The sequence below is a fragment of the Aquimarina acroporae genome (genome assembly GCF_023195925.1).
GTDB classification, from domain to species: Bacteria; Bacteroidota; Bacteroidia; order Flavobacteriales; family Flavobacteriaceae; genus Aquimarina; species Aquimarina acroporae.
Genome location: NZ_JALPRE010000007.1, coordinates 115,343 through 173,013, shown reverse-complemented (window position 1 = coordinate 173,013; position 57,671 = coordinate 115,343). Strand labels below are relative to the sequence as shown.

The following is a 57,671-nucleotide window of genomic DNA, read 5'->3' as shown; positions in this document are numbered from 1 at the left end:
AGTTTGATGTTTCTTTAGAAGCATAACCAAACATCATCCCTTGGTCACCAGCACCTTGCTCTTCCTTAGTTTCGCGATCTACACCTTGATTGATATCCTGGGATTGTTCATGTATTAGCGAGATAACACCACATGAATCACCACTAAACTGATAGGCACCTTTGGTGTACCCAATTTTATTAATTACATCTCTGGCGATGTGCTGAACGTCTAAATATGTTTTAGATTTCACTTCTCCAGCAAGAACAACCTGACCTGTAGTAACTAGTGTTTCACAAGCAACTTTTGAATCTGGATCAAAAGCTAAAAAATTATCTAATAAAGCGTCACTTATTTGATCTGCTACTTTATCTGGATGTCCTTCAGATACACTTTCCGAAGTAAATAAATATGCCATTCTTTTTTGTTGTTTTGTCAGTGGGATAAGACGAAATTGCGATACGAACCTTTCGGTCAAACTAAATATTACCGAACTGCTTTAGCATTTTTAATACGTCATGTATTGTATTATGGGTTGCAATCAGCCAAATCTCTCCCTGAAAATATTTCGGCAAAGGTAAAAAAAATGATAATATCCAAAAGTATTTAACGTATCATTAATTCATCAATAAATTTATGAGCTTTTTCAAGAGTATTTTTCCAAAGTATATATTTTTTGTGTGTAGTTTGTTACAGTTTAAAAAATATTACTAGCTTTGTTCCAAAGTTTCTTATACATTTTTAGTAAGTTATTAAGAAAGGTGGAGGGAATAGACCCTGTGAAACCTTAGCAACCCTTTAATCGTTAAAGAAGGTGCTAAATTCTATCCTGATTATTCAGGAAAAGATAACTCGACATAATTACTCATCCGGTAATTTGTCATTTCCTTTCTTTTTAATTTTCTATAATCCATTCAGAGGTTTTGAATGTTTGATGTATTTGAATTTTAAAATCAATATTAAAATTTAAATTAGAAAATTATGAGTACGCAAAAATTTGCTACAGGAGCTTTACACGCAGGACATGATGTCTCAGCAAATGGAGGAACACGAGCAATTCCTATTTATCAAACAACTTCTTATGTGTTTAATAACGCCGATCATGCGGCCAATTTGTTTAGTCTCTCTGAACCAGGGTTTATTTATACAAGATTAAATAACCCAACCAATGACATCTTAGAACAACGTTTGGCATCTCTAGAAGGAGGGATTGGTGCAGTTGTTACTGCATCGGGTACAGCTGCTATTAATACAGCTTTGTTAACATTGTTGAAATCAGGAGATCATATAGTGGCTTCAAGTAGTCTGTATGGGGGAACCTATAATCTTCTTAATGTTACTTTGCCTAGATTTGGTATTACGACAACCTTTGTAGATGCATCTAAACCAGAAAATTTTAAAAATGCTGTACAAGAAAACACCAGAGTGTTTTTTGTAGAATCTTTGGGAAATCCTAAACTGGATGTTTTGGATTTAAAAGCAATAGCAAAAGAAGCAAAATCATATAAAGTGCCGCTAATTGTAGACAATACAGTGGCTACACCTGCTTTGCTTAACCCTATCGAACATGGCGCGAATATCGTTATTCATTCATTAACTAAGTATATAAGCGGGAATGGAACTTCGTTAGGAGGAGCGATAATAGATGCAGGTACATTCGATTGGTCGAGTGGCAAATTTCCTGAATTTACAGAACCTTCTCAGGGATATCATGGTTTAGTATATCATGAAGCCTTAGGTCCAGCAGCATTTATTGCTAAAGTAAGAGTAGAAGGATTAAGGGATCACGGAGCAGCACTAAGCCCATTCAATGCATTTCAAATTTTACAGGGATTAGAAACTTTAGAAATCAGAATTAAGAAACATAGTGAGAACGCTTTGGCATTAGCCAAGTGGCTGGAAAAGCAAAAAGAAGTTGCTTGGGTTAAATATCCGGGATTAGAGAATGATACTTATTATTCTTTATCTCAAGAATATTTGCCCAAAGGACAAAGCGGTATTGTCACTTTCGGTGTTAAGGGAGGGTTTGATTCTGCCAAAACAATAGCCGATGAGACTAAAATATTTTCACTGTTGGCAAATATTGGAGATTCTAAGTCGCTCATTATTCATCCGGCAAGTACAACACATCAACAGTTAACTGAAGAACAACAAGAATCTACAGGAGTAACTCAGGATTTGATAAGATTGTCTGTTGGTCTTGAGGATATAGAAGATTTAAAAGATGATTTACAGGCTGCTTTTGAAAAAGTGAATGCGGCAGTTAAGTAATTTTTTTTAGAGAATTTTTCCTTCATGTTACAAAACATAAATATATCCAATTTTATCACAGAAAAAGGGAGACGTTTGTCAAATATTTCATTGACCTATGAGGTTTTTGGTAAACCTTTATTTGAGGCGCCAATAGTCTTAGTAAATCATGCGTTAACAGGTAATTCGAATGTATGTGGAGAGAAAGGTTGGTGGAACGGACTTATTGGGGAAAATAAGTGTATTGATACGACTCAATACACCGTATTATCCTTTAATATTCCGGGGAATGGTTATGATGGTGTCGAAAAGCATTTATATGAGGATTATACATTGTTTAATGCTCGAGATATAGCTTCAATTTTTTTAGAAGGATTGGAAAGGTTAAATATAAAAGAGTTGTTTGCAGCTATTGGAGGATCTGTGGGTGGAGGTATTGCCTGGGAATTAGCTGCTCTTAAGCCTGATTTAATAAGGCATCTTATTCCAGTAGCAACAGATTGGAAGTCTACAGACTGGCTAAAAGCTAATTGTTTGGTTCAAGAGCAGATTTTGCTCAATTCAAACAATCCGGTTTATGATGCAAGGTTACATGCAATGCTTATATATAGATCTCCAGAGTCGTTTAAACAAAAATTCAATAGAACTTTTAATGAAGATAGAAACATGTTCAATGTAGAAAGTTGGTTGTTACATCATGGAGAAAAATTACAGAAGCGCTTTACGCTATCTGCTTATAAACAACTTAATCATGTTTTGGCTCATATTGATGTCACAAGGGGTAGAGGCGATTTTTTGGAGGTTGCAAAGACTATTAGCTCAGACATACATTTGATAAGTGTCAATTCTGATATGTTTTTTACCGCAGCCGAAGATACGCAAACCTACAGTCATTTAAAACAGGTTAAAAATAACGTAACTCACGGAGTTATTAACTCGGTTCATGGTCACGATGCATTTTTAATAGAATTTGAACAGTTAAGTGAGTTATTAGAAGATGTTTTTTGAAGGAAAGAAAAAATAAGCGATGAAAGTATTAAAATTTGGAGGTAAATCGTTGGCAAACGGTAAGGGTATTTCTACCGTTGTCGATATTATCAAAGATAAGGTAGAAAGCGGTGAAAGAATTACCGTGGTTCTATCTGCACGTGGGAATACAACCAATGAGTTAGAAAGTATTCTTGAAAAAGCAAAGAATAATAAGAAGTACAAGGAACAATTAGAGGCCTTTAAAAAGTACCAGATATCAGATTTTGAAAACGTAAGTTTTACAGAAGAATTTGAAATTTTGGATAAACTTTTTGAAGGAGTTTCGTTGTTGGGAGATTATAGTAAACGTATCAAGGATCAGGTATTGTCTCAGGGAGAAGTTATTTCAGCGAAATTGATGACACAGTTGCTTGTGGATCAAAAGATAAAGGCCCAATTTACAGATAGTAGGGAGCTTATTATAACAGATGGACAATTTGGAGATGCTCAGCCATTAGACAAGTTGTCAAAAGACAATATAATCTCCCATTTTACGAAGTATAATGGATCTACGGTAAATGTAGTTACAGGATTTATAGCGTCAAATAGTCAAAATGAAACGACTACTTTAGGAAGAAATGGAAGTAATTATACGGCTTCTTTGCTTGCAAATTACCTTGAAGCTGATGAGCTGCAAAATTTCACTCATGTAGATGGAATTTATACCGCAAATCCAGATCTTGTTCCAGATGCAAAAAAAATAGAAAAACTAACTTTTGCTGAAGCGAACGAGCTCGCTTTTTTTGGAGCAAATATATTACATGCCAAAACCATAATTCCGTTAATAGAGAAAGATATTCCCCTTAGAATTTTAAATACTTTTGATCGTGAAAGTCATGGTACTTTAATCACTTCAGAAAAAAGGAAAAAGGGAATTACCTCATTATCGGTTTTAGAAAATGTTGCATTGATCAACCTTCAAGGACGAGGGCTACTTGGTAAAGTGGGTGTAGATGCAAGAATTTTCAGGGCTCTAGCACACGAAAATATAAGTGTAAGTATTATTTCTCAAGGGTCTTCAGAAAGAGGAATTGGTTTTGTTGTTGATGCAGATAAAGCAGTAGAAGCTAAACATATTCTGGAACAAGAATTTGAGTCAGATTTCCATAGAAGAGATGTTAGTGCAATTTCTATCGAAAACGAAGTTTCGGTCATTTCAATTATTGGGCAAGACTTAAGTACTTTTCACAAACCATATAATGCTCTTATAAAAAACCACGTAGTACCACTGTTATTTAATAATACGGTCTCAGGTAAAAATGTAAGTCTGGTAGTACGAAAAAACCAAATGCATAGAGCATTGAATGTGATTCACGGTGAGATTTTTGAAATTTCTAAAAAAATTAACATTGCCGTTTTTGGTCATGGATTGGTAGGTGGTACTTTGATAAATCAAATATTGAAATCGGCAAAACAAATAGAAAAAAGAAAACATATTCTACTTAATGTATTTGCTATTGCAAATTCTAAAAAGGTGCTTTTAGATAAAAACGGTGTTAAAGAAAATTGGATCGAAGAAATTCAGAAACAGGAAAGTGGATATAGTGTTGAAGATGTGGTGAAGTATGCCAATGAACATCATTTGGAAAATTTAATCGCTGTAGATAATACCGCTAGTGAAGATTTTACAAAAAATTATAATTATTTAGTAGCCCATGGTTTCGATCTTGTTTCTTCAAATAAGGTGGCTAATACTTTGAGTTTTGATTTTTATAAAAAGCTACGAACGGTACTCAAAGAAAATCAAAAGCAATATTTGTATGAGACTAATGTTGGAGCAGGACTTCCATTAATAGATACCATCAAGTTGTTGCATCTTTCTGGAGAAAATATTACCAGAATTAAAGGTGTTTTTTCTGGTTCTCTAAGTTATTTGTTCAATACCTTTTCTGTAAAAGACAGGCCATTTAGTGAGGTTTTACAAGAAGCAATTAACAACGGATATACCGAACCCGACCCAAGGGAGGATCTTTGTGGAAACGATGTAGGAAGAAAATTGTTGATTCTTGCCAGAGAGCTCGATTTGGCAAACGAGTTTGAAGATATAACGATTCATAACTTAATCCCCGAAAATTTACGAGACGGTGATGCCAAATCTTTTTTAGAGAAGTTATCTGAGTTGGATCCTATTTATAAAAAAGTTAAAGAAGAGCAAAAACCAGGTTGTGTTTTACGATATATTGGAGATCTTTGGGGAGACTTATCTCAGGAAAAAGGAAATTTGGATGTTAAATTAGTTTCTGTTCCAGAAGGCAGTGCGTTAGGACAAGTAAAAGGTTCCGACTCTATATTCGAAATATATACAGAATCCTACAGAGATCAGCCTATTGTAATTCAAGGAGCAGGAGCAGGGGCTGAAGTTACTGCCAGAGGAGTTTTTGGAGATATTTTAAGACTAGCAGATCGCGAATAATATAATAATACAAAACATGAAAGTACAACTTAAAAGAATCGATAACGACTATCATTTTGAACTTAAAAATGAAAGAGGACATATTACCCATATAGATAGTAAGGCAGAGGTTGGGGGGCATGACCTGGCACCTAGTCCTATGGAATATGTGCTTATGGGAGTCGCAGGATGTAGTGCGATTGATGTTATTTCAATTTTGAAAAAACAAAGACAAGAGATCACAGATTATCGTGCAGAGGTAGATGGGACACGAGTAGAGATCGATGGAGCTAAGCCTTTTAAAGAGATTCATGTCACAGTTTATCTAGAAGGTGATATCGTACCAGAGAAAGCTAAAAGAGCCGCTCAGCTTTCATTCGAAAAATATTGTTCGGTGTCTAAAACTTTAGAGCCAACTGCCGAGATAAAATACAAAGTAGTGGTTAATGACCAAGAAGTATGAGCAAAGAAAAACAACATTTTGAAACCTTAGCGGTAAGAACACAAACCGAAAAAACTCAATTTTTAGAGCATGCTACCCCTATGTATCTCACATCGGGTTTTGTCTTTGAAGATGCAGAAGAAATGAGAGCCTCTTTTGCCGAGGAAAAAGAAAGAAATTTGTACAGCAGGTTTAGTAATCCTAACACCTCAGAGTTTGTAGATAAAGTATGTAAGCTTGAAGGTGCAGAAGCTGGATACGCATTTGCTACAGGTATGGCTGCAGTTTTTTCGACATTTGCCGCATTACTTGATGCTGGTGATCATATTGTTTCAGCAAGATCTGTATTTGGCTCGACGCATTCGTTGTTTACAAAGTATTTTCCAAAGTGGAATATTGAAACTAGTTATTTTCATGTAAATGAAATAGATAAAGTAGAAAGCCTGATTCAGCCTAATACTAAAATTATTTACGCCGAGTCTCCTACAAATCCAGGAGTAGATATATTAGATCTGGAACTGTTAGGGGAGATAGCAAAAAAACACAATTTGTTACTAGTCATCGACAATTGTTTTGCAACTCCTTACTTGCAAAACCCTATACAATTTGGTGCTGATTTAGTTATACATTCTGCGACCAAACTTATTGATGGACAAGGTAGAGTTTTAGGTGGTGTGACTGTTGGTAAAAAAGAATTAATAAGGGAAATATATTTGTTTTCACGTAATACGGGACCTGCATTATCTCCTTTCAACGCTTGGGTGCTATCAAAAAGTTTAGAAACTTTGGCGGTTAGAGTAGAAAAGCATTGTGAAAACGCTTTGAAACTGGCTCAGTTTTTAGAGGAACATCCAAAAGTAAATTGGGTGAAATATCCATTTTTGGCATCACACCCGCAATATAGGGTTGCAAAAAAGCAAATGAGATTGGGAGGTAATATTGTTGCGTTCGAGGTAAAAGGAGGAGTGTCTGGGGGGGAAACTTTTTTTAATAGTATAAAAATGTGTTCACTTTCTGCTAATTTGGGAGATACAAGGACTATTGTAACGCATCCTGCCTCAACAACACATAGCAAATTGAATGATCAAGATAAACAAGCAGTGGGTATAACCAATGGAATGGTTCGATGCTCCGTTGGACTTGAACATATCGATGATATTATAGCTGATTTGGATCAGGCATTGAGAGAATTATAAGAAAAAAAAAGCAGTGAAATTTTCACTGCTTTTTTTTTTCTTATAAATAAAATACTGTTACTGTTTGGTAAGTACAAAAAATTGTTCCCCAGTTATGGCAGCTTCAATATTACCTAACTGCTCTATAGTTCGAGTTTCGTCTATTTCAATTTTCAGGGTCATACTTGTACCTGTTAATTCAACAATCTCATAGTTCTGAGTCTCTCCTTGTACGGTCGTAGTAAGTGTATTGCCGTCTACGGTCCATTCGCCGGAGCCAATAACACTCGGGATAGTTTCTTCAACTTCTACAGGGTCTTGAGTAGGAATAGTTACTGTAGCTACCAAGGTAAAACCACCTGTTGCAGCTACCGTATTGGCGTCATTTTCACTTGTGCCTTCGGTAAAAGTTATACTAGCGTCATAGTCTTTTCCATCTACACTGTAGTCACCGCTTACCGGGACTCCTTGAATAGTGGCAGAAACTTTTCCGTTTTCAGACCTAACGTCAGTAAGATTCCATGTTCCTGGAATCGAAGATTGGTCAATTACTGGGGTGTCATCATCACTGCTACATCCCACAAATAATGATGCAGTAATTAAACATAACAGCAGGCTTAACTTTTTCATCTTAATTTGGATTTTGAGTTTTATAATACTAGATAAACGCTTATCATCTAGGCAATATTGCTTTTCAATATACTTAGAATCTGTTAATTGTTTCCTATCATATTTAACATATTTAAGACTTGAAGCTGTAATATTCTCTAAATTGAATAGACTTTGTTAGTAATATCATAAAAATCGACTAAGGGTATGTTCTATGTGAAATTTTATATATACATTTGTTTTAAATCCTACTAATCCGATAGGATAATAGATTTTTAGAAAAGAGCATGATTTTAGATCAAATGATAATAGACAAAGTAGCTTCAAAAAAAACGACTTATGAAAGCGATAAGTCGTCAGAGAAACCTATTCGCAGTATTGCTAAGGCGGTAAGTTGGAGGGTGATAGGAACCCTAGATACTTTGGTAGTATCGTACATTCTTACTGGAGAAATAGTGCTGGCTACATCTATTGCATCGGTCGATTTTGTGACGAAAATGATTTTGTATTTCTTTCATGAAAGAATATGGAATCGAATAAAGTGGGGAAAATAATTGCATTTTGAAAAAGAGGTAACATCCTGAATCTAATTTAGAGCATGAGTTTTACAGAAAAAGAAATAGAAAATTTAAACAAAGAATTAAAAGAAAAGACTCCGTTAGAAATAGCACAATGGGCCGTTCAACAGGCGAAAAAGCCTGTAGTTACAACAAATTTCAGGCCTTATGAAGCTGCTATTTTAAAGGCTTGTGTAGAGGCTCAAGAAGATATTCCTGTAATTTGGTGTGATTCTGGGTATAATACACCAAATACATATCGCCATGCAGAAGAAGTAATAGCGCAACTAGGATTAAATATCAAATTATATGTGCCAAGACAAACTTCTGCTCATAGAGATGTTATCATGGGTATTCCAGATATAGACGATCCAAAACACAAAGAATTTACCGAGCAGGTAAAGTTAGAGCCATTTAAAAGAGCCATGGCAGATTTTACACCAGATGTGTGGTTTACAAATCTTAGAAAAGGACAAACTGCACTTAGAGATTCGCTAGATATCATAAGTATGGGTAAAGATGGGATTTTAAAAGTGAGTCCGTTTTACTATTACAGTGATGCAGAATTAGACGTATATCTGGAAGAGAATAATTTACCTAATGAGTTTAAATATTTTGACCCAACAAAAGTATTAGAGAACAGAGAGTGTGGGTTGCATACTAACTAAATAAATTACGACGAACGAAGCATGGAAATACTAGAGAAGAAAGTAGAGCAACTAAATGAATTAACAGGAGATTCTGCGGTGACATCATTTTTACAGGTAAATGCCTTAGAGAGCGAAGCCATTTATATTATGAGAGAAGTAGCAGCTCAATTTGAAAGACCTGTTCTTTTATTTTCTGGAGGAAAAGATTCTATTACCTTGGTTAGGTTGGCGCAAAAAGCATTCTATCCTTCAAAAATACCCTTTCCATTATTACATATCGATACTGGTCATAACTTTCCTGAAACTATAGAATTTAGAGATAAATTGGTAGAAGAACTTGGAGTAGAACTTATTGTACGAAATGTTCAGGATTCTATTGATCAAGGGAAAGTAATTGAAGAAAAAGGAAAATATGCGAGTAGAAATAGTTTGCAAACAACCACGCTTCTTGATGCTTTAGAAGAGTTTAAGTTTGATGCAGCTATTGGTGGAGCAAGAAGAGATGAAGAAAAAGCAAGAGCTAAAGAACGTATTTTTTCGGTTAGAGACGATTTTGGGCAATGGGATGAGAAAAATCAACGTCCAGAGTTGTTTGATCACCTTAATGGGAAGATAGATTTAGGTCAGAATGTAAGAGTTTTTCCGATTAGTAATTGGACAGAGCTAGATGTGTGGAGCTATATCGAGAAAGAAGGTATCGAAATTCCTTCAATTTATTTTGCACACAAACGTAAAACCTTCCTCAGAGACGGTATGATCTGGTCTGCAGAAGACAATGTGGTATATCGAGAAGATGATGAAATCGTAGAAGAGAGAATGGTGCGTTTTCGTACTGTAGGAGATATGTCATGTACGGCAGCGGTATTATCTGATGCAGTAACTATAGACAAAGTAGTAGCAGAGATTAGAGATTCTAAAATTTCAGAACGTGGGGCTCGAATAGATGACAAACGATCTGAAGCAGCAATGGAAAAAAGAAAACAACAAGGATATTTTTAAAGAGTTGATAGTTGTCAGTTGTTTAGGTGAATAAACCTGCAACAAACGACAGTCAACCATCAACTAAATAAAATAAGATGGAAGTACTAAAAATAGCAACAGCAGGAAGTGTAGATGATGGGAAAAGTACCCTTATCGGTAGAATTTTATATGATACCAAATCACTTACTACAGATAAATTAGAAGCTATAGAGACTAAGAGTAAAGCTAATGGTTTCGATTATTTAGATTTTTCTTTAGCAACAGATGGGTTAGTTGCAGAACGTGAACAAGGAATCACAATAGATGTAGCGCATATATATTTTTCTACAAAGAAAAAGAGTTATATCATCGCAGATACACCTGGCCATATAGAATATACCAGAAACATGGTTACCGGGGCTTCAACGTCTCAAGCTTCAATTATTTTGGTAGATGCTAGAAAAGGTGTGGTCGAACAAACATACCGTCACTTTTTTATCAATAACTTGTTAAGGGTTAAGGATGTAATAGTAGCCATAAACAAAATGGATTTGGTAGATTTCTCTAAGGAGAAATATGAAGAAGTGAAAACTGATTTTCAAGCGTTGATCGATAAAAGTGAATACAAAGAACAGAATATTACTTTTATTCCGGTAAGTGCTTTGCAAGGTGATAACGTAGTTGATAAATCAGCAAATACTCCATGGTATGATGGGCAAACGTTGCTTGAACATTTAGAAGAATTAAATGCGCAAGATGTTTATGAAAAATCACAAGCTCGTTTTCCAGTGCAAACTGTGATAAGACCTAAAAAGGACGAATTTCATGATTTTAGAGGGTATGCAGGTAAATTGTATGGAGGAGATGTTTCCGTTGGAGATGAAGTAACAATTTTACCATCACTGACCACTTCTAAAATAAAAGAAATTTATTTTTTCGATCAAAAATTTGATACGGCTGGAAGAGGTAGTTCCTGTACAATCACTCTTGAAGATGATGTAAACATAAGTCGTGGTGACATGATCGTGAAATCTGAAGAAAAACCAAGAGTTGAAAAACAATTGGTAGCCACAGTATGTTGGATGGATAGTAAGACCTTAACCCCGGGAACTAATTATTTTATACAAAGTGGGAGCAATAGAATATTGGCTAAGGTTAAAACTATTAGTGGTACCATCGCTACCGATTTTTCAGGAGAGGATACTTCCAAAAATTCACTTGAGTTGAATGAGATTGGAAAAGTTCAGATACAGTTAAGTAAACCTTTAGCGTTTGACTCTTACAGTAATAATAGAGCTTCGGGGTCATTTGTGTTAATAGATTCGCAAACCAATAATACATCTGGAGTAGGATTTATAGAGTAAAAAAATAAAGCCTAATCCTAGATAAAAAACCATAAGTTTTAAAGGTAAAAAATAGAGCATACAAAAGTCATAATTATGTCCTTTTTTGAAGGATTAAAAAAGCCAAACATAAAAAAAGATGCAAAGTTTTAGAACAGAAATAGAAAACCCAATTGTCGAGAAAGACATTATTGAATTAGCAAACAAAATAGAGCTTTTTCATAAAGGGAAGATTGATGAGGAAAAGTTTCGAAGTCTTCGTTTGGCTCGTGGAGTTTATGGTCAGCGTCAAGAAGGCGTGCAAATGATTCGTATCAAGTTGCCATATGGTAAAGTGAAATCAAATCAATTAAAACGTATATGCGAAGTATCTGATGAATATTCAAGAGGTCGATTGCATATCACGACACGCCAGGATATCCAAATACACTATGTAGATTTAAACAGGACTCCAGAGCTGTGGGCAGAGCTTGAAAAAGATGATGTTACGCTTAGAGAAGCTTGTGGAAACACTGTACGCAATGTAACTGCTTCTGAAACTGCAGGGATAGATATCAATGAACCTTTTGATGTTTCTCCATATGCGCATGCGGTGTTCCAAAACTTTTTAAGAAATCCGATTTGTCAGGAGATGGGAAGGAAGTTCAAGGTTTCTTTTTCAGGAACAGATGAAGATACAGGACTATCTTATATGCATGATCTTGGTTTTATAGCCAAAATTGAAGACGGAGTACGAGGTTTTAAAGTAATGTTAGGAGGAGGTCTTGGTTCTCAACCAAGACATGCAGACGAACTCTACAGTTTTTTGCCTGCAGATAAAATAATTCCTTTAATGGAAGGAGTTCTTCGAATTTTTGATCGCCATGGAGAGCGAAAGAGTAGAGCAAAAGCCAGAATGAAATTCTTAATTAAGGATATAGGTTTAGAAGCATTCAAAGATTTGGTTGAAGCTGAGCAAAAGGCAATTGTGAATAAGTCTGTGCCGATAGATGCAGATTCATATGAAGTTTCAGTTCCTGTTGAAGTTCAAACACCAGTTGTTGAAATTAAGGATCAAAAAGCTTATAACCTTTGGAAATCTACAAATGTAATTCCTCAAAAACAGCAAGGTTATGTAGCAATAGGAATTAAAGTATTATTGGGGGATTTTTATACAGATAAGGCTCGGTTATTGGCAGATTTAGTAGAGCAGTATGCTGCTGGAGAGCTTCGTTTATCACTACGTCAGAATATTTTGATTCCATTTGTGAGAGAAGATTTAGTACCCTTCTTTTATCAGGAATTAGGGAAGCTTGGTTTTACAGAAGCTGGATATAACAAAGCAGTAGACATTACAGCTTGTCCTGGAACAGATACTTGTAATTTGGGAATAGCAAGCAGTACTGGTATTGCAGATGAATTGGAAAGAGTGCTTAAGGCAGAGTATCCTCAGTATTTGGAGAAAGAAGATTTGGTAATTAAAATTAGTGGGTGTATGAATGCTTGTGGGCAACATAACATGGCTAATATTGGTTTCCAAGGGATGTCAATTCGTACAAAAGATAAATTAGTAGCTCCAGCACTTCAGGTGTTGCTAGGAGGAGGAAATTTAGGTGATGGAAATGGTCGTTTTGCTGATAAAGTGGTGAAAATACCAAGTAGAAGAGGGCCTGAGGCACTTAGACGTATCTTGAATGATTTTGAGACTAATAGTCCAAATCAACAGTTTGTAGATTATTATTCCGAAAAAGGAGAGAAATATTTCTACGAATTATTAACAGACTTATCTGATGTAGAAAACCTAAAGGCCGAAGATTTTGTAGATTGGGGAAATGAAGAAAAGTATGTAAAAGCTATAGGAGTTGGTGAGTGTGCAGGAGTGGTAATCGATTTGGTAGCTACATTGTTTTTAGAGAGCGAAGAAAAGATTCAAAACGCTAAGGCTTCATTCGATAATGAAGTGTACTCAGATGCTGTATATCATACGTATAGTTCCTTAGTTAATTCTGCAAAAGCTTTGCTTATCGCAGAGAATAAAAAAACCAATACTCATGCAGGTATTATTCGTCAGTTTGATGAACTTTTTGTAGAAACAAATAAAGTTCAGCTTGATGGAAGCTTCGCAGACCTTGTATATCAAATTCAAAAAAATGCACCAACAAAGGACTTTGCTTTAGATTATATTAAAATTGCAGAGGAGTTTTTGTTAAAAGTTCAAAAGTATAGAATGGCTGAGGTTGAGAGCGTATAATGCTATAACTTTGATTAAGTTCTAAAGAAAATTTAGTTGAAGTGAAATGATAAAAATCATTAATGATGAGAAGTAAAACACCGAAATTGACCGTCGTAGGAGCGGGACCTGGAGATCCAGATTTAATAACGCTTAAAGCGATCAAAGCTTTAGAGTCTGCAGATGTGGTGTTGTATGATGCACTTATCAATGAAGATCTGTTGGCCTATGCTCCCGAAGCTGAGAAAATTTTTGTTGGTAAACGAAAAGGATGCTATGCGTACAGGCAAGAACAGATTAATGATTTAATCGTTGCTAGAGCCAAGAGCCATGGTCATGTAGTTCGACTAAAAGGAGGAGATCCTTTTATTTTTGGAAGAGGAGCCGAAGAAATAGATTATGCTAGGGAGCAAGCTATAGAAACACAAATGGTTCCGGGAATATCATCGGCCCTGGCTGTGCCGGCTTATCAAGGGATTCCTTTAACCAAAAGAGGAGCTTCTGAAAGTTTTTGGGTCATTACCGGTACCACAAAATCTCATAAATTATCACAGGATGTTTGCCTGGCAGCTAAATCAAATGCAACTGTGGTAATTTTAATGGGAATGAGTAAGTTGAGTGAAATAGTTAGTATCTTTGCAGCCGAAAACAAAAGCAACGTTCCGGTGGCTATTATTCAAAATGGAACTACTAGAAATGAACAATTTGGATTTGGTACAATTGATACAATAGAGCAAGTGGTTCTGGAGAAAAAATTGTCTTCACCAGCAATAATAGTTATTGGTGAAGTAGTTGAACAAAGAGTAAAACTGGCATCCATTTATCAAGAAGTACAGAAAGAAATTGTATCTTAATAAAATGGGAATGCTGAAATAATGGAGGAAAGAAATAATTTATATCCGGTTTTTTTAAAGGTAAAGAACCTAGAAATCCTAATTGTAGGAGGAGGTAATGTTGCCGAAGAAAAACTAACGTTCTTAACAAAGTCTAGTCCAGATGCTAAAGTCACCATGGTGTCACCAATGTTCAGAGAAGATACAGTCGCATTGGCAAATAAATTTGGAGTAGAAATGATTACCAAAAAGTATCACAGACGTTACTTAAAAGGTAAACACATAGTAATTGCCACTACAGATATTCCTGAGGTTAATATAAAAGTGTACAAGGATTGCAGGAAAAGAAGTAAGTTGGTGAATGTTGCAGATAATCCACCGTATTGTGATTTTTATATGGGAGGTATTGTAACAAAGGGTAACGTGAAGGTAGCTATTTCCACCAATGGGAAATCGCCAACCACAGCCAAAAGATTACGTCAGTTTTTTGAGGAAGTAATTCCTGAAAATATTGATGATTTAGTTAAAAATTTGAATGAATATAGAAAAACAATAAAAGGTGATTTCGAGGAAAAAGTTGAAACACTCAATGAATTCACCAAAGGATTAATAGGAAAAAAAGAAGTTGAACATGATCAAGACTGATATTTTAATCATAGGAGCGGGACCAACAGGGTTGTTTACCGTTTTTGAAGCAGGATTATTGAAGTTGAAAACACATCTAATCGATGCATTACCACAACCAGGAGGACAATGCGCAGAAATATATCCGAAAAAACCAATATATGATATTCCTGGTTTTCCAGAAATTATGGCCGGACAGCTGGTAGATAATTTAATGGAACAAATAAAACCTTTTAGTCCAGGATTTACCTTAGGTGAAAGAGCAGAAACTATAGAGAAGTTAGAAGATGACACGTTTTTGGTAACTACTAATAAGGGGACAAAACATAATGCTCCGGTAGTAGCTATTGCAGGTGGATTAGGTTCTTTTGAACCTCGTAAACCACCAATCCCAAATATTACAGATTTTGAGGATAAAGGAGTTGCTTATATTATTAGAGATCCAGAAGTATATAGAGATAAAAGAGTAGTGATCGCTGGAGGTGGAGATTCTGCATTAGATTGGACCATCTTCTTGGCAGATGTCGCTAGCGAAGTAACCTTAGTACATAGAAGAAACGAATTTAGAGGTGCACTCGATTCAGTAGAGCGAGTAGCAGAACTTTCTAAACTAGGAAAAGTGAACCTGATTACAGAAGCTGAGGTAAAAGAACTGAAAGGTGATGATCACATAACTGCAGTTGGGATTAAGCACAAAACCAAAGGCGACATCCATTTAGATACCGATTACTTTATTCCATTATTTGGATTATCTCCAAAACTTGGTCCTATTGCCAATTGGGGATTAGAGATCGAAAAAAATGCTATAAAAGTTGATAATTCTTATGATTATCAAACTAATATTCCAGGTATATATGCCATTGGAGATGTGAATACCTACAAAGGGAAATTGAAATTGATACTTTCGGGTTTTCATGAGGCAGCGATCATGTGTCAGAGTGCTTATCAAAGAATTCATCCAGACAAAAAATATGTTATGAAATATACTACAGTTGGAGGAGTTGAAGGATTCGATGGTACCAAAAAAGAAGCAAAGAAAGAGGTTGTAAAAGCAATCGTTTAAAAGACAATATTTAGGTTTTTGACCTCACAGGTTGCAAAAATCTGTGAGGTCTTTACTTATATTTGTACGTAGAAAAATATTAATATGTCCGACGTTACCATAAAAATAAAAGATCGAGAAGGTGTAGTTCATGAGGTGCAGGCGCCTACCGATATGAATATGAACCTGATGGAAGTTTGTAAAGCTTATGAGCTTCCCGTAGAAGGAACTTGTGGAGGAATGGCCATGTGTGCATCATGTCAATGTTATGTGTTATCAAATCATAATTTGCCGGAAATGAGTGACGATGAAGATTTAATGTTAGCCGAAGCTTTTTATGTAGAAGATAATAGTCGACTTGGGTGTCAAATACCAATAACTCCAGAATTAGATGGATTAGAGGTAGAATTGGCTCCTGAATCTTAACCAGAAGAATTTCTGGATTATTACAAAATGATTACCTCGAAAACTGATAATTTTATTGAGGAATCATAAAAATTACAAATAAACTTGCATAACAAAAGGTTATAAGTTTAATTTGTAGTCAAAATAACGGTATATCCGTTATGTTCATTAAAGTATTAAATGTTATCAAGAAAGGTGGAGGGAATAGACCCCGTGAAGCCTTAGCAACCCTTTATCTGTTAAAGAAGGTGCTACATTCTATCCGATTGTTTTGTAGGAATAGATAACGAAGATATATAACCAAAGTTATATTTTTCCCATTTTTCTTGATTTGTATTTATTGCTGTAAGTTGTAGGTAACAACCAGGTTTTTGGTATATGATGTTTACTGAGAAATAGAGTTTATAAAGCATAATGTAGTTTGATTGATATGAAAGATATAAGACAAATACTAGAAGAAAAAATCCTTGTACTTGATGGAGCAATGGGAACAATGCTACAACGTCATAAGTTTACTGAAGAAGATTTTAGAGGTGAACGATTTAAAGACTGGCCTACACCTCTTCAAGGGAACAATGACTTATTAAGTATTACACAGCCCGAAGCTATAAAAGAGGTGCATAAATTATATTTTGAAGCTGGGGCAGATATCGTTGAGACTAATACTTTTTCTGGAACTACTATAGCAATGGCAGATTATGAAATGGAGGATTTGGTGTATGAATTAAATTACCAGTCTGCAAAAATTGCAAAAGAAGTCGCAGATGAGTTTACAGCAAAAGAACCTTACAAACCACGTTTTGTTGCTGGCTCTATTGGCCCAACAAACAAAACAGCAAGTATGTCTCCAGATGTTAATGATCCGGGATACAGGGCTGTGAGTTTTGATGAACTAAAAATAGCATATAAGCAACAGGTAGAAGCTTTAATCGATGGAGGCGCGGATATATTGCTGGTTGAAACAGTTTTTGATACTTTAAATGCTAAAGCTGCTCTTTTTGCCATAGAAGAGGTTAAAGACGAACGAGAAATTGACATCCCAATTATGGTCAGTGGAACGATTACCGATGCTAGTGGTAGAACGTTGTCTGGTCAAACGGCAGAGGCTTTTTTGATTTCAGTTTCACATATTCCTATGTTATCTATAGGGTTTAACTGTGCCTTGGGGGCAAATCAACTAACACCTCACTTGGAGGTGTTATCTCAAAAAGCACCTTTTGCGGTGTCTGCTCACCCTAATGCTGGTTTACCTAATGCCTTTGGGGAGTATGATGAAACGCCTGAACAAATGGCGACTCAAATAAAAGAATATTTAGATAAGAGTTTGGTCAATATAGTAGGAGGATGTTGTGGAACCACACCAGAGCATATAGAAGCAATAGCAGATTTAGTAAAAGATTACAAACCACGTTTAGTAAGTGTAGCAGTATAATTATGAATAAAGAGTCAGTACGATACATGAAACTGTCAGGATTGGAACCTCTGGTAATCACTCCCGAATCTAACTTCGTAAATGTTGGGGAACGAACAAACGTAGCAGGATCTCGTAAATTTCTTCGATTAATTAAAGAAGAGAATTATGAAGAAGCACTTTCTATTGCCAGGCATCAAGTAGAAGGAGGGGCACAGATCATCGATATCAATATGGATGATGGATTAATAGACGGTAAAGAAGCAATGGTCAAATTCTTGAATTTGATTGTAGCAGAGCCTGATATTGCTCGGGTACCCATCATGATCGATAGCTCCAAATGGGAAATCATAGAAGCAGGTCTACAAGTGGTGCAAGGAAAATGCGTAGTCAACTCCATCAGTTTAAAAGAAGGAGAGGAAGAATTCGTTAAACATGCAAAAGCTATAAAACGCTATGGAGCTGCTGTAATTGTAATGGCATTTGATGAAGTTGGACAGGCCGATAATTATGAGCGTAGAATCGAAATCGCCAAAAGATCCTATGAGGTGTTGGTAAATAAGGTCAAATTTCCACCAGAAGATATCATTTTTGATTTAAATATTTTTCCTGTAGCTACAGGTATGGAGGAGCATCGCAAAAATGCAGTTGATTTTATTGAAGCTACTCGTTGGGTAAGACAAAATCTGCCGCATTGTAGTGTCAGTGGAGGGGTGAGTAATGTGTCATTTTCCTTTAGAGGGAATAACGTTGTAAGAGAAGCTATGCATTCGGTATTTCTGTATCATGCTATTAAAGCCGGCATGAATATAGGTATTGTTAACCCTGCTATGCTGGAAGTGTATGATGATATCCCTAAAGATTTATTGGAATATGTAGAAGATGTAATTCTTGATAGAAGAGCCGATGCTACAGAAAGGTTATTAGATGTTGCAGAAACAGTAAAAGGGTCTAAAAAAGAAAAAACAGTTGACCTTTCTTGGAGAGAGGAACCCTTGCAGAATAGAATTACAAGGGCTCTGGTAAAAGGAATAGATCAATTTATAGAAGAAGACGTAGAAGAAGCGAGACAAAATGTTGATAAGCCTATCGAAGTTATAGAGGGGCATTTAATGACTGGGATGAATGTTGTTGGTGATCTTTTTGGTTCAGGGAAAATGTTTTTACCTCAGGTGGTAAAATCGGCTAGAGTGATGAAAAAAGCCGTAGCTTATTTATTGCCCTTTATTGAAGAAGATAAAGGAACTGTTACAGAGTCAAATGGAAAAATACTGATGGCTACTGTCAAGGGAGATGTTCATGATATTGGAAAAAACATTGTTTCAGTGGTATTAGGATGTAACAATTATGAGATCGTTGATCTTGGTGTCATGGTTCCTCCCGAAAAAATAATTCAAACCGCCATAGACGAACAAGTTGATATTATAGGGTTAAGTGGTCTTATAACTCCGTCTTTAGATGAAATGGTGTATTTGGCAAAAGAAATGGATCGTAAAAACTTCAATATTCCATTGTTAATTGGCGGAGCTACAACTTCTAAGGCGCATACTGCAGTGAAAATTGATCCGCAATATAAAAATGCTGTTGTTCATGTAAATGATGCTTCCAGAGCTGTAACTGTAGTTGGAGACTTACTGAACAAAAGAAGTAATCAAAAATATATTGGAGATCTAAAGGAAAATTATGAAAAGTTTAGAGATGGATTTCTCAAGAGAACCAAACAAAAAGAATATTTGTCCATAGAAGAAGCTCGAAAGAATAAATATAAAATTGATTGGACAACTTCAGAAATTAGTAAACCCAATCAATTAGGAATTCAAGTAATTGAGGATTTCGATTTAGAAAAGTTACTCCCTTATATCGATTGGACCCCATTTTTTAGATCATGGGATCTTCATGGAAAATATCCTGCGATATTAACTGATGAAATAGTAGGGGAGCAGGCAGAGGTTTTATTTAATGATGCCAAAATACTATTAAACAAGGTTTTAAATGAGAGGCTTCTTAAAGGAAAAGCAGTTTTTGGATTGTTTGAAGCCAACACATTAAACGATGATGATATAGAAGTGCTTAATGGGAAAGGTGTTTTTAGTTTTAGAACTCTAAGGCAACAACTTAAAAAACATGCCGGGAAACCTAATTTTGCATTAGCCGATTTTATTGCACCTAAGGAAAGCGAAATTCAGGATTATATAGGATGTTTTTGTGTGACTGCTGGTTTTGGAACTGAAAAACTTGCAAAGCAATTCGAAGCAGATCATGATGATTATAACTCTATAATGATTAAGGCTTTAGCCGATAGGTTGGCAGAAGCTTTTGCCGAGTATTTGCATGAGAACATACGTAAGGAGCATTGGGGGTATGCAAACCAAGAAAATCTTACCAATGAAGAGCTTATTAAAGAAGAATATAAAGGCATTCGTCCTGCTCCTGGATATCCTGCCTGTCCGGATCATCTCGAAAAACTCACTATTTGGGAGTTGTTAAAAGTAAAAGAAAATATAGGAGTTGAGTTAACCGAAAGCTTAGCCATGTGGCCGGCAGCTTCTGTTTCTGGATACTATTTTGGAAATCAGGAAGCTCGTTATTTTGGTCTTGGAAAAATAAAAGATGATCAAGTTCAGGATTTTGCTAAACGTAAAAATGTTTCTCCCGAGTATGCTCAAAAATGGTTGAGCCCAAATGTTATTGAATAATTATGGATGTCGAAGATTGTATACAACAAATAGACGAGGCTTTTAACGGCCAACCGTGGTATGGTCCTTCACTATTTAAAACCTTAGAAGAGATTCCTGTCATATTTTGGAACCAGACACCAGAAGGAGCTAGTCATTCTATTACAGAACTTGTTTACCATATCATAGATTGGAAAGTGTTTGTCTTAGAGAAATTGAAAGACAATGACACTTATAGCATAGAAATGAATTCGGAAAAAGATTGGAGGCCAAACATATTGAAAGTGGATCAGGGGCAAAAAGATAAAATTCTAAAAGAATTAAAATCTACTCATGAATCTCTTTGTGAATTGCTTGAGGCCAAACCAGATTCGTGGGTAAACGAGTTTACTATGGGAAAAGATTATAGTAATGCGTACATGATAAGGGGTGCTGTTCAGCATGATATTTATCATTTGGGACAAGTAAATATGTTATACAGTCAAATAAAAACGAAACTTAAAAAACACTAGAAACGATAATTGTAGAAAATGAAAGTTACAGATCATATTAAAAATGCAAAAGGGAAAACCTTATTTTCATTTGAATTGATACCTCCACAAAAAGGAAGAAGTATACAGGAATTGTATGATAACATTGATCCATTAATGGAGTTTAATCCTCCTTTTATTGATGTAACTACTTCTAGAGAAGAATTTATTTATATCGACCGTGATGGATTGTTAGATAAAAAACTAACAAGAATGCGTCCTGGTACCGTGGGAATCTGTGCTTCAATTAAACATAAGTACAATGTAGATACTATTCCGCATGTATTGTGTGGTGGTTTTACCAAAGAAGAAACAGAATATTTGCTGGTAGACTGTCATTATCTGGGAATAGATAATGTAATGGCTTTACGAGGGGATGCCATGAAAGAAGAAAAATACTTTACACCTACTCGTGGAGGACATAACTTTGCAAATGAATTGGTAGAGCAGATTGTAAATATGAATAGGGGTCAGTTTTTGCATGAAGTGATAGAAACCGATAATCAGTCTGATTTTTGTGTAGGAGTCGCTGGTTATCCTGAAAAACATATGGAAGCCCCTTCTATTGATTCTGATTTAAGAAGATTAAAACATAAAGTTGATGCTGGGGCAGACTATGTAGTAACTCAAATGTTCTTTGATAATAAAAAGTACTTTGAATTTGTAGAAAAAGCCAAAGAGTCAGGAATAAATGTGCCTATCATACCTGGTATAAAACCTGTGGCGGTAAAAAGACATCTTCAATTACTTCCTCAGGTGTTTAAGCTGGATATTCCAGATGAGTTGGTTAGAGCTGTTGAGCAGTGTAAAACCAATAAAGAAGTAAGAGAAGTGGGAATAGAGTTTGCAATACAACAATCAAAGGAATTAATGGAATATGGTGTGCCGGTATTACATTATTATTCTATGGGTAAATCTGATAATATTAAAAAGATTGCCTCAGCAATTTTTTAACTAATCTGCACGTTCTTCACACTAAGTGAGGATATCAAATTGGTTATTTTACCATTATTGCTACTTTTGCCGGATGACAAATCGGATAGTTTTAGTTTTTTTCTTAGTATGCTTTTTGGGGAATTCTCAGGAAAAAGCTAAGTCATGGTATACGTTAGATGTTACCAATTTTTATGGCACCATTTTAAAACACAACCCCGATATTTCACACTTAATTACGGGTCACCCTTCAGGGGTAATACTTTCTTTTCAGAAAAAAACCTTTGGAGAAGAAGAATGGCAAAGGTTATATAATAACCCTGAATATGGTGTGTCTTTTATGTATAATGATTTGGATAATAGTTATCTAGGTGAACATTTTAGTTTGTATGCACATTATAATTTCTATTTCTTAAAAAGATATTTAATGTTAAGATTAGGTCAAGGTTTTGCCTACAGTACCAACCCTTATGATGAAGATGATAATTTCAGAAATGTAGCCCACGGTTCTCATTTTACAAGTGCAACGTACTTATTATTGAATTTTAAAAAAGAGAATTTATTAAAAGGTTTAGGGCTTCAAGCTGGGTTAGGTGTGGTTCATTATTCTAATGGTAATGCCAAAGCACCAAATAAGAGTACCAATACTTTATTTTTGAATGCAGGACTCACTTATATGCTAGATACTGATACACCAGCTTATAGTGAAAAAGAAAAAGGAATGGTAAAAGGAAGCGAACCTTTTGGATATGGTTTTTTATTTAGAAGCGGAATTAATGAAAGTGATGTCGTTGGATCAGGTCAATTTCCGTTTTACACAATTGGAGCTTTTATAGATAAAAGAATTAATAAAAAGAGCGCCTTTCAATTTGGAACAGAAGTGTTTTTTTCTAAAGCCCTAGAGCGATTCATAGATTTTCGATCTACAGGAGCCTTTAATGATGGAGTGACTGGAGATGAAGATTCGAAAAGAGTTGGGATGTATTTAGGTCACGAATTAAAAGTGAGTAAAGTCTCTCTGTTAACGCAATATGGATATTATGTATATTATCCTTTTGATTTTGAGGGGCAAACATATCTTAGAGCAGGTCTAAGGTATTACTTTACCAAAAATGTATTGGGAGAATTTACGGTTAGGTCTCATGGAGCCAAAGCAGAAGCAATGGAATTCACAATAGGGTATAGATTATGAAAAAAATAGGTTACTTCATTAGTATATTAATCGTGATTTGGGCATGTGATACCGAAAATGCGCCCGATTGTTTCCAAAGAACAGGTAATATTGTTCGTAAAGTTGTCGATGTACCAGATTTTAATAGAATATTGGTGAATCCAAATATTGAGTTGATTATAGAAGAAGGAGAAGAGACATCTGTAATTATCGAGACTGGAGATAATTTGTTGAATGACGTTTCGGCTGTAGTTGAAGAAGGTCGTTTAATTCTAAATGATGATAATGATTGTGCTTTTTTTCGTGATTTTAATCAAACTAAGATTTTTGTAACCGCTCCCAATCTTACAGAAATCAGAAGTGCAACACAATTCGATATCTCTTCGAAGGGTTTACTAAGTTACCCAGACTTAACTCTGTTTTCTGAGACATTTTTTGAAGATACTGGAAATACAACAGGTACTTTTCATCTGGAAATTAGTAATGAAAGTTTAAGAGTAGTTGGAAATAATATTGCTTCGTTTTTTATATCGGGAAATACAGAGTTATTGAATATTAATTTTGCCTCTGGAACAGGAAGATTCGAGGGAGAAAATCTTATCGCCCAAAATGTTGAAATTTTTCATAGAGGAACCAACAAAATTATTATAAATCCTCAACAATCTTTACGAGGATCAATACGAAGTACAGGGGATGTTATTTCAGTAAATGAACCTCCTGTTGTAGAGGTCGAAGCTTTTTTTACTGGGCGCTTAATTTTTCCTTAAGATATGCTACTATATAGTTGTTTTTAAGCGTGGTTATTCCGTAAAAATACTATGGTCTTTGTCTAGTAAATTCTATGAGATTATTCCTAATTTTATGATTATCCCTTGTAAACACATCTCATTAAGGACAAACAAGATGAAAGAAGAACAAAAGATAGTAAGAGGTTCCTTATTGGGTAAAGAAGAAAATTACCTAAAAGAAGAGTTATATGATTTAATCAAAAAGGATGACGTATTATTTGAATTTTTGCAGGAATCTGTGCTTGACGGGATATGGTTTTCAGATTTAGATATACCTGATAATGTGTGGATGAGTCCAGAATATTGGACCACCTTTGGATACGATCCAAAGGAAATGCCTCATAAAGCCGAAGCCTGGCAGAATATTGTATTTGAGGAAGATCTCAAAAATATATATGCCAATTTTGTCGATCATGCCAAAGATCCTACATGTCCATATGATCAAATAGTTAGATTTAGGCACAAATTAGGGCATGTGGTTTGGATAAGGTGTAGAGGTTTTATGCTTAGAGACGATACGGGTAGGCCTGTTAAAATGTTAGGTGCTCACACCGATATTACCCATATTAAAGAAAAAGAGGAAGAACTTAGATTACAAACTGCATTTTTTGAACAAGTAATCGAAGGAACCGATCTGGGAACCTGGCAATGGAATGTGCAAACAGGTGAAACAATTTTTAATGAACGTTGGGCAGAAATTATAGGGTGCCGATTGGAGGAGTTAGAACCAGTTTCTATTGATACCATGAAGAATTATGCCTATAAAAAAGATCTTGAACACTCTAATAAATTATTGCAGAATCACTTCACCGGTAAGACCGTTGTTTATGAATGTGAAGCCAGAATGTTACATAAAAATGGAAGTGTTGTTTGGATATTGGATAAGGGGAAAGTAGTGAGTTGGGATGAAGATGGTAACCCAGAATGGATGGTAGGATCACGTCAAGAAATCACCGAAAGTAAAAAAGCTTATGAGCGCAATCGAACGTTCATAGAACAGGCTCCCACTGCTATCGCTATGTTTGATAGAGATATGAATTATTTGGCTGCTTCCCAAGAATGGTGTAAGGTATTTGATATAGAAAACCAAGAGATCGTTGGTGAATCGCACTATAAAGTGTTACCCACTTACGCTAATAAATGGAAAGTAAGTCATAGAAAATGCCTGGGAGGCACGGTAATTAAAAATGAAGAAGAAAGATTTAAAAAGAGTGATGGTGCTACGCAATGGTTATCTTGGGAATTTCGTCCCTGGTTAACTGATGATGATGTTGTTGGAGGGATAATCATTCATATGTCTGATATTACCAAAATTAAAAGAGAAGAAGAGTTACAATCTCTATTGGTGGTGGCCGAAGATCAAAATAAGAGATTAAGAAACTTTGCACATATCGTTTCTCATAATTTAAAATCTCATTCTGGTAATTTTGAGATGTTATTAGATTTACTAGTCCAAGAAACGCCAGAAGTCAAGGACAATGAAATTATCAGACTTTTTAAAACGGCTTCAGAAAATCTTACCGAAACTATTTCGCATTTAAATGAAGTAGTATTGATGAATACCTCGGTAGACCAAAATTTGGTCAATCTGAAGCTTTGTGAAATAGCAAATAAAACCATAGAAAGTGTTTCGGCCATAGCCACCGAGACTGAGGTTACTATTATAAATAAAATACAACCAGAGGTTACCGTTTTAGGAATCTCTGCGTATCTAGATAGTATATTTCTAAATCTAATCACTAATGGAATAAAGTACAGTTCAAAAAAACGAGATAGTTATGTGTCTTTAACTACAGCTATTGAAGAAGATTTTGTTGTACTTATAGTAGAGGATAATGGTTTGGGCATAAACTTAAAAAAACATAGAGCAAAGTTATTTGGGATGTATAAAACTTTTCATCATAATAAAGATGCCCGGGGGATTGGCCTCTTTATTACTAAAAACCAAATTGAAGCTATGGGAGGTAAAATTGAAGTGGAAAGCGAAGTTGATAGAGGAAGTGCCTTTAAAATCTATTTAAAATATGAAAAAAATTGATATTGCCTGCATTATCGATGATGACCCAATCTTTGTGTTTGGGGTAAAGAAAATTATGGAAATTATAGGGTTTTGTAAGAATTTAATGGTTTTTCAGAACGGAGAAGAAGCATTAAATAATTTAAAAGCTATTATTTCTAATAATGAGAAATTACCTGACGTAATTTTATTAGATCTGAATATGCCCATTCTAGATGGATGGCAGTTTTTAGATGAATTTATTAAAATACCTTGTGAGAAAAAGATAATTATCTACATCGTGTCTTCTTCGGTAGATCCTCAAGATATTTTAAAAGCCAAGACTTATGAATTGGTAAGCGATTATATAGTCAAACCAGTTACCGTCGAAAAACTAAAAGAAGTACTGAGAGATCTAGAACAAGTAGGATAGTTTAATTGTTCTCCTGCGGATTTGTAAGCTCTCTAAATAAACTCTCAAGGTTTTTGTTTTTGCGTGATAGTTGAAGGATTTTTAATTGATTATCATGAGCAAAATCAAAGACCTTTGGGCGCATATCTATATTGGAACCAAAAGTAATTTGATAGACAAAACCATAAATGTTTTCAACTTTAGAAACATGAGGTAATTTCGATATAAAAGCTTCTTCAATACGATAATCGAATTCTACTTCGATGATTTGCTCATCTTCATTCATTAAGTCTTTGAGAAGTTTATCGCTTACAATTTGTCCATTATTGATAATGATCACTCTATCGCACATGGCTTCAACTTCTTGCATTATGTGAGTAGAAAGAAAGACAGTTTTTTCTTTGCCTATAGCTCGTATAAGCTCTCTTATTTCAACCAATTGATTCGGGTCTAAGCCCGTCGTTGGTTCATCCAAAATGAGCACACTTGGATCATGCAATAAGGCACTTGCTAGGCCTACTCTTTGACGATATCCTTTAGACAGTTGGCCGATTTTTTTATTGGCTTCCGGAGTTAAACCAGTGCGTTGTATTACTTCTTCTATTCTTCCCTTCTGTACTTTGTAAACTTTAGCATTAAATGCTAAGTATTCACGCACATACATATCTAAATATAATGGATTATGCTCTGGTAAATACCCAACACTTTTCTGAACATCAATAGGTTGCTTTCTAATATCAAAACCATTTACAGTAGCAGATCCGTCATTAGGGTCTAAGAATGTGGTAAGGATTCTCATCATAGTAGATTTTCCGGCACCATTAGGACCAAGAAAACCAACGACTTCACCTTTTTTTATTTTAAAAGAAACATTATGTAATGCTTTTTGTTCGTTGTATGACTTAGAGATATTAGAAACAGATATAGACATTGATGAATACTAAAATTTTTATAGTTATCAAATGTAATAATTCCAGAGATATTGTATAAACACAACCATAAAAAACATAAAAGAGATTAACATAACCGTAATGCTGAGGTAATGTATAACTCAAAATAACAAGGTACATTTAATCATATAAAGTTGTCGTTATGCTTACTATACTAAAAAAAGTATCAGAAAAACTCATCAATAAACTACTGTATTCGGCACAGAAATTCTTCTTTATAGTGTTATATCCTTTTTTTAAAAAGGAACTATTTAGGCATTAGTATCTTGGTTTTTGATAATGAATGAGTAAAATAAAAAGTCTTATTTGGGGAGTTGCAACTGCTGCTGCTCAAACAGAAGGTGCTTATCGTACAGATGGAAAAGGGCTTTCAATTTGGGATGTGTTTACAAGAAAAACACATAAAATCAAGGATAAGTCTAATGCGAAAGTTGCAATAAATTTTTACGAAAGGTATAAAGAAGACATAGATATAGCTGTAAGTATAGGTCTCAAGGTTTTTCGGTTCTCAATTTCATGGTCAAGAATTCTTCCAGAAGGGGTAGGAAAGATTAACCCTAAAGGTATTGCCTTTTATAACAATGTTATTAATTACTGTCATGAGAAGGGAATAACACCTTGGATAACTACCTATCATTGGGATTTACCTCAAAAACTTCAAGAAAAAGGCGGTTGGACCAACAGAGAAGTAATCAACTGGTATGCAGATTATGTGACTATTCTACGAGACCATTTTGGGGATCGGGTGAAGTATTGGATTTTGATTAACGAAGGTATTGTTTGCATGGGAGGTGGCTACTTTTTGGGAGTACATGCGCCCGGAAAAATTGGGATTCAGAACTTTTTGGTGAGTACTCATCATCTTCTATTAGCACAGGCAAAAGGATTTGAAGTCTTAAAGAAAAAGAAAAACCTCAAGGTGGGGACAGCTATAAGTTGTACAAAAATAGAACCTTATAGAAATACATCAAGAGATATAAAAACTGCTAAGCGAATTGATGCCTTAATGAATAGGCTATTTATAGAACCTCATTTAGGAAAAGGGTATCCATTTCAGGATTTGCCAATATTGAGACGAATGTCAAAATACTGTATCGATGGAGATGAAGATAAATTAAAGGTTGATTTTGACTTTTGGGGTATTCAAACATATACCAGAGAAGTTGTGAAAAGTACTTGGTATATACCCTATTTAGGAGCGTTATTGGTAAAACCAAAATATAGAAATGCTGAAACTTCAATTATGGGTTGGGAGACGTATCCAAAAGGAATTCCTTATTTTTTGAATCGATTCTCAAAGTACGACCCAAAGAAACCTTTGTGGTTAACTGAGTGTGGAGTGGCTTTATCAGAACAAGAAGATGATATTAAAAGAATAGCATATTATAGAGAAGTGATATCAGGAATGGACTCGGTATTGAATGAAGGAATTAATTTGAAAGGAATATTACTTTGGACTCTCGTCGATAATTTTGAATGGGCAGAAGGGTATATCCCAAAATTTGGTATTGTAAGTTTCGATCCTAAAACTTTAAATCGAACCTGGAAAAAAACTGCATATTGGCTCAAGGAATATTTGTCAAATATAAAACTCTGAAGTATGCTTAATATCCTTCAATACAAACGTACTATTTAAAACACCAATATTTTCAATTTTAGAAAGCTTGGATTTAACAAAATCATGATATTCTTCTAAACTTCGGGTGTGTATTTTTAAGATGAAGTCAACCTGACCTGCCATGTGATAACATTCTTGTACTTCTTTCAAATTCTGTATTTGTTCTTCAAACTTTTCTATAAATGCTTCGTTGTGATATCGCATAGAAACTTGACAGATTGTTGTGATCGATCTATCTATTAGTTTTTTGTCCAAAATAGCAACATATTTTTTTATGAAACCTTGATGTTCTAATCTTCGTATTCTTTCATAAACCGGAGATGGGGTTATGTTTAAAATTTGCGCAATTTCTTTTGCTGTTTTTTTAGCATCTTCCTGAAGAATTCTCAGTATAGTTATGTCTGTTTGGTCTAATTGTTCCATAAGTGATCAAAAAAATTACTTCAAAATTCGATTTTAATATATGTTTAAAGTAAATATAGCTATAAAATAAAATATAAACAGGAATTATTACTTAATTCTTTTAATTATTCGGCTATAAAAGCTCTATTTGTTACTTTAGTAAGTAAATAACACTTTTTAAGTGTTAAAATTTTAAGTAATTATGAATACAAATACGGTTATTTTAGTTATCGGTGCTAATGGGCAGCTAGGGTCTGTGTTAACCACATCTTTACAAGAAAAATATGGTGTTGATCAAGTAATAGCTTCAGATTTAAGAAAGAGAGAAGGGTTTAATGGGGTTTTTGAAGTAGTTGATGCAACAGATATTAATAGAATACATGAAGTAGTAACTCAATATAAAGTTACACAGATATATCATTTGGCAGCAATTCTTTCAGCTAAAGGAGAAGAAAACCCATTGCAAACTTGGGATATTAACATGAAAACATTGTTTAATGTTTTGGAAGTGTCCAGACTACATGAAATTGAAAAAGTATTTTTCCCAAGTTCGATTGCAGTTTTCGGGGAAGGAGCAAACTTAGACAATACGCCTAACAATTCATATTTAGATCCGTCAACAGTATATGGTATTAGTAAAGCAGCTGGTGAAAATTGGGCGCAGTATTATTATACAAAATATGGTTTAGATGTAAGATCAATTCGATATCCAGGAGTAATAGGTTATCAATCTATGCCTGGAGGAGGTACTACAGATTATGCAGTAGATATATTTCATAAAGCAGTACTTAAAGAAGAGTTTAATTGTTTCCTAAAAGAAGATACCATGCTTCCAATGATATTTATGGAAGATGCTATACGAGCAACTATTGAGCTGATGGAAGCACCTAAAGAAGATATTTCATTAAGAACATCATATAATATAGCAGGTATTAGTTTTTCTCCTGCTCAAGTAGTAGAAGAAATTCGTAAATTATATCCAGAATTTAAAGTAAACTATGCTCCAGATTTTAGACAAGAAATAGCGGCTAGTTGGCCAAAATCTATAGATGATACGGTAGCTAGAAACGATTGGGGATGGAAAGCTAATTTTGACCTTAAAGGTATAGCCGAAATCATGATGGCGAAATTAAAGGAAAAATATAAAAATGGGTCAAAAAATCTAGAGACGTTGTTACTCTGATCTTTGCCTATCCATAAAATAATTACCAAGCATTAAAATATAGAAGAATGTTTTCCAATATTAAAGAAGATTTACAAAAAGAACTTGATGAAATTAAAGCTGCTGGGCTATATAAGTCTGAGCGTATAATTACTACTCCGCAGGGAGCAGAGATCGATACTACCAAAACCACCCATGTTTTAAACTTTTGTGCAAATAACTACTTAGGACTTTCATCTCATCCAGATGTGATAAAGGCAGGAAAAGAAGCTATTGATTCCCATGGGTATGGATTATCATCTGTGAGATTTATTTGTGGTACCCAAGATATTCATAAAGAACTAGAGAGAAAAACTGCAGAGTTTTTAGGGATGGAAGATTGTATTTTATATGCTGCGGCTTTTGATGCAAATGGAGGGGTTTTTGAGCCTATTTTGGGACCCGAAGATGCGATTATTTCTGATGCATTAAATCATGCATCTATCATAGACGGAATCCGATTATGTAAAGCAAAACGTCTAAGATATGAGCATAATAATATGGTAGACCTTGAAAAACAATTAAAGGATGCAGAAGGAAGCCGAAGAAAATTAATCGTTACAGACGGCTCTTTTTCTATGGATGGAACTATAGCACAGTTAGATAAAATTTGTGATCTGGCAGATAAGTACGGTGCTATGGTGATGATAGACGAATGTCACTCTACTGGGTTTTTGGGTAAAACAGGTAGAGGTACCCATGAATATAGAAATGTAATGGGACGTATAGATATCATTACTGGTACCTATGGAAAAGCCCTAGGAGGAGCATCTGGAGGTTTTACGGCAGCAAGAAAAGAGATTGTAGATATGTTACGCCAACGTTCCCGACCGTATTTGTTTTCTAATACCGTTGCCCCTTCAATAGTAGGAGCATCTATAAAGGTGTTGGACCTTTTAAGTTCTTCAACAGAATTGAGAGATAAACTCGAAAGAAATACGAAGTATTTTAGATCGGAAATGAGTAAAGCAGGTTTTGATATTATCCCAGGAGACCATCCCATCGTTCCCGTGATGTTATATGAGGCTACTTTGGCACAAGATTTTGCAGCAAAGTTATTGGATGAAGGAATTTATGTGATTGGGTTTTTCTATCCAGTCGTTCCCAAGGGTAAGGCAAGAATTAGAGTACAATTATCGGCTGGACATGAACAACATCATTTAGAAAAAGCAGTAAAAGCATTTACCAAAGTGGGTAAAGAGCTGGGAGTGATTTGATTACGAACGTTTGTTAGCTTCTGAAAATATAGAAAGTTGGTAATAGAACGAAGTTTTTAATTAGAAAAATGTACAAATAGTTAGTATTTGTTTAGAATTTGATGATAATGTACTAGCAGCGGTGAAAAAAATGAAAAAATATTTTGAATCGCGATACTTTTACCTACTTTAGCAATGTAAAACAATAGACAATGAGTAACGTATTTACTTGGAACCGATTTTATTTTTTCTTCTTTTATTTTAAAAGTAAGATCGGGATTGCTATGTAAATATTAGTTAATAACATATCATAAGAATCCCGCTGAAAAGTCGGGATTTTTTTTTGATAAGAAAATTAAGAACAATTGAGCAAAAAAGTAGCCATACAAGGAATTAAAGGTTCATATCATCATGGTGTTGCACAAGCCTATTTCGGAGAAAACATAGATGTAGACGAATGTATGTCATTTCAGGAATTAGTACGTAGTCTGGAGAATCAAAAAAGTACAGATGCTGTAATGGCTATAGAGAACTCGATTGCAGGGTCTATTATACCAAATTATGCCTACATTGATGAGCATGATCTAACCATAAGTGGTGAGTATTTCTTACCAATTCATCATTGTTTGATGGCATTGCCGGGTCAGAATATATCAGATATTAAAGAGGTGTACTCACATCCTATGGCGTTGCTGCAATGTAAGGAGTTTTTTAGGGAGCATCCTCATATTAAATTGGTCGAAGATGCAGATACTGCAGACGTTGCTAAAAGAATTCATGACAAAAAATTAACTGGAGTTGCGGCAGTGGCAGGTGAAACTGCCGCAAATATTTATCAGCTCGAAATTTTGGCTAGAGAAATACAAACGATTAAATCTAATAGTACACGCTTTTTTGTGTTACATACAAGAGAAGATTCTGGGGTTAGTAAAACTGATATTAATAAAGCATCGCTTAAGTTCTTAACAGATCATAAAAGAGGAAGTTTGGCTACGGTATTAAATGTAATGAGTGATTGTAATTTGAACCTTACCAAAATCCAATCGTTACCTATTATCGATATGCCATGGAAATATTCATTTTTTGTAGATGTCACCTTTAATGAATATGCAGACTATGAAAAGGCAATGTCAATTTTAAAAATTATGGCATTAGAGCTTAAAGTATTAGGAGAATATAAAAACCAAAACGGATGAATTTTCAAACAGCAAAAAGATTAGAATCGGTAGAGGAGTATTATTTCTCAAAGAAACTACGAGAGGTTAGGGAGTTGGCAGCTTCAGGAAAACCAATTTTAAATATGGCTATCGGAAGTCCTGATTTGGATCCTCCTCAAGAAGTTGTACAGGCTATAAAGGATGCTGTAGTCGTAGATGGGGCACATAAATATCAAAGTTATCAAGGACTACCAGAATTGCGTGAGGCAATTGCAGATTTCTACAAAGACAAATATGATGTAGAGCTTGATCCTAAAAATGAAATTTTGCCATTAATGGGTTCCAAAGAAGGAATCATGCATATCTCATTGGCATATCTTAATGAAGGAGACGAGGTTTTGGTGCCAAACCCAGGTTATCCAACATATACTTCTGTTACAAAATTGGTAGGCGCAACACCAGTATATTATGATCTAAAGGATGAGAATGGTTGGGAACCAGATTTTGAAAGCCTCGTTAAAAAAGATTTAAGCAAGGTCAAAATTATGTGGATCAATTATCCTCATATGCCTACAGGGGCTTCAGGAAATAAAGCATTGTTTGAAAAATTAATCAATTTTGCGAAAGAACATCAAATTTTATTGGTAAAAGATAATCCTTACAGCTTTATTTTAAATGATAGTCCCACTAGTATCTTGTCTGTCTCCGGTGCAAAAGAAGTTGCACTAGAGCTTAATTCATTAAGTAAAACTTTCAATATGGCAGGTTGGAGAGTAGGAATGGTAAGTGGAAGTTTAGATAAAATTGAAGCCATTTTGAAAGTGAAAAGTAATATGGATAGCGGAATGTTTCAAGGGATTCAAAAAGGAGCTATTGCAGCATTAAAAATTTCAGATAAATGGTACACGAAAATGAATGCTGTATATCGAGAAAGAAGAGAATTGATTTGGGAATTAGCTTCCCTTTTAGGTTGCAGTTATGATAAGAGTGCAAAAGGCATGTTTGTTTGGGCAAAACTACCAAAAGGAATAGATGCAGTATCGTTTATAGATTATATCTTGTATAAAAAAGATATATTCATAGCTCCAGGGGATATTTTTGGAAGTAACGGAAAAGGATATATTCGTTTTTCATTATGTGTAACCAAAGAAAACATAAAGGAAGCTATTGGGAGATTTGATAAGGAAACTAATAAATTACTTAGTGCAATAGGAACTCAAAAGATTGCAGAAAAAAGTATTGCTAAATAGAAATAGGATGAAAGTTTTCATTGTTGGAATAGGGTTAATTGGCGGGTCGTTTGCCATAGACATAAAAGCAGCATTTAACGAGGCAGAAATCTATGGAGTAGATCAAAGTGAGGAGCATTTAGATAATGCTCTTTCCTTAGGTTTGATAGATCATAAATCAAATTTTGAGGGATTAGATCTCGCCGATGTGGTGATCGTAGCAATACCAGTAGATGCTACGGTAGAAGTGTTATCAGATATTCTAAACAAAGTAAAAGATGATTGTTTGGTTTTTGATGTTGGATCGACAAAGAAGAAGCTTTGCGAAACTGTTATGAGTCATCCTAAAAGAAGGAATTATCTTGCTGCTCATCCTATTGCTGGAACAGAATTTTCTGGCCCTCAAGCAGCAATAGCAAATTTGTATAGAGGAAAAACCAACATCATTTGTGAAGTAGAAAAAACGGCATTTAAGCTTCAGGAAAAGGGGATGGAGATTTTTTCACGATTAGGTATGAGGATACGCTATATGGATCCCGTATCCCATGATAAACATATCGCTTATGTTTCCCATTTGTCGCATATTAGTTCATTTATGCTGGGTAAAACAGTGATAGAAAAAGAAAAAAACGAGAGAGATATTTTTGATATGGCTGGTAGTGGTTTTGCTTCGACAGTGCGGCTAGCAAAAAGTTCTCCGGCGATGTGGGCTCCAATATTCAAACATAATAAAGAAAATGTTATAGAGACATTGCAAGAATATATTTCAAACTTAAATCAATTTAAAGAGTTCATGGAAAATGATGATTTTGACGAAATATATAAAGAGATGGAAAATACAAATCACATAAAAACAATTTTAAAAGGAATTTCATAAAAAAATCACAAACAAAAATACTTAAGAACGCTAGATCGATATGGAAAATAAGAAGGAACTTAGAACATGGTTAGATGATTATAATTTGGATCACCCGCTGGTGATCGGAGGACCATGTAGTGCAGAAACTGAAGACCAGGTATTAAAGATTGCGCATCAGCTTAAAGATTCAGATGCCACAGTTTTAAGAGCTGGTATATGGAAACCTAGAACCCGGCCAGGTAATTTTGAAGGGGTAGGTGCATTAGGTCTTAAATGGTTACAAAGAGCAAAAGAAGAAACAGGACTTAAGATAGCTACAGAGGTGGCAAATCCGCATCATGTAGAACTGGCGCTAGACCATGGTGTCGATGTACTTTGGATTGGCGCAAGAAGTACAGTTTCTCCATTTATCGTGCAAGATATTGCTGATGCATGTAAAGGAATCGATAATCCAGTGCTGATCAAGAATCCTATAAACCCAGATCTTTCTCTTTGGTTAGGGGCGGTAGAACGTTTCTATACTGCCGATGTTAAAAACCTTGGAGTTATTCATAGAGGTTTTTCTACCTATGAGAAAACAAAATATCGTAATATTCCAGAATGGCAAATTCCTATTGATCTGCAAAACCGTTTTCCAGATTTACCATTAATATTGGATCCTTCTCATATTGCAGGAAGAAGAGATTTGATTTTTGATCTGTCTCAAACGGCATTAGATCTTAATTTTGATGGATTAATTGTCGAAACACATTATGATCCAGATAATGCATGGAGCGACGCCAAACAACAAATTACTCCAGAAACATTGATTCAGTATATGAAAGATTTAAAAATTCGTAAAGAAGTTGGTGTAGATGAAGCTTACCAAAAAGCGCTAAGTGAATTAAGAGCAAAGATAGATGTTGTAGATAATCAATTGTTAGATGTGTTATCAAGAAGAATGAAAATTTCTGATGAGATAGGAAAAGTAAAAGCAAAGCAAAATGTGGCTATCCTTCAGTCAAAAAGATGGAATGAAATACTGGGTAAAATGATTCTTGAAGGAGAAGAAAAAGGGTTGAGCGAAGAGTTTATGCTTAGAATTTATAAGGCGATTCACCAGGAATCTATAAATCACCAAAAAAAGGTAGCAAGAAGTTAATGTATTTAAAAAAGTCACTTGTTATAATCAACAAGTGACTTTTTTGTATTATAATTTTCTTTTAAACGTATATCTGGTGATATAAATCCCGTTACCATCATCGGCACCTCCAAAACTCTCTACTCCACTGTTTATAAAAGCGAGCTCCCATCCTTCTTGAGCCATGCTGTTAATTTTTGATGTGACTACTGCATCGTTTGCTGCTATGTTTTGAAAACGAATACCTCCTAAATTGAAGAAGTTTAAAAGTTTGGTTTCTTCAAAATCTTTCACTCTAATTTTTCCTCGATCAGATTTGTTTCTTTTGTCATCGGTAGCAGATCGTGTAGAAGTAAAATCTTTGTAATCTCTGGTCTCATTTGCAGAAATCATTCTCGATCTACCTAATCCGCTCGGTATAATAGATTCAACTACAGTTACAATTTCATACTCATATTCTTGCTGCGCAAATGAGTTTTGAATGGCTAAGATTCCGATAAAAATTCCTAAGAATAGTCTTTTCATAATTTAGTAATAATTTAATTGATGAACGTACAAAAATATTTTGCCGTACTTTTTTGTTTTTGTTTATAGGTTTGACGAATACGAAACAAACTGCACGTAAATAAAAAGTATTTTTTTTCTAAATATTTGGGCTGGGTGCGATATTTTGAAGTTAAGAAATACTTTCTTAAGAGACACTATATGCTCAAAAAAGTATAATTCAATGAGAAAGCATTGTATTATTTTGCATCTTTGCACACTATGACAGGAACTGTATATAAATCTACCGGGAGTTGGTATACCGTAAAGGCTGAAGATGGTAAGGTGTATGAGTGCCGTATAAAAGGTAAGTTTAGAATACAGGGGATCAAAAGTACAAACCCCGTTGCTGTAGGTGATCTGGTAGATTTTAAATTAGAAACCAAGAATGATCAAGTTACAGGGGTGATAGAAAAAATTCATGATCGTCAGAACTATATAATTAGAAAATCGGTTAAGCTTTCTAAGCAAACACATATTATAGCTTCTAATATTGATGTAGTTTTTCTCTTAGTTACTTTAAATAATCCACCCACATTTACGACTTTTATCGATCGTTTTCTTGTAACTGCCGAAGCATATGGTATTAAAGCTGTTTTACTTTTTAATAAGATTGATACTTACAATGAAGATGAACTTGTAGAAATAAAATATTTAGCTGCATTATATAGACAAATAGGGTATGAGTGTATAGGTATTTCTGCAAAAACAGGTAAGAATGTAGATAAAGTAAAAGCTCAAATGGAAGGTAAAGTAAGTATGTTTTCTGGGCATAGTGGAGTGGGAAAATCTACCTTAATTAATACTATTGAATCTGGCCTGTCCCTGAGAACCGCAGAAATAAGTGATCAACATCAACAAGGACAACATACTACAACCTTTGCAGAAATGTTTGATCTAAGTTTCGATGCAAAAATTATTGATACTCCAGGAATAAAAGGGTTTGGGGTAGTTGATATGGATAAGGAAGAATTAGGAGATTATTTTCCAGAGTTTTTTGAATTGAAACAACATTGTAAGTTTAATAATTGCCTGCATATTAATGAACCCAAATGTGCAATTAAAGAAGCCTTGGAGGAAGGGGAGATAGCCTGGTCAAGATATAAAAGTTATCTGCAAATACTTGAAGGTGATGAAGAGCATTACCGAAAAAACAATTATAGTGATGAGTAGCCTTTAATGAATAATCAAAAATGAACAATACTTTTTTTTGGCAATTCTTTAAATAACTATAAAAACTTCTCTCAGTATCATTTTTTGATACTCAAACAACGTATACTTGCATATTAAAATTATGAATTCAAAGGTTGTTTTTGAGTTCTATTAAAACTTTATATAGATGAAAGCAGTGATTCAAAGAGTTTCTGAAGCATCTGTAACTGTGGATGGGAAAATTATCTCCACTATTAAAAAAGGAATTCTTGTCTTAGTCGGAATAGAGAATGAAGATACTAATGAAGATATCTTATGGTTGTCTGGTAAAATTTCTCGATTGAGAATTTTCGGAGACGAAGACGGAATCATGAATAAAAGTATTCTAGATGTTGGAGGAGATGCGATAGTGGTAAGTCAGTTTACACTGCACGCTAGTACCAAAAAAGGAAATAGACCAAGTTACATCAAAGCTGCCAAGCCAGATATAGCGATACCTATATATGAGCAATTTGTAGAACAACTACAAGTTGATTTGGGTAAAAAAGTTGGGACAGGAATATTTGGAGCAGATATGAAGGTGTCGTTGTTAAATGACGGACCTGTAACCATATTGATAGATACAAAAAACAAAGAATAATACAACCCCTAGATTTAAGATTTTTTAAATGAAAAGAATAACATTACAACTTTTTGTAACTGTAGCTTGTTTGATGTTTACCAGAGTCGTCGCTCAGGAGGAGATCAACCTTCAGGTCTCTTCTATTGATCCTTCACTTTTGAATAATGCCAATGCCGTAGTAAGATCAGAAACCATAGAAATACAAATAGGGTCGATTAAATCTATAAATGTTAGAACCAAAAGAATTGTTACTGTTCTTAATAAAGATGGTAGAAAATATGCTGATTCATATGAGTTTTACGATCCCTATACCAAAATTAAAAAGTTAGAAGCAACAATTCTTGATGAAACAGGTAAAGAAATAAAAAAATACAAGAAGAAAGATTTTATCGATAGAAGTGTATATGATGGAATATCATTAATGAATGATAATCGTATGCAATTCTATAACTATACCCCGATCAATTATCCCTACACCGTTGTATTTGAAAGCGAAGTCGAAAGTTCCACAACAGCGTTTATAAGACCTTGGGAACCCATTCGTGCATATAGGTTAAGTGTTGAGAAGTCTTCATATAACATTGTAAACCAAACGGGAACGAAATTACGCTATAAAGAATTCAATTTTAAAGGTTATGATATAGAAGGCCAGGTAGAAAATGAAAAAACGGTATATGAAATTTCAGATATCAAAGCAAAACTACCAGAAGTGAATAGTCCTTCAAAAGACAACTTGTTACCCAAAGTAAGAGTGGCATTAAATAACTTTTCATTGGCCAACGTCGAGGGTTACGGTATGGACTGGAAGACATTTGGCAAATGGCAATATGATAAATTGATCGAAGGTAGAGATAAGTTGCCCTCTGAAACCATTGCAGAAGTAAATACACTTGTATCAAAAGCAAATACAGACAAAGAAAAAGCAAAATTAATCTACGAGTATGTTCAGGGAAAAACAAGATACATTAGTGTACAGTTGGGCATAGGAGGTTGGATGCCTTTTTTGGCAGAAGATGTAGACAGGTTAGGATATGGAGATTGTAAAGCTCTTACAAATTATACAAAAGCTCTATTAGATAGTCAGGGAATAACGTCATATTATACCGTTGTTTATGGCGATGAAAAGCGTGATGTTGATGCTGAGTTTGCTGCAATGGAGGGGAATCATGTTATTCTAAATATTCCAAATGAAGATGAAGATATTTGGTTAGAATGTACCAGCCAAACGTTGCCGTTTAATTTTATTGGTGATTTTACTGATGATAGAAATGTCTTAGTCGTTAAGCCGGATGGAGGAGAAATAAAAAGGACAAAGAAGTATACTCCAGAGGAGAATTTACTTACCAGCAAAGCTATCGTGAATATTCATCCAGATAACTCTATGTATGCCTCTCTAGAGAGAGTTTCAGAAGGTTTAGAGTACAATTGGAAATATGGGATACAGTTTATGTCCCAAAAAGATCAGAAGCTTCATTATAAAGAAGTGTGGGATTATATTAATGGTTTAGAAGTGAGTAAAATAGAGTTGAATAATGATAAGGATAAGATCAACTTTACTGAAAAGTTAGAAGTTTCATGCAGTTCTTACGGGAAAAAAATTGGGAGTCGATTGTTGATTACTCCCAACGTATTCAATTGTGATCAGTCAAATTTCCCAAAGTATGAAAATAGACAGACCGAATTGGTAATTACTAAAGGCTACATTAATAAAGATGAATATATTCTCAATATCCCTAACGGATATACATTAGGAAAAATTCCAGAGAAAAAGGAATTGAAAACAGAGTTCGGTGCGTACTCATACCAGTTAGAAAAAATAACCGATAGCCAAATCAAATTCACACGTTTCTTAAAAATACTTGATGGTACGTTTCCTAAAGAAAAGTATGAAGAATACCGAAACTTTAGATCTTCAATAAAAAAAATCGATAAATCAAGAATAGTGCTAAATAAACAATAAGCCAATACAATAAATGATGACAACAGCAATGATGAAAAATACAAAGAGGTTATTCATAGGAATCACTTTGTTATTTGCCACTTTTTCTTTTGGTCAGGAAGCTGAATATGGAGAAATTTCAAAAGAAGAGCTATTAGAAGCTTCGTACCCGTTAGATAGTTCTGCTAATGCAGCTGTATTATTTGAGAAAAGAAAAATATATTATGATTATGATCCTGAAAAAGGATTTATTCTTAAAACTGAGGTGCATAAAAGAATAAAGTTGTACAATAAAGAGGGCTTTGAGCAGGCTACCGAAGAAGTATTATTGTTTCAAACCAATGGAAGAGTTGAAAAAATATCTGGTCTTGAAGGGAGTACATATTCACTGGTGGGGGGTGAAATTGTAACAACAAGCCTGAAGAAAGATGGAATTTTTAAAACAGAAATATCAGATTACGTAAAAAAAACATCGTTTACAATGCCAGCATTAACTGAAGGTTCTGTTGTAGAATACAGATATAAAATAGCTTCACCGTACTCTCAAAGTATAGAGAGGATTATGCTGCAGTATGAAATTCCGATCAAAAAAATAAAGATTGCTTTGGCAATTCCAGAGTATTACACATTTAGAAAAAGAACAGTTGGTTTTTTGCCAATTAATCTCAAGGAGTCTACAGATCGGCAAAACGATTTTATCTATGGTAACAGAATAGATTATAAAATAACGAAGTATGACATTAATGCAAATATGGTTCCTGCATTTAAAATAGAACCTTACTCAGGGAACTATCAAAATTATATTTCAGCAGTAAGTTTTGAACTACAGTCAACGCAATTTCCATACAGTACTATAACTAATTATGCAAGTACATGGGGAGGTATTGCAAGAGGTGCATTCAAGAATTCTAAATTTGGTGGTGCAATGACCACAAATAAATACTTCAAGAAAGATATAGATGCATTAATTTCAGGAGTATCTAATCCCATGGAAAAAATGACCCTTATTTACGATTATGTAAAGGAAAAAATGACATGGAATGAAGTAAGTGTTATTATGCCGGGTAAAAACATGAAAAAGGTATATGAAGAAAGAGTGGGTAATTCGGCAGAAATTAATTTGATGTTAATAGCAATGCTAAAGTATGCCAAGGTTAATGTAAAGCCGATTTTGGTAACCACTGGAGAACGACCATTATCTCTTTTTCCAACTGTCCAGGGCTTAGATTATGTGGTGGCCAGGGTTCGCATAAACGACAATGAATATATTTTGGATGCAACCGATGAATATGGACAACCCAATGTTTTGCCAGATAGAGTGGTACATGGTCTCGGGAGATTAATTTCTGAACGCGGTGATTCTGAAATGATGTTTTTTAGACCAAAGAAATTATCTCGGATGCAACATCTCGTTTCTTGCGAAATGGATCAGGAAGGGAACGTAACAGGAAACCGAAGAGCTAGATATACGTTCTATGGAGCGCACGATTTTAGAGTGGAAAATGGAACTAAAAAAGAGCAAGAGAATATTGATCGATTAAAAGAGCATTACGGGTTAGAGAATATTACTGAATATAAGGTTGATAACATGGATAATTTGGGACAACCAATATTAGAAAGTTTTGCCTTTGAAACTTCTGATGAGGTTGAAGTTATTGAAGATGAAATGTTTTTTTCTCCGATGTTATTTCTTAGAGGTAAAGAAAATATTTTTAAATCTGAAGAGCGAAAATATCCCATTGATCTTCGATATGGTTTTTCTAATAATTATTCTGTTACCATTAAAATTCCTGAGGGATATACAGTGGCAGAAAAACCGGAAGATGTAGGGCTTAAGCTTCCAGAAAACATGGGTAGTTTTGTTTTTAGATCGAATATTTCAGGAAATATGATTCAACTTTCTGTTAATGAAACTTTTAGTGCGCCTTTAATTACAGAGCAATATTATATGGCCTTAAAAACATTTTATGGAAAACTAGTTGAAAAACAAAGTGATCAGATAGTTTTGAAAAAAATATAAGACTTGAGGTTTAAAATTGAATAAAAAAGTGCATTTTTAAAGTAAGTATAGCATTTCACCGAAAAACTATAAAGCATGAGGGGCAAAAAAAAAGTTATTATTGGGTTATTGTTGCTAGGATCTATAACCAGTTTCTCACAAGAGTATAAATTTGGAAAGGTCTCTAAGCAGGAACTTGAAGAAACATCATATCCTAATGATGGTTCTGCAGAAGCAGCCGTACTTTATGAAAATAAGAAGGTTTACATAGAGTATTTTAAATCACAAGGCTTTCGATTGGTTACCGATGTACAAAAAAGGATAAAACTTTATAATAAAAATGGGTTTAAGTATGCTACCGACAAAGTTTTTCTATATAAAAAAGGAGGAGGTGTAGAAAAAATCAGCGCTCTAAAAGGGGCCACATTTAATCTTGAAAAGGGAAGTGTAAAAGAAGCTAAGTTAAAAAGTAGTGGCATTTTTGAAAATGAGTATTCTGAGAATTATAATGAGGTTACTTTTACAATGCCAGCTCTTAAAGAGGGCTCTGTAATAGAGTATAAATATAAGATACTGTCTCCTTTCTTTTTCAATGTAGATAAAATTGCCTTGCAATATGAAATTCCGATTAAAAAGATTGAGGTAAGTTTTGAGTCGCCTGAATATTTTAATTTTAAAAAATTTACTTCAGGGTATTTATCGGTAAATCTCAACCAATCAAAAAGAAATAATAGAATAGTATTTAATTCTGCGGGAAGCAAAGTGGTAGATGCTTATGGTAGAAGGTCTTTAGGAAATAGTAATGCGAGTACTTCAACATGGAATTATACAATTAATAAAAATACAATTACTTCGGTAGATGTTCCTGCGTTTAAGGTAGAAGCATTTTCAGGTAATATAGAAAATTACATTTCATCAATTAGTTATGAGTTATCATCTGTAAAACTTCCTAACGAGCCTATTAAATTTTATGCAACTACTTGGGAAGATGTGGCTAAAACCGTGTACTCAAGTGATAACTTTGGTGAAGAATTAAAAAAGACTAAATACTTTAAACAGGATATCGATGAGCTTTTGAATGGAGTTACTCGAGCAGACGAAAAGGTTAAAAGTATTTATGAATATGTTAAAGGAAAAATGACATGGAATGAAAAGTTTTCGGTCTATTCATATGATGGTCTTAAGAAAGCCTATAATGAGGGTGTCGGTAATTCTGCAGACATAAATCTTATGCTTACAGCGATGCTCGATTATGCAGGATTGAACGCGCTTCCTGTATTGGTGAGTTCTAGTGATAAAATGACTCCTTTGTTTCCAACAATAGAAGGTTTTGATTATGTGATTACCCAGGTAAAGTTGCCTGATGGTAAATCTATATACCTTGATGCTACAGATAAAGTGGGAAGTTTTAATGTTCTTCCAAATAGAGTGATATTGGGTATTGGTAGAGCCATTGAGGAAGATGGTGCTTCTGAAGAAGTAGACTTGAGACCTGCAAAAACTAGTGCGACTAGATGTATGATTCAATGCGAAATTAATGATGAAGGAGCTATTAGTGGTAGCTTTAGTGGTAACTATTCAGATTACAATGCTCACGCTTTTAGCTCAAAAAATAATGGGAAAGAGAATAGCGCCAAGCAGGAAGTTTCAAAAAAGAAATTTGGAATCTCAAATATGTCAAACTATGCTGTAGTTGAGAAAAAAAGTGTTGGTAGCAATGTAACCGAAAAATTTAATTTTACACTTGAAGATCAATTAGAAGTGATAGAAGACGAAATATTCTTTTCACCTTTATTATTTTTGAAAAGAAAAGAAAATAAGCTTAAGTCTGAAGAACGAAAATATCCGGTAGATTTTGGCTTCGGTTATGCCAATGTGTATATCCTAAATATCAAAGTGCCGGAGAATTATCAGGTAAGTGAATTACCAAAACCTAAGGCTTTTTCTTTACCAGAAAATTTAGGTTCTTTTTCTTATAACTCAACAGTTTCTGGAAATACTATACAGATCATGGTAAATGAAACTATTAGTTCACCTGTAGTAGCTTCAAAATATTACAAGGCATTAAAGCAATTTTTTGGTTTAATGGTTGAAAAAGAGAACGAACAAGTAGTTCTTAAAAAAATATAATAATGAATATTCAAAATGCACAGAAAGCGGTAGATGATTGGATACAAAATCATGGAGTGCGATATTTTAATGAGTTAACCAATATGGCCCAGCTTACTGAAGAAGTTGGAGAAGTGGCTAGAATAATAGCTAGGCGTTATGGGGAACAAAGTGAAAAAGAAAGCGATAAAAATAAAGATTTAGGAGAGGAGTTGGCAGATGTTCTATTTGTTGTACTTTGTCTTGCAAATCAAACGGGCGTAGATTTGCAGGAGGCTTTTTATAAAAAGTTAGATATCAAGACAAAAAGGGATCATGATCGTCACCATAATAATGAAAAATTGAAATAATGCTCTCTAAAATACTTACCTCAAGACGATATTGGTCCACCGTTGCATTTATAGGTTTGGGCTTTGTTGTCGTCATTAGTGTGATAGAACACCTTAGACAATACGGTGGAGTTTCCTGGAGTTCCTTTTTAGAAGATTATATTCATAATGGAAAATGGGTTAGGTATATCTTGTCCAGATTAATTGGTGGGCTGCTTTACGGAATGATTATGGGATATTATTTTGAATTAAGAAAACAAAGATCGAAACGATAAAAATGCATTTGAAATTAGACCACACCTTAGAAATAAAAAATAATACGCTTCAAATAACCGGTTCTAAAAGTGAAACAAACCGTTTGTTGATTTTGCAGGCGTTATATCCAAATATTGAAATTAATAATGTATCCAATAGTGATGATTCAAGCCTTATGCAAAAGGCGTTGGCTAGTGATGATACCCTGGTAGATATTCATCATGCTGGAACAGCAATGCGCTTTTTAACTGCTTTCTTTGCTGTTAAAGAAGGTCGAGAAACTGTTTTAACTGGTAGTAAAAGGATGCAAGAAAGGCCTATTCAAATTCTGGTTGAAGCACTCGGGCAATTGGGTTGTGAGATAAATTATGAGAAGGAAATTGGATATCCTCCAATTAAAATTGTAGGAAAAAAACCAATAATCAATAAAGTAGAGTTGAAAGCAAACGTAAGTAGTCAATATATATCGGCTTTAATGCTCATTGCACCTTCATTGCCAGATGGTTTAATAATTTCTCTTGAAGGAAAGGTAACTTCGGTACCTTATATAAAAATGACCTTGAGTTTATTAAAGGATATTGGGGTTAAAGGGAAGTTTGAAAACAACTTAATTACAATTTATCCAGCAAATGATATAGAAAATAATACGCTAATCGTTGAATCTGATTGGAGCTCCGCTTCATATTTTTACAGTATTGTAGCTATGTCTGCAAATGCAGAAATTACTATAGGAAGTTATAAAAAAAATAGCTACCAAGGGGATTCTGCGCTAGCAGAAATCTATAAGCACTTTGGGGTAGAAACTACATTTACAGAACACTCTATTACCTTGAAAAAGGTATCTAATATAGTGCAACTACCCAATGGGCTAGATCTTTCAAATTCTCCAGACATAGCTCAAACAATTGCAGTAACTTGTTTTGGACTAGGGGTAGGTTGTTACTTAACTGGGCTGCATACCCTTAAAATTAAAGAAACGGATAGGTTGGAGGCTTTAAAAGCCGAGATTGAAAAATTAGGCGGACAGGTAGAAATAACCGATGATACTTTAAAGCTGAGTCCCGCGCACACGATTAAAGAAAATATTTCTATAGCAACCTATAATGATCATAGAATGGCAATGGCATTTGCGCCCTTGGCTTTGAAAACTTCGTTAACTATAGAAGACGCAGGAGTAGTTTCAAAATCGTATCCAGATTTTTGGGAAGATTTAAAAAAGTTAGGTTTTAAATTGGTGTAGCCTGTTTATCAAATACTTGTTTTTATCTATTTAATTTACCTACAATGGTAAAAAAGAATGATTGATATTTAAACGGGAATACTAAAATATATTGAGATTTACTTGACAACCCCTGTCGCGAGATTGTATATTTGCACCTTCAAAAAATAAATACGAATGAAGTTATCACATTTCAATTTTAACCTTCCACAAGATTTGTTGGCAGAGTATCCAGCAGAAAATAGAGATGAATCTCGCCTAATGGTTCTCAATAGAAAAGAGCAGACTATTGAACACAAACATTTCAAGGATCTTATAGATTATTTTGAGCCAAACGATGTTATGGTGCTTAATAATACTAAAGTTTTTCCTGCCAGACTTTATGGGAACAAAGAAAAAACTGGAGCTAGAATTGAGGTATTTCTACTTCGTGAGTTGAATTCAGAAACTCGTCTTTGGGATGTTTTGGTAGATCCAGCAAGAAAGATTCGTATCGGTAACAAATTATATTTTGGTGATGATGAGAGTTTGGTGGCAGAGGTAATAGACAATACTACATCTAGAGGACGTACATTGCGTTTTCTTTATGATGGTTCTTACGATGAGTTCAGACAAAAACTTACCGATTTAGGAGAAACTCCGCTTCCAAAGTATATCAAAAGAGATACTGAGCCAGAAGATGAAGAAAGATATCAAACTATATATGCTAAAAATGAAGGAGCAGTAGCAGCACCAACTGCAGGGCTTCACTTTTCTAAGCACCTTATGAAACGTTTAGAAATAAAGGGTGTAGATTTTGCTGAAATTACACTTCACGTTGGTTTAGGTACTTTTAACCCTGTAGAGGTAGAAGATTTATCTAAGCATAAAATGGATAGTGAGGAAGCTTACATCACTGCTCAGGCAACCAATACTATTAATACTGGTATTCAAAATAAGAAGAAAATTTGTGCTGTAGGAACTACAGTGATGAGAGCGCTTGAGAGTTCTGTGTCTTCTGAAAAAACTTTAAATGAATTTAGAGGCTGGACAAATAAATTTATTTTCCCTCCTTATGATTTTAGTATTGCGAATTGTATGATTACTAACTTCCATACACCAAAATCAACGTTGTTAATGATGGTATCAGCTTTTGCTGGTCATGATTTTATTAAAGAAGCATACGAACAAGCCGTAAAAGAGAAATATAAGTTCTACTCTTATGGAGATGCCATGTTAATTATCTAATTAATACACGTGAGAAAATTATCAAAAACCCCGTTTACACCATGTTTAGGCGGGATTTTTTTATATATTCCTAAAAATTAACGTTTTAAACCTTTTTTTTGATAAAAAAATATTATTTTCGCATCCGAAAATTTTACGGTTAAACCGTAAGAGAATGTGTGTTTTGTCGATGAATATTGTTTTTTGTCGAAAATAATAAAGAGATTACTGAAGATAAGGGTACTTTTCATAGAATTGGACCGTTTTTTGTAACCTGTTTAAAAAACATGAACTTAAACCTAAACAAATAATGATGAAAAAAGTATTGTGTTACCTAACATTTATTACTACTGTATGCACTTTTGCCCAAACCAAAGTGGGTGCAGTTCGTTTTAACGACACAGACAAGTTCGGAGAAACCGAATTAATGCTAAACGGTGCTGGGGAGAGAGAAAAATTATACGCGATTGGATTATATCTTGATTTTGAGGTAAGTGGACCAGAAGATGGTGTAATGGTTTCAGAGAAAGATGAGGCAATGGCAATTACTATTAAAGCCACTACAACACTGAATCATAAAGAGCTTGAGCAGTTAATTAGGGGAGGATTAGAAGTTGCTACCAACGGTAATAGTTTTAAGCATGAGGAAGATATTCGAAAGTTTATCGGTTTGCTTCCGCATGAAGTGAAAAAATTTGATATTATTAGAATTCTTCACAGTAAGGGAGGTAAACTTTCTATTTACAAGAATAGAACCATATTAGGGACGATGACTAGTAAAGATTTTAAAGCCTCATTGTTTAAAATATGGTTAGGAGAAAATCCAGTAGATTATGACCTTAAAGAAAATCTACTTGCCGCCTATAAACCTAACCCTGTACTTGGTAAGTGGAGAATGATAGATAAAGAATCTGGAGTAGCACTTAGTATTGTTCAAGTATATATCATAGATGGTAAGGTATTTGGTACTATCGAGAAAATGATGAGAGAATCTGAAAGAGATGACGTTTGCTTTAAATGTTCTGGAGAAGATAAAAACAAGAAAATTGAAGGAATGACTATTTTGAAAGGACTTCAGTTTAGAGGAGATACTTATGAAGGAGGAACATATACAAATGTTTGGAATGGGGAAGTATCAGATTGTGAAATATGGACCGAGGAAGATAAAAGAGATGTGCTTTATGTAAAGTATAAAGGCGGTGGAGGTATTCACGAATGGAGAAGAATAAAGGAACCTAAGAAATAATAAGGTTTACCTACTATAAAGAAATAATCAAAGAACCCTTAATGTTAAGTTAAGGGTTCTTTGATTATTCTGGTTTTTGAGGTTTTAAAATAGAATATCTTTTTACTTTTGCAAAAGTATGAATGTGATGAAGAAAGACATAAGAGCGCTTACCAAAGAACAGTTACGTTTGTTTTTTGAGGAAAGAGGTGATAAAGCGTTTAGAGGCAATCAGGTTTATGAATGGTTGTGGCATAAAGGAGCGCATAGCTTTGAGGATATGACCAATATTTCTAAACCCACTCGTCAAATGCTTGAAGAGAATTTTGTGATCAATCATATTCATGTAGATCAAATGCAAAGAAGTGCAGATGGTACCATAAAGAATGCTGTTAGACTTCATGACGGGTTGGTGGTAGAATCTGTTCTTATTCCAACGCCAACAAGAACGACTGCTTGTGTATCGTCTCAGGTAGGATGTAGTTTAGATTGTAAATTTTGCGCCACTGCACGACTTAAAAGAATGCGGAACCTTAATCCAGATGAAATTTATGATCAAGTAGTTGCTATCGATAGAGAAAGTAAATTATATCATAATAGACCACTCTCTAATATTGTATTTATGGGAATGGGTGAGCCTTTAATGAATTATAATAATGTTATTAAGGCAATAGATAAAATTACATCACCTGAAGGATTGGGAATGTCTCCAAAAAGAATAACAGTCTCTACTTCGGGAGTGCCTAAGATGATCAAGAAAATGGCAGATGATGAAGTAAGGTTTAAACTTGCAGTGTCTTTACATTCTGCTATAGATGAGGTACGTACTTCAATTATGCCTTTTAATACAACATTTCCTTTGTCTGATCTTCGCGAAGCACTTGAATATTGGTACGAAAAAACAAAAAGCAGAATCACCTATGAGTACGTAGTTTGGGATGGTATTAATGATACAAAGGAAGATATAAATGCTTTGGTAAAATTTTGTTCTTATGTGCCATGTAAGGTAAATCTAATTGAGTACAATCCTATTGATGATGGAGAGTTTCAACAAGCATCAAGTAAAGCAATAGATACTTATATCTCAATATTAGAAAGCAAAGGGATAGTTGTAAATGTGCGAAGAAGTAGAGGAAAAGATATCGATGCCGCTTGTGGACAATTAGCGAATAAGTCATGATTTGTCTTAATTCCTCATATAAGCTGTTTACAACAAACATTTTATGCTATCTTCGTACCAAATTAGTAATTTGAATTAATTTCTGTATTGAAAGTTGTAGAGCAAATAAAACTTCCTATTATTGATGAAATGGAACTTTTTGAACAAAAGTTTTCAGAATCAATGTCTTCTAAAGTTGCTCTACTCAATAGAATTACCCATTACATTGTTAATAGAAAAGGAAAACAAATGCGACCTATGTTTGTTTTTCTGGTGGCCAAAATGGTTTCAGGAGGAGAGGCGAATGAAAGAACTTATCGAGGAGCGTCTGTCATAGAACTAATACATACTGCTACACTGGTTCATGATGATGTGGTTGATGATTCTAATAGAAGAAGAGGTTTTTTTTCTATCAATGCGTTGTGGAAAAATAAGATAGCAGTTTTGGTGGGTGATTATTTACTCTCCAAAGGTTTATTACTGTCTATCGATTATGGTGATTTTGATTTACTCAAAATTATCTCGGTAGCTGTTCGAGAAATGAGTGAAGGAGAGCTTCTTCAGATCGAAAAAGCTAGAAACCTGGATATAACTGAGGAAATCTACTACGAGATTATCCGTCAGAAAACAGCAACATTAATTGCTGCATGTTGTGGTCTAGGGGCATGTTCTGTGGCTCCAGAAACAGATGATGTAGAGAAAATGAGAAAATTTGGAGAGCTTATAGGTATGGCTTTCCAAATAAAAGATGACCTCTTTGATTATGGTGATACAGCCATAGGAAAACCTACAGGAATTGATATCAAAGAACAAAAAATGACACTCCCCCTTATCTATACCTTAAATCATTGTTCTCGAGAAAAAAAGAAATGGCTCATTAATTCGGTGAAGAACCATAATAAAGATAAAAAAAGAGTCAAAGAGGTTATAGATTTTGTGAAAAGTAGCGGCGGCTTAGAATATGCAATCAAAGTAATGCATCAATTTAAAGACGAAGCACTTGCAATTTTATCACAATACCCCGAATCTAACTACAGATCTTCTTTAGAACTTATGGTTGATTATGTAATCGACAGAAAAAAATAAAATTATTTTTGTTTTTAAGTTATTGCTAATCAATTTTTTAGTTTTTTTTTTGATAGGAAATTTGAAGAAAAATTAAATCACCAGACAACCATTTTTATTTTTATTACGTCTATGTAGATAGAAGGTTAATTTAAATTGATTTTTCCCATTGAAAGTTATTCAATTTTATAAAAGCGAAACACAACTCATAAAGAAGGCGGCTAAACAGCATCGCGAGGCTCAGCATGAATTGTACACCAGGTACTCGCCAAAGATGTTGAGTGTTTGTCGACAGTATATTGGCGATATCCATTTTGCTGAAGAGGTAATGTTGAGTGGTTTTTTAAAAGTGTTCTTGAATATAAAGAAATTTAAGTTTGAAGGCAGTTTTGAAGGCTGGATTAGAAGAATTATGGTGAATGAATCAATTTCCTTTTTAAGAAAAGAAAAGCAAATCTTTTTTACTGAAGAAATTAAGGTATATACAGAAAACTCTTGGAATAATATTAATACTGAGTTAGAAGTAGAAGAAATACAGGGACTCATTGATAGTCTCCCAGAAGGATATAGAATGGTGTTTGTATTATATGCTGTAGAAGGGTACAAACATAGCGAGATAGCTAAAATGTTAGGAATTTCAGAAAACACTTCGAAATCACAATTATTTAAAGCTAGAAAAATGCTACAGCACAAGCTTAACGAACAAAATAAAATAAGTAATGGCTCCATTGAAATTTGAAGAAAAGGCGAAGGAAGAGCTTGATAGACGAGAGCTCAAGCCTTCAGACAGTGCATGGGAGCGCTTAGCATCCCAATTAGAAAATAATAGTCCTCAAAAAAAAGGTAATAGAATGCTTTGGTATAGTGTTGCTGCTGTGTTTATAGGAGTGGTAGTACTTACTTCAGTATTCTTGAAAGGAAATAGTGTAACCGATGAAGTGCATCCCCAATTTGTAGATCGTACCGAAGATTTTGTTGAGAAAGAGGATGATAAAGATGCGATTAAAAATGAAAAAGAAAATGTTGAAATCGTTGGGGGTAGAGAAGAAACCCAGAGTCAAAATGGAATAAACGTGGTAGCAGCTAATGATGTCGTAGAAAGCGAACAAAAAGATATTAAAAAGAAGCCAGTTTCTGACCAGAACATAACTACAGAATATAACGAGGTAGATCGAATTGTAAATGCTAATGTGAATGATATTGTGGTTAATGTTGAAGCGCAAAAGGTTCCAGATACGTTGAAGCAAGAAGAAGTACTATCAGTAGATGCAAACATGATTAATGAGAAGATAGCAGACGTAGTAGCACAGGTAGAGCAATTACAAAAGAATAATACCGAGGTATCAGAAGAAGAAATCGATAAATTACTGCGCAATGCGCAACGAGAGATTACTTCACAAAATATATTAAAAACAAATACGGTAAGCGCATCAGCATTATTGCAGGATGTAGAAAATGAGTTAGACGAAACTTTTAAACATCGAGTTTTTGAAGCACTTAAAACAGGCTTTCAAAAGGTGAGAACTGCCGTAGCTGAACGCGAAAATTAAAATCATTCATCAATCAGATTCTGTTCCCTCCTTCTCCTAGAAGGAGGAAGGACAGGATGTCAAAAATCAAAAATTAAATGAAAACATTAATTACAATTGTCACTTTTGTGGCCATGGCATTTTTTGTCCAAATCTTAAGTGCTCAAGAAGCAAATGAAGAAGGTAAAATAGCTAAATTAAAAGCCGAAAAAGAACGCGTTATTGAAACTGAGAAAGAAGCTCTTAAACAAGAAGTAGAGGCTATCAATGAACGATTGGCTAATAATGAAATCACAATAGAAGAAGCTCAGAAACTAAAAGAAGAAGCAGCAAAATTACATGCCCTAAATATTGAAAACAGATTGGCAATTATAGACAACAAAGTAGCACTATTAGAGCGTAATGGTATAGAAAATGTAAATACAGAATTGGGTAATCTTTTTATCGGCTTAAGTACAGAAGAAGATAATGCTGATGTTCTTTTGGGGATTAAAATTAATACCGGTAACGAAAGGAAAATAAAATATGATAAAAGAACAACATCCAACTTGGTATTAGCTTTTGGTCTTAATAACGCTATAGTAGATGGTCAATCTTTAGATGATTCTGATTATAAAATTGCAGGTAGTCGATTTTTTGAATTAGGATGGGCCTGGAAAACCAGAGTTTTCAAGAACTCCAACTTCTTAAGACTTAGGTATGGTATTTCTTATACGTCTAATGGTTTAAAGCCTACAGATAATAGGTATTTTGTGCAAAACGGAAATCAAACTACATTAGAAGAATTTAGAGTTGAATTGGATAAGTCGAAATTTAGAATGGATAATTTAGTAATACCTGTACATTTTGAATTTGGACCTTCAAAAGTGGTTCAAACAGAAAAGAGTATTCGTTATTACACCGATAGAAAATTTAGAATTGGTCTAGGAGGATATGTTGGGGCTAATATAAGTACGCGTCAAAAATTGAAATATAAAGAAAATGGAGATCGCATAAAAGATAAGATAAAAAGGGATTATAATACGAGTGATTTGGTGTATGGTTTGAGTTCTTATATTGGTTTTGGAGATGCTACTTTATACCTAAAATATGATGTGTCTCCTATATTTAAAGATGCAGAGATTGAACAAAATAATGTGTCATTAGGATTACGTTTTGACCTTTAATCGATAAATTGACTAGATAAACTACTCACGTCAGTATTTCAAGACAAAATGATATTTGAGAAAATGAATTAAAGTGTTAATTAGTAGTACGTTAATTCCCTGTTTAAAAAGAGTAACATTTTAATGTTGCTCTTTTGGTTTTTTGGCGCTGTAAGAATTGTATTCTATCACTTGTATTTACGGGTATGCCTGTTATCCCATTAAGTCAATAGTATAATAGGTTTAAAATAAGATTGTTAAATATTTCACTAAAATTACCATTCTGTTACATATTTAATTTTGAATTAAACCCATATTTTAAATACGGTTTTTGCGTAATCATTTGATTGTAAGTATTTTATGACATCATTTTTTTTTGTTTCTAGGTGAATTATTCTATATTTAACCAAGTCGTCGTCGAAATAATTCTACTCAAAACTCTCATTTAAGAGTTTTCATTTTAACCATCTAAAAGTAACCAACTAAAAATGAATATTATTCAGTTATTCATACCTGACATTTGAAGCTTATACTAAATACTATAAATCACACAAACAATTAATCAAATTCACGCAAATGAAAACAAAATTCTTCTATCTAACGTTATTCATGTTTTGCAGTTTTGGGCTTTTCGCTCAGAAAGGTACACCCATGAAAGCTAGCTCAACTTCAAAGGCTGTTTACATGAGAGAAATTCCGGCTTTCTCTAAAATGCAGAATATTATTTCTGCTTCTGAAAAAAATAATGACGGTCAGGAAAAAAAGAGAGGAAGGAACACTTATGTTCCTGGTAAAGGACTTCCTGCTGCAGGACAAAAGGATCCTTTGATGCAGACTCAGCAGAAGTCTTTAAAAATGGCAATTTCTACAGAGGTTGCAAACTTTCAATCTCATCAAGGTTCTAGTACACCTACAGATCCAACTGGTGCTATAGGGCCTAATCACTATGTATATGCTTTTAACACAGGTTTCGGTATTCGGGATAGAGCTGGAAATGTATTATTGGCAGAAGCTTCTCTAGCTACAATTTTCCCTGGAGAAAGCTTGGGAGATCCAATAGTGGTGTATGATAATTATGCTGAGCGCTTTGTTATCATGCAGTTTAGTAATTCTCCTAACGGTATCCTAATAGCTGTAGGACAAGGACCAGACCCAGTTAATGACGGGTGGTTTACCTATAGATTTAATACAGGAACTTTTCCTGACTATGAAAAACTATCTATCTGGAGTGATGGATATTATATTACTGCTAACAAAGATCAAAATGCTCCTACTACCAATGATGTAGTATTTGTTGCAGAAAGAGATAAGATGTTAGTGGGTGACGCTAGTGCTGGGTTTATTGGTTTCCCTCTACCAGGAGCGGTAACTAGTGGGTTCTATAGCCCTGGAGGTTCTCACTCTACTGGTCCAAACTTACCACCAGTAGGAGCTAGTAACTCATTCTTATATTTACAAGATGATGCTTGGGCTGGAGTTTCTCAAGATCATATTAAAGTATGGACAACCAATGTAGATTGGGCGAACCCTGCAAGTTCGACTATTTCACAACCGCAAGAGATTATCACAGCGCCGTTTGATAGTGTGTTTGATGGAGGATCATTCTCTAACTTACCACAGCCTTCGGGACCAGATGTAGATGGATTGCAGGCAACGATGATGTATATGACAAGTTACAGACGTTTCCCAACGCATAACTCTATGGTTTTAAATTTCATAGTTGATTTAGATGGTAATGATAACCTTTCAGGAATTCGTTGGTATGAACTTAGACAGACTGCCGACAACCAACCATGGACAATCTTTCAAGAAGGCACCTATGTGCAACCAGATGGTTTAAGTGCTTTTTCTGGAAGTATGGCTATGGATGCTCAGGGTAATATTGGACTCGGGTATACTGTGGTGAGTACATCAACATTCCCATCTATACGATATACAGGTAGACTTGCTAGCGATCCTTTAGGAACGATGACTCTTGCTGAGCAAGTAGGTGTGAATGGAACACAATCGGATCCATCTTCACGATATGGAGATTATGCACACCTTACTGTAGACCCAGTAGATGATATGACCTTCTGGCATACTGGAGAGTATTTTGATAGTGGTTTCAGAAAAAATCACGTTGTGGCTTTTAAATTAGAGCCAGATACACCTGATACTGAAGCTCCAACAGCTCCAACTAACTTAGCTGCCTCTTCAGTTACAGAGTCTTCGCTTACACTTACTTGGGATGCTTCTACAGATAATATAGGAGTAACAGGATATGATGTTTATCAGGATGGAGCGGTTATAGGAACAGTTGCGGCTACTACTTTTGATGTAACAGGTTTATCTGCAAGTACATCTTATGATTTCTCAGTTGTAGCAAAAGATGCAGCAGGAAATGAATCACCGGCTAGCGCTACTTTATCTGTAACAACTTCTGAGCCAGATACGCAAGCTCCTTCTGTTCCTACGAATTTAGTTTCTTCTAACTTAGCAGCAAACCAAGTAACGCTGAGCTGGGATGCTTCTACAGATAATGTTGGGGTAACCGAGTATGATGTTTTACAAGATGGAACGGTAGTAGATACAGTTACAGGAACATCTGCAACAGTAACAGGATTAACTCCTCAAACTACATACTCATTCACAGTAATCGCAAAAGATGCTGCTGGAAATGCTTCTGCGGCTAGTAGTGCTCTTAGTGTAACTACTCCAGAGGCAACAGGATGTTTAAATGGAGTTGGAACTCCTTACAGCGAAGGGTTTGAAAGTGGTATTGGTGCATGGACTCAAGATGGAGGTGATGACCTTGATTGGACTCGTGACGCAAATGGAACTCCTTCAAGAAATACTGGGCCATCAAGTGCAGTAGAAGGGTCTTTCTATCTATATGTTGAAGCGTCAGGAAACGGTACTGGATATCCAAGTAAAAGAGCGATTATTACTTCTCCTTGTATCGATTTAGGAGCTGCAACTTCTGCAACGTTTACATTCCAGTATCATATGTTTGGAGCTAATGACTTTGGTTCATTAGATCTCGAAGCAAGTAATGATGAAGGAGTAACGTGGACAAGTATCTGGAGTAGAAGCGGAAACCAAGGAAATTCTTGGCAAGCAGCTTCAGTAGACTTAGCGGCTTACTTAGGAACAGGAGTGCAGTTAAGATTTAACCGTTTAACTGGTGGTACATGGAGAGCAGATGCTGCGATCGATGATATTTCTCTTACTACTGATGGTGGTTCAGGTTCTGGATGTGCTAGTGGTGACTTAACTTTATCTGTTACTTTAGATAATTACCCTCAAGAAACGTCTTGGGAAGTTACAGATTCAAGCGGTGCAGTTGTAGCATCTGAAAGCTACTCTACTGCAAATCCTGATGGATCTACAGTAACCGAAACTATCAGCGGATTAGCAGCTGGATCTTACACATTCACAATCTTTGACTCTTTCGGAGATGGTATCTGCTGTGGATTTGGAAACGGTTCGTACACGCTATCTAGTAGCTCTGGTACCATTGTATCTGGTGGTGAGTTCGGTAGTTCTGAAGCAACTGACTTCTGTATCGAAGGTGATGCCAGAACTATAGAAACATATCCGTTAACAGATCTTGATAAAAATGAGAAAATGTTCCCAATACATCCTGTACCTACAAAGGATATACTTAATATCTCAGTAGGAAAGACTCCTTTGCAAAGTGTAGAAATTTTCTCTATGTATGGTCAAAAAGTATACGAAGGTAAAGAAACGCAAATTGATGTGAGTGCATTCCCAGCAGGAACATATTTTGCTAGAATTACTGGGCCAGAAGTATTAGTTACCAGAAGCTTTATCAAAAACTAAGAATTCCCATTAAAGTATTTATTATATAGCTAGAGGCTGTCTTCAGACAGCCTCTTTTTTTGTTTTGGTAAAATTCATCAAACATATATTACAGATTATGCTATTTTTGCAGATAAGCTTTTACTTAATTTTATTCATATTAATCCTTATAAATGATCCATAAATCGACCATAGATGCTGTATTTGATGCTACGAGAGTAGAA

The 57,671-nt window shown here is 34.7% G+C and carries 51 protein-coding genes and 2 riboswitches (2 of these 53 running past the window's edge); of the genes, 46 read left to right on the top strand and 5 right to left on the bottom strand.

Features of this window, described 5'->3' with window-relative positions:
• Positions 1 to 397: the 5' end (the start) of a methionine adenosyltransferase gene (metK, locus tag M0D21_RS11990; protein ID WP_248329782.1), read on the bottom strand. The gene continues 860 nt to the left of window position 1, outside the view; only the first 397 of its 1,257 coding nucleotides appear in the window; the start codon lies at positions 395 to 397; its stop codon lies beyond the left edge, outside the window.
• 328 nt (positions 398 to 725) lie between these two features.
• Positions 726 to 833, top strand: a riboswitch (SAM riboswitch).
• 127 nt (positions 834 to 960) lie between these two features.
• On the opposite strand from metK, the gene M0D21_RS11985 reads away from it, so the two are divergent.
• Genes M0D21_RS11985 through M0D21_RS11965 form a run of 5 tightly spaced genes read left to right on the top strand, consistent with a single transcriptional unit; the run spans position 961 to position 7,288 of the window.
• Complete coding sequence (locus M0D21_RS11985; RefSeq protein WP_248329780.1) at positions 961 to 2,250, top strand: O-acetylhomoserine aminocarboxypropyltransferase/cysteine synthase family protein; 1,290 nt, start codon at positions 961 to 963, stop codon at positions 2,248 to 2,250.
• A gap of 24 nt (positions 2,251 to 2,274) precedes the next feature.
• A complete protein-coding gene (locus M0D21_RS11980; RefSeq protein ID WP_248329778.1) occupies positions 2,275 to 3,237 on the top strand; it encodes an alpha/beta fold hydrolase in 963 nt (320 codons plus the stop codon).
• A gap of 19 nt (positions 3,238 to 3,256) precedes the next feature.
• Positions 3,257 to 5,671, top strand: a complete 2,415-nt coding sequence (gene thrA / locus M0D21_RS11975) for a bifunctional aspartate kinase/homoserine dehydrogenase I (RefSeq protein ID WP_248329776.1) — start codon at positions 3,257 to 3,259, stop codon at positions 5,669 to 5,671.
• Between the two features lie 16 nt (positions 5,672 to 5,687).
• Entirely contained in the window at positions 5,688 to 6,113 is a 426-nt protein-coding gene (locus M0D21_RS11970; protein WP_248329774.1) for an OsmC family protein, read from the top strand.
• Positions 6,110 to 7,288: a trans-sulfuration enzyme family protein gene (locus M0D21_RS11965; RefSeq protein ID WP_248329772.1), complete on the top strand. Its 1,179-nt coding sequence runs from the start codon at positions 6,110 to 6,112 to the stop codon at positions 7,286 to 7,288. The genes M0D21_RS11970 and M0D21_RS11965 overlap by 4 nt, the downstream gene beginning before the upstream one ends.
• Positions 7,289 to 7,345: 57 nt before the next feature.
• Here M0D21_RS11965 and M0D21_RS11960 read toward each other — a convergent pair whose 3' ends face one another.
• Positions 7,346 to 7,897, bottom strand: coding sequence for a lipocalin family protein (locus M0D21_RS11960; protein ID WP_248329770.1), 552 nt, complete (start codon positions 7,895 to 7,897; stop codon positions 7,346 to 7,348).
• Between the two features lie 281 nt (positions 7,898 to 8,178).
• Here M0D21_RS11960 and M0D21_RS11955 point away from each other — a divergent pair, with 281 nt between their 5' ends.
• The 17 genes from M0D21_RS11955 (at position 8,179) to M0D21_RS11875 (ending at position 26,436) form a co-directional block, all read left to right on the top strand.
• Positions 8,179 to 8,430, top strand: a complete 252-nt coding sequence (locus M0D21_RS11955; RefSeq protein WP_248329768.1) for a DUF2061 domain-containing protein — start codon at positions 8,179 to 8,181, stop codon at positions 8,428 to 8,430.
• Between the two features lie 44 nt (positions 8,431 to 8,474).
• Positions 8,475 to 9,101, top strand: coding sequence for a phosphoadenosine phosphosulfate reductase domain-containing protein (locus M0D21_RS11950; protein ID WP_248329766.1), 627 nt, complete (start codon positions 8,475 to 8,477; stop codon positions 9,099 to 9,101).
• A gap of 21 nt (positions 9,102 to 9,122) precedes the next feature.
• Positions 9,123 to 10,082: a sulfate adenylyltransferase subunit CysD gene (gene cysD, locus M0D21_RS11945; RefSeq protein ID WP_262922106.1), complete on the top strand. Its 960-nt coding sequence runs from the start codon at positions 9,123 to 9,125 to the stop codon at positions 10,080 to 10,082.
• Positions 10,083 to 10,159: 77 nt separating this feature from the next.
• Complete coding sequence (locus tag M0D21_RS11940; protein WP_248329764.1) at positions 10,160 to 11,407, top strand: sulfate adenylyltransferase subunit 1; 1,248 nt, start codon at positions 10,160 to 10,162, stop codon at positions 11,405 to 11,407.
• A gap of 118 nt (positions 11,408 to 11,525) precedes the next feature.
• On the top strand, positions 11,526 to 13,616 hold the full coding sequence (locus tag M0D21_RS11935; protein ID WP_248329762.1) for a HEPN domain-containing protein: 2,091 nt from the start codon (positions 11,526 to 11,528) through the stop codon (positions 13,614 to 13,616).
• Between the two features lie 65 nt (positions 13,617 to 13,681).
• Positions 13,682 to 14,449 carry a uroporphyrinogen-III C-methyltransferase gene (cobA, locus tag M0D21_RS11930; protein ID WP_248330440.1) on the top strand — a complete coding sequence of 256 codons (768 nt, stop codon included), beginning with the start codon at positions 13,682 to 13,684 and terminating at the stop codon, positions 14,447 to 14,449.
• A 21-nt stretch (positions 14,450 to 14,470) separates the two neighbouring features.
• A complete protein-coding gene (locus M0D21_RS11925; RefSeq protein WP_248329760.1) occupies positions 14,471 to 15,073 on the top strand; it encodes a precorrin-2 dehydrogenase/sirohydrochlorin ferrochelatase family protein in 603 nt (200 codons plus the stop codon).
• The gene (locus M0D21_RS11920; RefSeq protein WP_248329758.1) at positions 15,060 to 16,115 is read left to right on the top strand and encodes an NAD(P)/FAD-dependent oxidoreductase; all 1,056 of its coding nucleotides are present in this window, start codon (positions 15,060 to 15,062) and stop codon (positions 16,113 to 16,115) included. Before M0D21_RS11925 ends, M0D21_RS11920 begins: the two co-directional genes overlap by 14 nt.
• An 84-nt stretch (positions 16,116 to 16,199) precedes the next feature.
• Positions 16,200 to 16,520, top strand: coding sequence for a 2Fe-2S iron-sulfur cluster-binding protein (locus tag M0D21_RS11915; RefSeq protein WP_248329756.1), 321 nt, complete (start codon positions 16,200 to 16,202; stop codon positions 16,518 to 16,520).
• A gap of 159 nt (positions 16,521 to 16,679) precedes the next feature.
• Positions 16,680 to 16,789: riboswitch (SAM riboswitch) on the top strand.
• A 140-nt stretch (positions 16,790 to 16,929) separates the two neighbouring features.
• Entirely contained in the window at positions 16,930 to 17,931 is a 1,002-nt protein-coding gene (locus tag M0D21_RS11910) for a homocysteine S-methyltransferase family protein (protein WP_248329754.1), read from the top strand.
• Positions 17,932 to 17,933: 2 nt separating this feature from the next.
• Positions 17,934 to 20,606, top strand: coding sequence for a methionine synthase (metH, locus tag M0D21_RS11905; RefSeq protein ID WP_248329752.1), 2,673 nt, complete (start codon positions 17,934 to 17,936; stop codon positions 20,604 to 20,606).
• A 2-nt stretch (positions 20,607 to 20,608) separates the two neighbouring features.
• Positions 20,609 to 21,097, top strand: a complete 489-nt coding sequence (locus M0D21_RS11900) for a DinB family protein (RefSeq protein WP_248329750.1) — start codon at positions 20,609 to 20,611, stop codon at positions 21,095 to 21,097.
• Positions 21,098 to 21,115: 18 nt separating this feature from the next.
• Positions 21,116 to 22,069, top strand: coding sequence for a methylenetetrahydrofolate reductase [NAD(P)H] (gene metF, locus M0D21_RS11895; protein WP_248329748.1), 954 nt, complete (start codon positions 21,116 to 21,118; stop codon positions 22,067 to 22,069).
• Positions 22,070 to 22,142: 73 nt separating this feature from the next.
• Positions 22,143 to 23,240 carry an acyloxyacyl hydrolase gene (locus tag M0D21_RS11890; RefSeq protein ID WP_248329746.1) on the top strand — a complete coding sequence of 366 codons (1,098 nt, stop codon included), beginning with the start codon at positions 22,143 to 22,145 and terminating at the stop codon, positions 23,238 to 23,240.
• On the top strand, positions 23,237 to 23,986 hold the full coding sequence (locus M0D21_RS11885) for a head GIN domain-containing protein (protein ID WP_248329744.1): 750 nt from the start codon (positions 23,237 to 23,239) through the stop codon (positions 23,984 to 23,986). The genes M0D21_RS11890 and M0D21_RS11885 overlap by 4 nt, the downstream gene beginning before the upstream one ends.
• A 136-nt stretch (positions 23,987 to 24,122) precedes the next feature.
• Entirely contained in the window at positions 24,123 to 26,045 is a 1,923-nt protein-coding gene (locus M0D21_RS11880; RefSeq protein ID WP_248329742.1) for a PAS domain-containing sensor histidine kinase, read from the top strand.
• Positions 26,032 to 26,436 (top strand): response regulator, encoded by a 405-nt coding sequence (locus M0D21_RS11875; protein WP_248329740.1) that lies wholly within the window; start codon positions 26,032 to 26,034, stop codon positions 26,434 to 26,436. Before M0D21_RS11880 ends, M0D21_RS11875 begins: the two co-directional genes overlap by 14 nt.
• 1 nt (position 26,437) lies before the next feature.
• Here the strand turns inward: M0D21_RS11875 and gldA are convergent, their stop codons facing one another.
• Positions 26,438 to 27,346: a gliding motility-associated ABC transporter ATP-binding subunit GldA gene (gene gldA / locus M0D21_RS11870; protein ID WP_248329738.1), complete on the bottom strand. Its 909-nt coding sequence runs from the start codon at positions 27,344 to 27,346 to the stop codon at positions 26,438 to 26,440.
• Between the two features lie 302 nt (positions 27,347 to 27,648).
• On the opposite strand from gldA, the gene M0D21_RS11865 reads away from it, so the two are divergent.
• A complete protein-coding gene (locus tag M0D21_RS11865; RefSeq protein ID WP_248329736.1) occupies positions 27,649 to 28,962 on the top strand; it encodes a glycoside hydrolase family 1 protein in 1,314 nt (437 codons plus the stop codon).
• Here the strand turns inward: M0D21_RS11865 and M0D21_RS11860 are convergent.
• Complete coding sequence (locus M0D21_RS11860; RefSeq protein ID WP_248329734.1) at positions 28,945 to 29,406, bottom strand: Lrp/AsnC family transcriptional regulator; 462 nt, start codon at positions 29,404 to 29,406, stop codon at positions 28,945 to 28,947. The two genes, M0D21_RS11865 and M0D21_RS11860, sit on opposite strands and share 18 nt — an antisense overlap.
• Before the next feature lie 181 nt (positions 29,407 to 29,587).
• On the opposite strand from M0D21_RS11860, the gene M0D21_RS11855 reads away from it, so the two are divergent.
• From M0D21_RS11855 to M0D21_RS11830, 6 genes are all read left to right on the top strand, one after another.
• Complete coding sequence (locus M0D21_RS11855) at positions 29,588 to 30,568, top strand: NAD-dependent epimerase/dehydratase family protein (RefSeq protein WP_248329732.1); 981 nt, start codon at positions 29,588 to 29,590, stop codon at positions 30,566 to 30,568.
• Positions 30,569 to 30,615: 47 nt separating this feature from the next.
• The gene (gene kbl, locus M0D21_RS11850) at positions 30,616 to 31,803 is read left to right on the top strand and encodes a glycine C-acetyltransferase (protein ID WP_248329730.1); all 1,188 of its coding nucleotides are present in this window, start codon (positions 30,616 to 30,618) and stop codon (positions 31,801 to 31,803) included.
• A 344-nt stretch (positions 31,804 to 32,147) separates the two neighbouring features.
• Entirely contained in the window at positions 32,148 to 32,978 is an 831-nt protein-coding gene (locus M0D21_RS11845; protein WP_248329728.1) for a prephenate dehydratase, read from the top strand.
• The gene (locus tag M0D21_RS11840; protein WP_248329726.1) at positions 32,975 to 34,189 is read left to right on the top strand and encodes a pyridoxal phosphate-dependent aminotransferase; all 1,215 of its coding nucleotides are present in this window, start codon (positions 32,975 to 32,977) and stop codon (positions 34,187 to 34,189) included. Before M0D21_RS11845 ends, M0D21_RS11840 begins: the two co-directional genes overlap by 4 nt.
• A gap of 7 nt (positions 34,190 to 34,196) precedes the next feature.
• Positions 34,197 to 35,045 (top strand): prephenate dehydrogenase, encoded by an 849-nt coding sequence (locus tag M0D21_RS11835; protein ID WP_248329724.1) that lies wholly within the window; start codon positions 34,197 to 34,199, stop codon positions 35,043 to 35,045.
• Between the two features lie 40 nt (positions 35,046 to 35,085).
• Entirely contained in the window at positions 35,086 to 36,168 is a 1,083-nt protein-coding gene (locus M0D21_RS11830) for a bifunctional 3-deoxy-7-phosphoheptulonate synthase/chorismate mutase type II (protein WP_248329722.1), read from the top strand.
• A gap of 48 nt (positions 36,169 to 36,216) precedes the next feature.
• Here M0D21_RS11830 and M0D21_RS11825 read toward each other — a convergent pair whose 3' ends face one another.
• Positions 36,217 to 36,672 carry a hypothetical protein gene (locus M0D21_RS11825; RefSeq protein ID WP_248329720.1) on the bottom strand — a complete coding sequence of 152 codons (456 nt, stop codon included), beginning with the start codon at positions 36,670 to 36,672 and terminating at the stop codon, positions 36,217 to 36,219.
• A gap of 240 nt (positions 36,673 to 36,912) precedes the next feature.
• On the opposite strand from M0D21_RS11825, the gene rsgA reads away from it, so the two are divergent.
• The 17 genes from rsgA to dnaG form a co-directional block, all read left to right on the top strand.
• Entirely contained in the window at positions 36,913 to 37,863 is a 951-nt protein-coding gene (gene rsgA / locus M0D21_RS11820) for a ribosome small subunit-dependent GTPase A (RefSeq protein WP_248329718.1), read from the top strand.
• A gap of 166 nt (positions 37,864 to 38,029) precedes the next feature.
• A complete protein-coding gene (dtd, locus tag M0D21_RS11815; protein ID WP_248329716.1) occupies positions 38,030 to 38,482 on the top strand; it encodes a D-aminoacyl-tRNA deacylase in 453 nt (150 codons plus the stop codon).
• A 28-nt stretch (positions 38,483 to 38,510) separates the two neighbouring features.
• The gene (locus tag M0D21_RS11810; RefSeq protein WP_248329714.1) at positions 38,511 to 40,424 is read left to right on the top strand and encodes a DUF3857 domain-containing protein; all 1,914 of its coding nucleotides are present in this window, start codon (positions 38,511 to 38,513) and stop codon (positions 40,422 to 40,424) included.
• Between the two features lie 13 nt (positions 40,425 to 40,437).
• Positions 40,438 to 42,423: a DUF3857 and transglutaminase domain-containing protein gene (locus tag M0D21_RS11805; protein ID WP_248329712.1), complete on the top strand. Its 1,986-nt coding sequence runs from the start codon at positions 40,438 to 40,440 to the stop codon at positions 42,421 to 42,423.
• 75 nt (positions 42,424 to 42,498) lie between these two features.
• Complete coding sequence (locus M0D21_RS11800; RefSeq protein WP_248329710.1) at positions 42,499 to 44,532, top strand: DUF3857 domain-containing protein; 2,034 nt, start codon at positions 42,499 to 42,501, stop codon at positions 44,530 to 44,532.
• Between the two features lie 2 nt (positions 44,533 to 44,534).
• Positions 44,535 to 44,861: a nucleotide pyrophosphohydrolase gene (locus tag M0D21_RS11795; RefSeq protein ID WP_248329708.1), complete on the top strand. Its 327-nt coding sequence runs from the start codon at positions 44,535 to 44,537 to the stop codon at positions 44,859 to 44,861.
• The gene (locus M0D21_RS11790) at positions 44,861 to 45,115 is read left to right on the top strand and encodes a hypothetical protein (protein WP_248329706.1); all 255 of its coding nucleotides are present in this window, start codon (positions 44,861 to 44,863) and stop codon (positions 45,113 to 45,115) included. The genes M0D21_RS11795 and M0D21_RS11790 overlap by 1 nt, the downstream gene beginning before the upstream one ends.
• A gap of 2 nt (positions 45,116 to 45,117) precedes the next feature.
• Positions 45,118 to 46,335, top strand: coding sequence for a 3-phosphoshikimate 1-carboxyvinyltransferase (locus M0D21_RS11785; protein WP_248329704.1), 1,218 nt, complete (start codon positions 45,118 to 45,120; stop codon positions 46,333 to 46,335).
• Positions 46,336 to 46,491: 156 nt separating this feature from the next.
• Positions 46,492 to 47,541 carry a tRNA preQ1(34) S-adenosylmethionine ribosyltransferase-isomerase QueA gene (queA, locus tag M0D21_RS11780; RefSeq protein ID WP_248329702.1) on the top strand — a complete coding sequence of 350 codons (1,050 nt, stop codon included), beginning with the start codon at positions 46,492 to 46,494 and terminating at the stop codon, positions 47,539 to 47,541.
• Positions 47,542 to 47,830: 289 nt separating this feature from the next.
• Positions 47,831 to 48,766, top strand: coding sequence for a chalcone isomerase family protein (locus tag M0D21_RS11775; protein WP_248329700.1), 936 nt, complete (start codon positions 47,831 to 47,833; stop codon positions 48,764 to 48,766).
• 118 nt (positions 48,767 to 48,884) lie between these two features.
• Entirely contained in the window at positions 48,885 to 49,925 is a 1,041-nt protein-coding gene (rlmN, locus tag M0D21_RS11770; protein WP_248329698.1) for a 23S rRNA (adenine(2503)-C(2))-methyltransferase RlmN, read from the top strand.
• 87 nt (positions 49,926 to 50,012) lie between these two features.
• Positions 50,013 to 50,990, top strand: coding sequence for a polyprenyl synthetase family protein (locus M0D21_RS11765; protein ID WP_248329696.1), 978 nt, complete (start codon positions 50,013 to 50,015; stop codon positions 50,988 to 50,990).
• A 148-nt stretch (positions 50,991 to 51,138) separates the two neighbouring features.
• A complete protein-coding gene (locus M0D21_RS11760; RefSeq protein WP_248329694.1) occupies positions 51,139 to 51,708 on the top strand; it encodes an RNA polymerase sigma factor in 570 nt (189 codons plus the stop codon).
• Complete coding sequence (locus tag M0D21_RS11755; RefSeq protein ID WP_248329692.1) at positions 51,689 to 52,519, top strand: hypothetical protein; 831 nt, start codon at positions 51,689 to 51,691, stop codon at positions 52,517 to 52,519. Before M0D21_RS11760 ends, M0D21_RS11755 begins: the two co-directional genes overlap by 20 nt.
• Positions 52,520 to 52,596: 77 nt before the next feature.
• On the top strand, positions 52,597 to 53,664 hold the full coding sequence (locus tag M0D21_RS11750) for a hypothetical protein (RefSeq protein WP_248329690.1): 1,068 nt from the start codon (positions 52,597 to 52,599) through the stop codon (positions 53,662 to 53,664).
• 555 nt (positions 53,665 to 54,219) lie between these two features.
• Positions 54,220 to 57,468: a fibronectin type III domain-containing protein gene (locus tag M0D21_RS11745; protein WP_248329688.1), complete on the top strand. Its 3,249-nt coding sequence runs from the start codon at positions 54,220 to 54,222 to the stop codon at positions 57,466 to 57,468.
• Positions 57,469 to 57,620: 152 nt separating this feature from the next.
• A protein-coding gene (gene dnaG, locus M0D21_RS11740) for a DNA primase (protein ID WP_248329686.1) crosses the window boundary here: on the top strand, positions 57,621 to 57,671 show its beginning. It continues 1,911 nt past the right edge of the window; 51 of the gene's 1,962 nt are visible here — the first part of the coding sequence; the start codon lies at positions 57,621 to 57,623; its stop codon lies off the right edge, out of view.

Coding starts and splice junctions, on each gene's coding strand:
- M0D21_RS11985 (WP_248329780.1), top strand. CDS start 961: ATGAGTACGCAAAAATTTGCTACAGGAGCTTTACACGCAGGACATGAT.
- M0D21_RS11980 (WP_248329778.1), top strand. CDS start 2,275: ATGTTACAAAACATAAATATATCCAATTTTATCACAGAAAAAGGGAGA.
- thrA (WP_248329776.1), top strand. CDS start 3,257: ATGAAAGTATTAAAATTTGGAGGTAAATCGTTGGCAAACGGTAAGGGT.
- M0D21_RS11970 (WP_248329774.1), top strand. CDS start 5,688: ATGAAAGTACAACTTAAAAGAATCGATAACGACTATCATTTTGAACTT.
- M0D21_RS11965 (WP_248329772.1), top strand. CDS start 6,110: ATGAGCAAAGAAAAACAACATTTTGAAACCTTAGCGGTAAGAACACAA.
- M0D21_RS11960 (WP_248329770.1), bottom strand. CDS start 7,897: ATGAAAAAGTTAAGCCTGCTGTTATGTTTAATTACTGCATCATTATTT.
- M0D21_RS11955 (WP_248329768.1), top strand. CDS start 8,179: ATGATAATAGACAAAGTAGCTTCAAAAAAAACGACTTATGAAAGCGAT.
- M0D21_RS11950 (WP_248329766.1), top strand. CDS start 8,475: ATGAGTTTTACAGAAAAAGAAATAGAAAATTTAAACAAAGAATTAAAA.
- cysD (WP_262922106.1), top strand. CDS start 9,123: ATGGAAATACTAGAGAAGAAAGTAGAGCAACTAAATGAATTAACAGGA.
- M0D21_RS11940 (WP_248329764.1), top strand. CDS start 10,160: ATGGAAGTACTAAAAATAGCAACAGCAGGAAGTGTAGATGATGGGAAA.
- M0D21_RS11935 (WP_248329762.1), top strand. CDS start 11,526: ATGCAAAGTTTTAGAACAGAAATAGAAAACCCAATTGTCGAGAAAGAC.
- cobA (WP_248330440.1), top strand. CDS start 13,682: ATGAGAAGTAAAACACCGAAATTGACCGTCGTAGGAGCGGGACCTGGA.
- M0D21_RS11925 (WP_248329760.1), top strand. CDS start 14,471: ATGGAGGAAAGAAATAATTTATATCCGGTTTTTTTAAAGGTAAAGAAC.
- M0D21_RS11920 (WP_248329758.1), top strand. CDS start 15,060: ATGATCAAGACTGATATTTTAATCATAGGAGCGGGACCAACAGGGTTG.
- M0D21_RS11915 (WP_248329756.1), top strand. CDS start 16,200: ATGTCCGACGTTACCATAAAAATAAAAGATCGAGAAGGTGTAGTTCAT.
- M0D21_RS11910 (WP_248329754.1), top strand. CDS start 16,930: ATGAAAGATATAAGACAAATACTAGAAGAAAAAATCCTTGTACTTGAT.
- metH (WP_248329752.1), top strand. CDS start 17,934: ATGAATAAAGAGTCAGTACGATACATGAAACTGTCAGGATTGGAACCT.
- M0D21_RS11900 (WP_248329750.1), top strand. CDS start 20,609: ATGGATGTCGAAGATTGTATACAACAAATAGACGAGGCTTTTAACGGC.
- metF (WP_248329748.1), top strand. CDS start 21,116: ATGAAAGTTACAGATCATATTAAAAATGCAAAAGGGAAAACCTTATTT.
- M0D21_RS11890 (WP_248329746.1), top strand. CDS start 22,143: ATGACAAATCGGATAGTTTTAGTTTTTTTCTTAGTATGCTTTTTGGGG.
- M0D21_RS11885 (WP_248329744.1), top strand. CDS start 23,237: ATGAAAAAAATAGGTTACTTCATTAGTATATTAATCGTGATTTGGGCA.
- M0D21_RS11880 (WP_248329742.1), top strand. CDS start 24,123: ATGAAAGAAGAACAAAAGATAGTAAGAGGTTCCTTATTGGGTAAAGAA.
- M0D21_RS11875 (WP_248329740.1), top strand. CDS start 26,032: ATGAAAAAAATTGATATTGCCTGCATTATCGATGATGACCCAATCTTT.
- gldA (WP_248329738.1), bottom strand. CDS start 27,346: ATGTCTATATCTGTTTCTAATATCTCTAAGTCATACAACGAACAAAAA.
- M0D21_RS11865 (WP_248329736.1), top strand. CDS start 27,649: ATGAGTAAAATAAAAAGTCTTATTTGGGGAGTTGCAACTGCTGCTGCT.
- M0D21_RS11860 (WP_248329734.1), bottom strand. CDS start 29,406: ATGGAACAATTAGACCAAACAGACATAACTATACTGAGAATTCTTCAG.
- M0D21_RS11855 (WP_248329732.1), top strand. CDS start 29,588: ATGAATACAAATACGGTTATTTTAGTTATCGGTGCTAATGGGCAGCTA.
- kbl (WP_248329730.1), top strand. CDS start 30,616: ATGTTTTCCAATATTAAAGAAGATTTACAAAAAGAACTTGATGAAATT.
- M0D21_RS11840 (WP_248329726.1), top strand. CDS start 32,975: ATGAATTTTCAAACAGCAAAAAGATTAGAATCGGTAGAGGAGTATTAT.
- M0D21_RS11835 (WP_248329724.1), top strand. CDS start 34,197: ATGAAAGTTTTCATTGTTGGAATAGGGTTAATTGGCGGGTCGTTTGCC.
- M0D21_RS11830 (WP_248329722.1), top strand. CDS start 35,086: ATGGAAAATAAGAAGGAACTTAGAACATGGTTAGATGATTATAATTTG.
- M0D21_RS11825 (WP_248329720.1), bottom strand. CDS start 36,672: ATGAAAAGACTATTCTTAGGAATTTTTATCGGAATCTTAGCCATTCAA.
- rsgA (WP_248329718.1), top strand. CDS start 36,913: ATGACAGGAACTGTATATAAATCTACCGGGAGTTGGTATACCGTAAAG.
- dtd (WP_248329716.1), top strand. CDS start 38,030: ATGAAAGCAGTGATTCAAAGAGTTTCTGAAGCATCTGTAACTGTGGAT.
- M0D21_RS11810 (WP_248329714.1), top strand. CDS start 38,511: ATGAAAAGAATAACATTACAACTTTTTGTAACTGTAGCTTGTTTGATG.
- M0D21_RS11805 (WP_248329712.1), top strand. CDS start 40,438: ATGATGACAACAGCAATGATGAAAAATACAAAGAGGTTATTCATAGGA.
- M0D21_RS11800 (WP_248329710.1), top strand. CDS start 42,499: ATGAGGGGCAAAAAAAAAGTTATTATTGGGTTATTGTTGCTAGGATCT.
- M0D21_RS11795 (WP_248329708.1), top strand. CDS start 44,535: ATGAATATTCAAAATGCACAGAAAGCGGTAGATGATTGGATACAAAAT.
- M0D21_RS11790 (WP_248329706.1), top strand. CDS start 44,861: ATGCTCTCTAAAATACTTACCTCAAGACGATATTGGTCCACCGTTGCA.
- M0D21_RS11785 (WP_248329704.1), top strand. CDS start 45,118: ATGCATTTGAAATTAGACCACACCTTAGAAATAAAAAATAATACGCTT.
- queA (WP_248329702.1), top strand. CDS start 46,492: ATGAAGTTATCACATTTCAATTTTAACCTTCCACAAGATTTGTTGGCA.
- M0D21_RS11775 (WP_248329700.1), top strand. CDS start 47,831: ATGATGAAAAAAGTATTGTGTTACCTAACATTTATTACTACTGTATGC.
- rlmN (WP_248329698.1), top strand. CDS start 48,885: ATGAATGTGATGAAGAAAGACATAAGAGCGCTTACCAAAGAACAGTTA.
- M0D21_RS11755 (WP_248329692.1), top strand. CDS start 51,689: ATGGCTCCATTGAAATTTGAAGAAAAGGCGAAGGAAGAGCTTGATAGA.
- M0D21_RS11750 (WP_248329690.1), top strand. CDS start 52,597: ATGAAAACATTAATTACAATTGTCACTTTTGTGGCCATGGCATTTTTT.
- M0D21_RS11745 (WP_248329688.1), top strand. CDS start 54,220: ATGAAAACAAAATTCTTCTATCTAACGTTATTCATGTTTTGCAGTTTT.